A 55,119-nucleotide genomic window follows, 5' to 3' on the forward strand; every position below is an offset into this window, starting at 1 on the left:
CAGCGCCCGGAGTTCAGCGGCGAAGGCCTCGCCATCCTGGTAGCGACGCTCGGGCTGCTTGGCCATTGCCCGGACCACGACTGCCGCCAGCGCCGGCGGCAGCTCCTGGCGGACGACGCGGACGTCGGGAGCTTCCTCGTTGGCGATCTTGTACATCAGCTCGGCCATCGAGTCCCCGCGGAAGGGCAGCACGCCGGTGAGCATCTGGAACAGCATCACGCCCAGCGAATACAGGTCTGATCGGCCGTCCACCTTCTTGCCCGCGATCTGCTCAGGCGACATGAAGCTGGGCGTGCCCAGCACCAGTCCGGTCTTGGTCTTGCTGGAATCGGTGATCCGGGCGATGCCGAAGTCCGTCACCTTGACGGTGTCCGTGGCGGGCTCGTACATGATGTTGGCCGGCTTGATGTCGCGGTGGACCACGTTCTGCCGGTGCGCATAGGCCAGCGCCTCGGCCACGCGGGCCACGATCGACAGCACCCGTGGCACCGGCAGCAGGTGCCCGTCGAGGCAATGCTCGGCCAGATCCTGGCCCTTGAGGAACTCCATCGCGATGTAGGCCAGGTCGTGTTCCTCGCCGGCATCGAAGATGGTCACGATGTTCTGGTGCTGGAGCCGGCCGGCGGTCTCGGCCTCGCGGAAGAAGCGCTGGCGGGCATCCTCCAGCTCGTCGCCCTCGAACTCCTGGCCCAGGGCCATCGTCTTGATGGCCACCACGCGGCCGATCTTGGGGTCGCGGCCGAGGTAGACCACGCCCATCGCGCCCTTGCCCAGCTCCTTGTCGACCTGGTAGCGCCCCAGCATCGGCTTCCCGACGGCACCACCATCGAGCAGCAGGGTGCCCCCGGGATGCGCGCCGGGGCCGAGGATGACGGTGTCCGACAGGCTCTTCGCGCGGGCGCGCCGCGCCGGCAGATCCCGGAACTTGGGGTCATGCCGTGCCATGTGCTCGTACACGGCTTCGGCCTTGTTGAACTGGCGCTTGCGCTCGAAATCGAGGGCGAGGTTCGACAGGTTCTCCATGACGGCGTCGCCCAGCGGCACCCGGCGAAACCGGTCGAAGGCCATGTCCAGCTGGCCCTGGCCCTGCAGCGCCAATCCCATCATGCGATTGGTCTCGGCCGATTCCTCGTCGGAACGCGCCTTGCCGGCCTCGGTGAGCAGGAACCGCTTGGTCGTGAGCGCCAGATGCCCCATCGCCAGCAGCGCCGCCGGGAGCACGAAGCGCACCCAGGTGCTGGCCGTGGACAGCAGCAGGTATTCGGTGGCCAGCAGGAGCAGCAGCAGGGCACCGGTGGCGCTGGCGCCCATCCCCGCCGACAGCCGGGGCAGCAGGCCGACCAGGTAGGTGGCCACCAGCAACACCGCGACCAGCGAAGCCAGGGCACCCCAGGCAGGTTCGACGATGAAATGCTCGGACAGGATGCTGGAGGTGACGTGGGCCATCATCTCCGCCGGGCTGATGGCGGCATGACCCGGCACCGGGAAACTGGTTCCCGCGCCCTGCGCCGTGGCGCCGACCAGCACGATCTTGTCGGCGTACTTGCTGGCCGGGATCCTGCCGCTCAGGACGTCGTAGAACGAATCCACCGCGAATGCCGGCCGTCCGTCCCGGGCCCGGTAGAACTGGGGGAGGACGCGCGCGGCGTCGTCAGTGCGGATCTTCAGCCGCCCCAGCTGCACGCCTTGTCCCGCCGTCACGCCGATGTCGGCAGGGCCGAGGTTCAGGCTGCGCGCGGCCGCCAGCAGCGCCATCGACGGCACGCCGCGCCCGTAATAGTCCACCAGCAGCGGGTCGGCCCGGACCGCGCCGTCGGCGTCGTTCGTCTGGTTCAGGTGCCCGACGCCCGCTGCAGCGTTGCCGATCACTTCGAGCGGGTACTGCCCCCGGATGGCGGGCAGCGCGAACCCGCTCCCGGCGTCGACCGTGCTCCTGCCGACGGCCGCCGGTAGCTGGCGGTCCGGCCTGCCGAGCGGCTCGCCGAGCACGAAGACCGAGGGCACCAGCACGTTGCCGGCCCTGGCCATGCTGGCGACCAGCTTGCCATCGGTGTCCAGCGTCTGCTCGGCCTCGGTGATCAACTTGGCCGCGGCATCACCGTCGGCCGCGGCTCCCAGCGCCTCCTTGATGCGGCGGATGAACTGCAGCCCTCGATCGGTCTGCGGTTCGAAGAAGAAGGTGGTGTAGACGACCGTTTTGGCCTGCGCCGCCGCCAGCTTGTCGATCAGGTCCGCATGGACATCGCGCGGCCATGGCCAGCGTCCGATGTTGCCGATGCTCTGGTCGTCGATCGCGATGATGGCGATGCGGTCGGATGGCTGGCGGTCGCTGCGGGTGCTGGCCACGTCGTAGAAGCGGCGCTCGAGCGCGTCGACCAGGTCGGTGGACTTCCAGAGCACGAACACGGCAGCGACCACGGCGGCCGCGACGAACCAGTCCGCCCGCCAGAAACGGCGCTGCCTAGCCGATGAAGATGTGCTCACTCCGTCCCCCGCCCGATGGCCGACCCACTGCCTCTTGGACAGCTCCACGCCCGCTCCGTGCGTGGAGGCAGGACTCCCGGTGGGACGTTAACAGAGCACCCTGCGCCGGACAAGGCAGTTTGTCACGTCCTGTTGCAACCCTGCAGGCTGGGTGCGGAGGAGTCCGCGCAAAAGAAAACAGGCCGAGGCGTGAGCCATCGGCCTGTCGGCATCGAGCGCCCTGTAGGCACCCGGATGCAGGTCAGAGCAGCGACTTGAGCAGCTTGCCCATCTCGGAGGGATTGCGCGTGACCTTGAACCCGCACTCCTCCATGATCGCCAGCTTGGCGTCGGCCGTGTCGGCGCCGCCGGAGATCAGCGCGCCGGCGTGGCCCATGCGCTTACCGGGAGGCGCGGTGACGCCGGCGATGAATCCGACCACCGGCTTCTTCATGTTGTCCTTGCACCAGCGGGCGGCTTCCGCCTCGTCCGGCCCGCCGATCTCGCCGATCATGATGACGGCGTCGGTGTCGGGGTCGTCGTTGAAAGCCTTCATCACGTCGATGTGCTTGAGCCCGTTGATCGGGTCGCCGCCGATGCCGACCGCGCTGGACTGGCCCAGGCCGATCTCGGTGAGCTGCGCCACGGCTTCATAGGTCAACGTGCCCGAGCGCGAGACCACGCCGATGCGGCCCTTGCGGTGGATGTGGCCGGGCATGATGCCGATCTTGATCTCGTCGGGCGTGATCAGGCCGGGGCAGTTGGGGCCGAGCAGCAGCGTCTTCTTGCCGCCCTTGGCCTCCTTGGCCTTCATCTTGTTGCGCACTTCCAGCATGTCGCGCACCGGAATGCCCTCGGTGATGCAGATGGCCAGGTCGAGGTCCGCTTCGACCGCTTCCCAGATGGCAGCGGCGGCACCTGCGGGCGGCACGTAGATCACCGAGACGGTCGCGCCGGTCTGCTGCTTGGCCTCCTGCACCGAGGCGTAGATCGGGATGTCGAAGATCTTCTCGCCGGCCTTCTTCGGGTTCACGCCGGCGACGAAGCAGTTCTTGCCGTTGGCGTACTCCTGGCACTTCTCGGTGTGGAACTGGCCGGTCTTCCCCGTGATGCCCTGGGTGATGACCTTGGTGTCCTTGTTGATGTAGATCGACATGTCTGTTCCTTAGGCGTTCTTCACGGCGGCCACGACCTTCTGCGCGGCCTCGGCCATGGTGTCGGCGCTGATGATCGGCAGGCCGGACTCGGCCAGCATCTTCTTGCCCAGTTCCTCGTTGGTGCCCTTCATGCGCACCACCAGCGGCACGCTCAGGTTCACGGCGCGGCAGGCGGTGATCACGCCGGTGGCAATGGTGTCGCACTTCATGATGCCGCCGAAGATGTTCACCAGGATCGCCTTGACCTTGGGGTTCTTCAGCATGATCTTGAACGCCTCCGTCACCTTCTCGGGGGTGGCACCGCCGCCCACGTCGAGGAAGTTGGCCGGCTCGGCGCCGAACAGCTTGATGGTGTCCATCGTGGCCATGGCCAGGCCGGCGCCGTTGACCAGGCAGCCGATGTTGCCGTCGAGGGAGATGTAGGCCAGGTCGAACTTGGATGCCTCGATCTCGGCCGGATCTTCCTCGTCCAGGTCACGCAGCGCGACGATCTCGGGATGGCGGAACAGCGCGTTGCTGTCGAAGTTGAACTTGGCGTCCAGCGCGACGACGTTGCCCTTGCTGTCGCGGTTGAGCGGATTGATCTCGACCAGCGACGCATCGGTGTCCATGTAGCACTTGTAGAGCTTCTGGCAGATGTCGATGAACTGCGCCTGCGAATCGGCCGGCATGCCGATGCCGCGCGCGATCTCCTGGCCCTGCGCCTGGGTCAGGCCAGCGAGCGGATCGACGAACACCGTGATGATCTTCTCGGGGCTGGAATGCGCGACTTCCTCGATGTCCATGCCGCCTTCGCTGGACGCGATGAAGGCCACTTTCTGGGTCGCGCGGTCGGTCACGACAGAGAGGTAGTACTCCTTCTGGATGTCGGCGCCATCCTCGATGTAGAGGCGGCGCACCTTCTGCCCCTCGGGGCCGGTCTGGTGCGTCTTGAGCTGCATGCCCAGAATTTCGCCAGCCAGGCGCTTGACGTCGTCGATCGACTTGGCCACCTTGACACCGCCGCCCTTGCCGCGGCCGCCCGCGTGGATCTGCGCCTTCACCACCCAGACCGGGCCGCCCAGCTTCTGCGCGGCTTCCACCGCTTCCTGCACCGTGAATGCCGGAATGCCGCGCGGCACCGGCACGCCGAAGCTGCGCAAGATCTCCTTGCCTTGGTACTCGTGAATCTTCATGGGATGTCTCTCGGAGGAACGTGGGTGGGGCGGGGGCCGCAAGCACGGCAGTGAGGGGCCTGCGTGGTGCAGCCGCCAACTGTATCATGGTGCATCGCACCATCCTGCGGCGGAGCCATGAGCGCCGGCGCGATTCGTTCCAGAGGTCACCCCATGCCCAAGGTCTTCATCGACGGCGAAGCCGGCACCACCGGCCTGCAGATCCGCGAGCGTCTCGAGAAGATGCCCGAGATCCAGCTCGTCAGCATCGCGCCCGAGCTGCGCAAGGACCCGGCCGCCAAGCGCGAGCTGATGGCGGCGGTCGACCTGGTCATCTTCTGCCTGCATGACGAGGCCGCCCGCGAGTCCGCGGCGATGGTCGACGCGATCCAGCGGGAGCAGGGCCGCGCGCCGCGCATCATCGATGCCTCGACCGCGCACCGCGTGGCCGAGGGCTGGGTCTTCGGCTTTCCCGAACTCGCCGCCGGCCAGCGCGAGGCGATCGTCCGGGCGGCCCGCGTGAGCAACCCCGGCTGCTATTCGACCGGCGCGATCGCGCTGGTCCGCCCGCTGGTCGACGCCGGCCTGCTGCCTTCGGACTTCCCGGTCGTCCTGCCCGCCGTGAGCGGGTATTCGGGCGGCGGGCGCACGATGATCGAATCCCACGAGGCCGGCCAGGCGCCGGCGTTCGAGGTCTACGGCCTCGGGCTCAAGCACAAGCACGTGCCGGAGATCATGAAGTACGGGAAGCTGACGCACCGTCCGATCTTCATTCCGGCGGTCGGCAGCTTCCGCCAGGGCATGCTGGTCGAACTGCCGCTTCACCTGGATGCCCTGCCCGGCAAGCCCGCGGCGCGCGACTTGCACGACGCGCTGGCCAGGCACTACGCCGGCAGTGAATGGGTGACGGTCGAGCCCCCGACGACGGACGGCAAGATCGACCCGCTGGCGCTGAACGACACCAACAAGATGGAGCTGCGTGTCTACGCGAACGACGAGGCGCGCCAGGCCGTGGTCATCGCACGGCTGGACAACCTCGGCAAGGGCGCCAGTGGCGCTGCGGTGCAGAACCTGAAGCTGATGCTGGGGATCTGACCCCGGGCACGGCAGCGTCCGGCGCATGATCGGTGCGCTGCCGAGGCGAGCCCGGCCCGAGACTGCATACCTGGTCTGTGACGCGGGGTGCCCCCGTTACGTTTCGTCTTCGTCCGCCCTGCTGGCCAGCACCCGTCGGACCACGTCGCCATCGAAGCCACGAGCAGCGAGGAAACGGGCCTGCTTGCCCCGCTGCGCTGCATCCTGTGGCAGGACGCCAAACCGGCGCAGCCAGACTTCCCGCGCGCGTGCCAGCTCGCTGCCGCGCAGCTTCTGCACCGCCTCGGCCACCAGTTCGCCATCCAGACCCTTGGCCTGCAGTTCCTGCCGGATGCGACCGGCGCCAAGCTTGGCGGCGCGGCGGTGCAGCACGGATTCGACGACCCGCTGCTCGCTGATGAAGCCCTTGGCCTGCAAGTCATCGAGGATGCGCGCAAGCTGGCCCGGCTCCTCCTCGTGCGCCGCCAGCTTGCGCTCCAGCTCGGCGCGGGAATGTTCCCGGCCGCTGAGCAGGCGCAGCGCCCGTCCCTTGAGTGAGAGCTGTCCGGGCGGCATGCCTCGATGCGGTTACTCGGCGTCGGCCTCGACGTCGGCCGGCAGCAGCGGGATGTCCAGCGACTGGCGCACCTTGTTCTCGATCTCGCGGGCGAGCTCGGGGTTCTCGCGCAGGAACTCGCGGGCATTGTCCCGGCCCTGGCCGATCTTCTCGCCGTTGTAGGCGTACCAGGCGCCCGACTTCTCGAGGATGCGGCCGGTGACCCCCATGTCGATGATCTCGCCTTCGCGGCTGATGCCTTCGCCGAAGAGGATGTCGAATTCCGCCGTCTTGAACGGGGGGGCGACCTTGTTCTTGACCACCTTGACCTTGGTCTCGTTGCCGATCGCCTCCTCGCCCTTCTTGATGGTGCCAGTGCGGCGGATGTCCAGGCGCACCGAGGCGTAGAACTTCAGCGCGTTGCCGCCGGTGGTGGTCTCGGGGCTGCCGAACATCACGCCGATCTTCATGCGGATCTGGTTGATGAAGATGACCATGCAGTTGGTCTTCTTGATCGTGGCGGTGAGCTTGCGCAGCGCCTGGCTCATCAGCCGAGCCTGCAGGCCGGGCAGCGAATCGCCCATCTCGCCTTCGATCTCGGCCTTGGGCACCAGGGCCGCCACCGAGTCGACCACGATCAGGTCGACCGCGCCGGAGCGCACCAGGCTGTCGACGATCTCGAGCGCCTGCTCGCCGGTGTCCGGCTGGCTGATCAGCAGTTCCTGCAGGTTGACGCCGAGCTTCTGCGCGTATTGCGTGTCGAGCGCATGTTCGGCGTCGACGAAGGCGCAGGTGCCGGCCTGGCGCTGCATCTCGGCGATGACCTGGAGCGTGAGGGTGGTCTTGCCGGACGATTCCGGTCCGTAGATCTCGACCACGCGGCCACGCGGCAGGCCGCCGACGCCCAGGGCGATGTCCAGGCCGAGCGAACCGGTGGAGACGACCTGGATGTCCTCGATCTTCTCGCCTTCGCCCAGCCGCATGATCGTGCCCTTGCCGAACTGCTTCTCGATCTGGGCCAGTGCCGCCTGCAGCGCCTTGGACTTCTCGCTGTCGGCCGGAGCGATCTTGCTTCCCTTGACTTGCGCATCCATGGAAATCTCCTTGTGTGTCAATCGGTTAGGTTGGTTTCACCCAGCTGTTTCGATTCACAGGCTGGATGCATGGCCAGTACTTTAACGCGGTCCCTCTCTGGCGGTAAACGCCCTTTTTGGTCAGTTTGCCTTACCATCCCACCACATGGATGAGACCCCGGTTCCGACGGAAGACGGCTGGCGCCAGACCCACCTGGGCCGGCTGCTGGGGCATGCCAGCCGGCGCTTCGACGAGCGCGTCCTGTCGCTCATGGCCCACAACGTCGAGGTGCCGCTCGCGTTGTCGAACCTGGCCGCCCGCGCCCAGGTCGGGGCGGCGCACGTGCACATCACCCGCCACCTGGCGCTGGAAGGCTCCCGCCTGACCGACCTGGCGGACAGCGCCGGCATGACCAAGCAGGCCATGGGGGACCTGGTGGGCCAGTGCGAGGCCTGGGGGCTGGTGGTGCGGGAGCCCGATCCGCGCGACGCCCGGGCCCGGCGCGTGCGCTTCACTGAAACGGGCCTGGCCTGGCTCAAGGCCTTCCGCGATGCGGTGACGCAGGCCGAGGAGGAATTCCGCGCCGAGGTCGGGCCCGAGGTCGCGACCATCGTTGCCCTGGGCCTGGAGGCCTACGCCGGTCCGGCGGCCTGACGAGGCGCCGCGGCAGCCTAAAATTTGAGCAGGCACGCGCGCGTGCCCACACCACAGGAGACAGCATGCGCATCCTCATCGCCGAAGACGACCACGTGCTGGCCGATGGCCTGCTGCGCTCCCTGCGCGCGTCCGGCGCGGCCGTCGACCATGTGAGCAGCGGTACCGAGGCTGACGCGGCGCTGATGACGAACAACGAGTTCGACCTCCTGATCCTCGACCTGGGCCTGCCCAAGATGCACGGGCTGGAGGTGCTGCGCAAGCTGCGCGGCCGCGGCTCGTCGATGCCGGTGCTGATCCTCACCGCGGCCGACAGCATCGAGGAGCGGGTCAAGGGGCTGGACCATGGGGCAGACGACTACATGGCCAAGCCGTTCTCGCTGCAAGAGCTGGAAGCGCGGGTGCGGGCGTTGACGCGGCGCGGAATGGGCGGCACCAGCAGCACGATCAAGCACGGCCCGCTGGTCTACGACCAGGCCGGCCGCGTCGCCACGATCGACGGCAAGATGGTGGAGCTGTCGGCGCGCGAGCTCGGCCTGCTTGAAGTGCTGCTGCAGCGCGCCGGCCGCCTGGTGAGCAAGGACCAGCTGGTCGAGCGCCTGTGCGAGTGGGGCGAGGAAGTCAGCAACAACGCGATCGAGGTCTACATCCACCGGCTGCGCAAGAAGATCGAGAAGGGTCCGATCCGCATCGCCACCGTGCGCGGGCTCGGCTACTGCCTCGAGAAGATCGCCGGCTGATGCGAGGCTCGGCGGTCACGCGCGTCGCGCAGGGCGTGCACGGCGCGCACGACGCGGGCCGCTGCGGCCTGCGGGTCCAGCGGGCCGGCGCATGAAGATCTTCCAGCGCGAACAACGCTCGCTGTTCGGCGAGATCCTGGACTGGATGCTCACGCCGCTGCTGCTGCTGTGGCCGATCAGCCTGGCCCTGACCTGGCTGGTGGCGCAGAGCATCGCCGGCAAGCCGTTCGACCGGGCGCTCGAATACAACGTGCAGGCACTCGCGCAGCTGGTCGCCGTGCAGAACCACCGGGTGGTCTTCTATCTCCCGCAACCCGCGCGCGAGCTGCTGCGGGCCGACGACTCGGACCAGGTCTACTACCAGGTCCGGGGGGCCGGCACCGAGCTTCTGAGCGGGGAGCGCGACTTCCCGCTGCCCCCCGACGAGGAGCGCCCGGTGCCGGGCGAGGTGCGGCTGCGCGACGACGAGATGCGGGGCGTCGAGGTGCGCATCGCCTACACCTGGGTCCGCCCGGAGTTGCCGGGCGGCGGCCTGGTGCTGGTGCAGGTGGCCGAAACGCGCGAGAAGCGCTCGGTCCTGGCCACCGAGATCATCAAGGGCGTGATGCTGCCGCAGTTCGTCATCCTCCCGCTGGCGGTGCTGCTGGTGTGGCTCGCGCTGGTGCGCGGCATCAAACCCCTGTCCCAGCTCGAGGAACGCATCCGCGCGCGCAAGCCCGACGACCTCTCGCCACTCGACGAGAAGGCGGTGCCGCTCGAGGTGGCACCGCTGGTGTCGTCGGTGAACGACCTGCTGACCCGGCTGAAGGATTCGATCGCCACCCAGAAGCGCTTCCTGGCCGATGCCGCCCACCAGCTGAAGACACCGCTGGCAGGACTGCGGATGCAGGCCGACCTGGCGCAGCGCGAGAACGCCAATGCCGAGGAGCTGAAGCAGTCGCTCAAGCAGATCGGGCGCTCCAGCATGCGGGCCACCCACACCGTCAACCAGTTGCTCGCGCTGGCGCGCGCCGAGAGCAGCGCCAAGACCCTGCCGCGGCAGTCGTGCGACCTGGCCCAGCTCACGCGCGAAGCGGTGCAGGACCTGCTGCCGCGCGCGCTCGACAAGCGGGTGGATCTGGGCTACGAAGGTGCGCTGCCCGGAACCCCCGGGGTGGCGCTCGCGGGCAATGCCACGCTGCTCAAGGAGCTGATCCGCAATCTGCTGGACAACGCCATCAACTACACGCCCTCGACCGCGTCGCATCCGGGTGTCGTGACGGCGCGCGTGCTGGCCGACCCGATCGGCCGGGTGGTGCTGCTGCAGGTCGAGGACTCGGGGCCGGGCATTCCGGAGGCTGAGCGCGAGCTGGTGTTCCAGCCGTTCTACCGTTCGCTCGACACCACGGCCGTCGACGGCTCGGGGCTCGGATTGCCGATCGTGCTCGAGATCGCGCGCCAGCACGGCGCCGAGATCCGCCTGGAGGACGCGCATCCGGGGCACACGCCGCCCGGCACCCGCGTGGTGGTGCGGTTCGTCGGCACGGAGCCGGCGAGCCGCCGCGAGACGGCGGCTCAGGCCGCCTGATACACGTTCAGCTGCAGCCGCTCGCGTTCGATGGCCCGGGCCACCGCCGGCAGCTGGGCGACCTTCTGCACGTGCGACCACAGGCGTGGGAAGCCCGCCGGATCGAAGCCCGCGAAGCCGCCCCAGCGCAGCAGCGTGAGCGCATAGGCGTCCAGCGGGCCGAACCGGTCGCCGCCGAGGAAGGCCTGGCCGCGGTCGGCCGCGGCCAGCGCCATCGCTTCGAGCTCGTCCAGCAGGGGGCCGTATTGCCGGGCGGCATGGGCCTTGACCTCGGCCTGCACCTCGGGCTTGTCGCTGAACTTGAACGGCATGAACACATGCGTGAACGTGGGGTGCACCGTGTTGTTCATCCAGGCGAGGGTTTCCATCACCTTGGCGCGGGCGAGCGGATCCTGCGGCAGGAACCCCTGTTCTGGGAAGCGTGCGTCCAGGTAGCCGACGATCGCCACGATCTGCGTGATGACGACGTCGCCGTCGACCAGCACCGGCACCTGGCCGCGCGGGTTGACGGCTCTGTATCCGGGCGAGTTCTGCTCGCCCTTGTGCAGCTTGACCATCGTCGCCTCGAACGGCTGGCCGGCCGTCTCCAGCAGCGTGTGCGGCACGAACGAGCAGGCGCCGGGCGCGAAATACAGCTTCAGGGTCATGGGGCTCTCCTGGGTCAGTGGCAGGGACGCAGGGCCCTGCCGGCCATCGGGTTGCGCAGCTCGTCGAGGCGGGCGCGCAGCGCGTCGTCCACGGCCGCCAGCGTCAGGCGCTGACCGCGGACATCCGGGCGCTCCTGGACCACGCGCGCAGTGCGCACACCGCGCGTGGCGAGCCGCTCCAGGTGCTCGTTGGCCTCGGCCTGGGTGGCAAAGCCGCCCAGCGACAGGCCGGGTTCCATCTGGGGATTGGCCGGTGCCTCGAAACTCACGCCCAGGTGGCGCAGTTCGGCGCGCTTGCGGGCGACGAATTCGACATCCGGGTACTTGCCCATGTAGACGATCCAGCGGCCCGGCTCGGTCGCGGCTTCCAGCGCCCAGCTGCCCCTCGGCCAGGTGGCGAGCACCTGCCGCAGCGGTTCGACCGCGGGATCCTCGAACAGGCCGGCCTGCAGGCATTCGGGCGCCTTCGCGGCCGAGGTCTCCAGGCGCCGAGCCTCGTCCGCGGGCAGCACCCGCACGGCGTCGGGGCGGATCTGCTGGATCACGCGCTGCGGCTCGCTCTGCTGCGCCGGCCCCACGCCCCAGGGCTGCAGCAGGCCGTGGCCCCAGGCGTAGTAGGTGCCGTTGGCGAGGAGCAGCAGCAGGACGAGCAGGCGCAGCATGGTCGGTTCAGGCCGGCCGGACGCTGACGTCGGCACTGCCGACCGCGACCAGGCCGGCGGCAGTATGCACGAGAAGTGCGCCGTCCTCGCCGATCGCGGCCGCGGTGCCGGTGGTGCCATCCGAGAGCCGGACCTGCCGCCCGGCGAGCGCATCGCGCCGGCGGAATCCCTCCACGAACGGCGAGAAGCCTTCCTCCTCGAAGCGGCGCAGGGTGGCCAGCACCGGTGCAGCGAGCCGCAGCAGCACCTGCCCACGATCCAGGCCGGGCAAGAGCTCATTCAACCCGGCCGGCGCGGTGGACAGCCCGTCCGCGGGCGGTCGCGCCAGGTTGAGGCCGATGCCCACGACCGCCGTGCGCGACGGGCTGCCGGCCACCCCGGCGGTTTCGACCAGGATGCCGCCGAGCTTGCGGTCGCCGACCCAGAGGTCGTTGGGCCACTTGAGCCGGACCTGCGAGTGCAGCGCCTCGGCAGCGGCCAGTCCCACGGCCAGCGAGAGCCCCGACCAGTCGCGCGGCGCCAGCGAAAGCCCCAGCGAGAACGTCAGCGAGCCGCCCGTGTCGCTCTGCCACGACCGGCCGAGCCGCCCGCGGCCGGCGGTCTGCTGCTCGGCCACCAGCAGGATCGGGTCCAGGGAACCGGCGCGCGCGCGCCGCATCAACTCGCTGTTGGTGGAGTCGACCTGCGGCAGCACCTCGACCGTGAAGCCGGGCAACCAGGGGGCGACCTGCTCCCAGATCGCTTCGGCCGGCCAGTGCATGGCTAGCGGCGCCGCTTGGGCGCCAGCAGGGTGCCGCGACAGCCCTTGGCGCCGCACCAGCAGGGGTACTCCGCCTTGAGCTTCTTCGTGTACGGCTCGTCGATGATCAGCCCGTAGTCGTAGTTCAGCTCCTCGCCGGCGCGGATGTTGCGCAGGGCCTTGATGAAGACGCGGCCGTCTTCCTCGTCTGCCTCGCAATTGGGGTCGCACGAATGGTTGATCCAGCGCGAGGAGTTGCCGCCATAGAGCGCGTCGATCACGCGGTCTTCGTCGACGTGGAAGTAGAAGGTGTGGTTCGGATCCTTTGGATCGTGCGGGTGGCGACGCTGGGCTTCGGCCCAGGAGATGATCTCGCCCACGTATTCGATGATGGTCTCGCCTTCGGCGATGTCGTGGGTGGCGAACACGCCCTTGCCATGGATGCCCGACTTGCGCGTCTGGATTTTTCGCCCGCCGCCCTGGGCTGCTTTTGCTGGCATTGCAAGAAACTCTGCTAAGTTGAATGTGCACACGTACGCGTGCGCGTGCGCGCGTGAAGAGCCGAGATTGTAGGAACACTCAAAGGACGGGCCCTGCGGGGCCACGTTTGGACTGGAACATGGGCAAGACACTGGTCATCGCAGAAAAGCCGTCGGTCGCGCAGGACATCGTGCGCGCGCTGACGCCTGTCGCCGGCAAGTTCGACAAGCACGACGAGTACTTCGAGAGCGAGGCGTACGTCGTCACGAGCGCCGTCGGCCACCTGGTGGAGATCCAGGCGCCGGAGGATTTCGACGTCAAGCGCGGCAAGTGGAGCTTTGCCCACCTGCCGGTGATCCCGCCGTACTTCGACCTCAAGCCGGTCGACAAGACGAAGTCGCGCCTGAACGCGGTGGTCAAGCTGGCCAAGCGCAAGGACGTCACCGACCTGGTGAACGCCTGCGACGCGGGGCGGGAGGGGGAGCTGATCTTCCGGCTGATCGAGCAGTACGCGTTCGGCGGCGACGAGGCGCCCGCGGCGGGCAAGAAGTCGGCTGCGGCGCGCAAGCCGGTGCGCCGGCTGTGGCTGCAGTCGATGACGCCGCAGGCCATCCGTGACGGCTTCGACCAGCTGCGCAGCGACCAGCAGATGGCCGGCCTCGCGTCGGCCGCCCGATCGCGCTCCGAGGCCGACTGGCTGGTGGGCATCAACGGCACGCGCGCGATGACGGCGTTCAACTCGCGCGACGGCGGCTTCTTCCTCACGACGGTCGGGCGGGTGCAGACGCCGACGCTGGCGGTGGTGGTGGAGCGCGAGGAGCAGATCCGCAAGTTCGTCAGCCGCGACTACTGGGAGATCCATGCCACTTTCCAGGCGCAGGCGGGCGAGTACCCGGCGCGGTGGTTCGACCCGGCCTGGAAGAAGCATCCGGAGGACGCGGAGCTCAAGGCCGACCGCCTGTGGACGCAGGCGCAGGCGCAGGCCATTGCCGATGCGGTGCGCGGCAAGCCGGCCACCGTCACCGAGGAATCCAAGCCGACCACGCAGGCGGCGCCGGCCCTGTTCGATCTGACCTCGCTGCAGCGCGAGGCCAACGGCCGCTTCGGGTATTCGGCCAAGACCACGCTGGCGCTGGCGCAGTCGCTGTACGAGCGGCACAAGGCGCTGACCTATCCACGGACCGATTCCAAGCACCTGCCGGAGGACTACCTGGCCACGGTCAAGCAGACCATGGGGATGCTGTCGGCCAGTGGCATGAACCATCTGGCGCCGTTCGCGCAGCAGGCGCTGGACAACGGCTACGTCAAGCCGACCAAGCGCGTGTTCGACAACAGCAAGGTCAGCGACCACTTTGCGATCATCCCGACACTGCAGGCGCCCAGCGGGCTGTCCGACGCCGAGCAGCGGCTCTACGACCTGGTCGTGCGCCGCTTCCTGTCGGTGTTCTTTCCGAGCGCCGAGTACCTGGTCACCACGCGCATCAGCCAGGTCGAGAGCCACAGCTTCCGCACCCAGGGCAAGGTGCTGGTCAAGCCGGGCTGGCTGGCCATCTGGGGCAAGGAGGCCGACACCGGCGATGCGGCCGACGAGAGCAGCAAGACGCTGGTGCCGGTGCAGGCGGGCGAGAAGCCGCTGGCGCAGGCGGTCGAGGCCCGCGGCCTGAAGACGCGTCCGCCGGCGCGCTACTCCGAAGCCACGCTGCTGGGCGCGATGGAGACGGCCGGCAAGAACATCGAGGACGAGGAACTGCGCGATGCGATGCAGGAGAAGGGCCTGGGCACGCCGGCCACCCGCGCGGCCATCATCGAAGGGCTGATCTCCGAGAAGTACATGCTGCGCGAGGGGCGCGAGCTGATCCCGACGGCCAAGGCGTTCCAGCTGATGACGCTGCTGCGCGGCCTCGGGGTGGAGGAGCTGTCCCGGCCCGAGCTGACCGGCGAGTGGGAGTACAAGCTGGCGCAGATGGAGCACGGCAAGCTCTCGCGCGACGCGTTCATGCGCGAGATCGCCGAGATGACCGAGCGGATCGTCCGCAAGGCCAAGGAATACGACCGGGACACCGTGCCCGGCGACTACGCCACCCTGAAGACGCCCTGTCCGAACTGTGGCGGCGTGGTGAAGGAGAACTACCGGCGCTACACCTGTGCGGGACGCACGGGCACCGGCGAGGATGCGTGCGGATTCTCGTTCACCAAGATCCCCGCCGGCCGCGCGTTCGAGCTGCAGGAAGTGGAGCAGTTCCTGCGCGACAAGAAGATCGGTCCGCTGGAGGGGTTCCGCTCCAAGGCCGGGTGGCCGTTCACCGCCGAGATCACCCTGAAGTACAGCGAGGACGACCGCAACTGGAAGCTGGAGTTCGACTTCGGTGACGAAGCCGATCCGTCCGAGACCGGGGAGCTGGTCGACTTCAGCGCCCAGCAGCCGCTGGGCCCCTGCCCCAAGTGCGGGGCGCGGGTGTTCGAGTTCGGCAAGAACTACGTCTGCGAGCGGGCCGTGCCGACGCCGCAGCAAGCCACGCCCAGCTGCGACTTCAAGAGCGGGCAGATCATCCTGCAGCAGCCGGTCGAGCGCGAGCAGATGGCCAAGCTGCTCGCCACCGGCAAGACCGACCTGCTGGACAAGTTCGTGTCCATGCGCACGCGGCGCCCGTTCAAGGCCTTCCTGGCCTGGGATGCGGAAGCCGGCAAGGTGAACTTCGCCTTCGAGCCACGCGAGAGCAAGTTCCCGCCGCGCAAGGGCGCGGCCGGGCGCTTCGGCGCGGCGGCCAAGGCGGCCGCGAAGGCCGTGCCGGCGAAGAAGGCAGCGGTGGCCAAGAAGGCCGCTGCGCCCGCCAAGAAGGCGGCAGCACCGAAGGCGGCACGCAAGACGGGCCCGGGTCTGCAGCCGAGCCCGGCACTGGCGGCGGTGGTGGGCAACGAACCGGTCGCCCGCACCGAGGTCATCAAGAAGCTGTGGGACTACATCAAGGCCCACGGCCTGCAGGACAGCGCCAACAAGCGGGCGATCAACGCGGACGCCAAGCTGCAGGCGGTGTTCGGCAAGCCGCAGGTCACGATGTTCGAGCTGGCCGGCCTGGTGGGCAAGCACCTGAGCTGAGGCGGCGCGTCCGCGCGCCCGGCCTCACCAGCGGCTGCCTGGCAAGCGGGCGCCGAGCACCGCCCAGTCGATCAGCATCTGCACTGGCTCGGGCGGCTCCATCACCTGGGTGACGCCGACCGTCGCGCGGCCGATGTTCCCGCGGGGGATGCGTCGCAGCAGGTGCCCGAGCGGAAGCAGCGTGATGCGCAGCAACTGGCCGACGACCTCGCGTGGATCGCTGCACTCGGCGGCCAGGCGAAGCATGCGCCGGTGGCTGTCGAAATGCAGGCGCACCTGCTGCTGGCCGACGACATGAGCCGCCATCAGCCATTCCCAACGTGCCGCGGGACTCGCCGCGCGCTCGGCGCCCCGCACCAGCGTCGCGTACACCTCTTGGCGCTCGGTGGGGGTCAGCGTGTCCATCTAACAGTTAGTAACGTCGGCTACACATATTAGCAACTCGGCAGCTTGCGCAAGGCCCTGGCCGGCCTCCTGTGCGTGCCGTTCGTCGCCCGGCCGTGCGGCTGCGGCCCGCGGCAGCTTGAGGCTGTCAGGCCAGCGCGGTGTCGGCCATGGCCGTCGCCTGCTGCTGCTGCGGCCCGAGCAGCCACCAGGTCAGGATGCGTCCCCGTCCTTGCAGTTCGACCAGCCCCCGGGCACCGAAGCTGAACTGATCGCGTGCCTGCTGGACGACGGCTTCGGTCACGTGGATGCACCCGGCGCGCCCCGAGGACTCGACGCGGCTGGCGATGTTCACGGTGTCGCCCCAGACGTCGTAGAGGAACCGGCGCGTGCCCAGCACCCCGGCCACGGCCGGGCCCGCATGAATGCCGATGCGCATGCCCAGGGCGGTCCCGTTCGCCCGGTTGTACCGCTCCAAGGCCTCGCGCAGGTCGAGCGCCAGCTGGCAGAGCACCGGCAGGCGGCCGTCGGAGACCGCCATGTACGCATCGCCGATCGTCTTGATCTTCTCCAGCCCGTGCCGTTCGACCACCTCGTCGAAGGACGAGAAGATCTGGTCCAGGACGACGACCAACGCGTCCGGCGGCAACCGCCCCGCGTACTGCGTGAACCCCGCGATGTCGGCGAACAGCACCCCCAGGTTCTCGTGCTTGCGGGCTTGGTAGCGCCGGTCGCGCTTGAGCTCGTCGGCCACCGCCTGCGGCAGGACGTTGTGCAGCAGGTGGTCGGCCCGCTCGCGTTCGGCCTCGGCACGCCGTGTTTCGAGGTACAGCGCCAGGTCGCGCGAGAACGTGATGCGGTCCAGCCAGAGGCACAGCATCACCACGCAGAACGGGTTGACCAGGGTGGTGACCAGCGCCGCCGGATCGCTGCCGGTGCGCAGCCACACCGGCCCCGCCAGCGCCAGCAGGCTGGCCGCATAGAGCGGCTGCCGCACCCGCCGCGGCGTCGCCGCGACCGCGGCACCGAACGTCAGCCCTGCTGCGTAGATCGAGAAGTCGCCCCGCAGCAGGCCGTCCACCATGCCGATCCAGGTGCACAGGACGATGAAGGCCACGCAGAACGCGTACAGCGCCGGCTCGCTGCCACGCCAGCGGTGCGACCAGCGGTCGATCGCGAACACGGCCAGGCAGACGAGTTCGGCCGCGACCTGCCATCCCACCAGCCACTCCAGGTGCTCGGTCCCGAGGGCCAGCAGCGGCAGATCGGTCGCCAGGGCGGCCGGCGGCAGCAGCAGCGACACCACCTTGCAGTACCGCACGCTCAGCGCCCAGCTCCTGGCCGCCAGCCAGTGGCGGAATGCCGGATCGTCCATTTGGATCCCTTCCTGCACCGGCCCTTGCCGGCGGGGGTCCACCTTAGGAAGCGCGGCATCCGGCCGTCAACGCACGGCCGGACGAAAAACGCGCCCGGCGGGCGCGTTCATCGTGCGATCGGACGAGGCCTCAGCGCGAGGACACGACGCGGCACATCTCCAGCACCTTGTTGGAGTAGCCCCACTCGTTGTCGTACCAGCTCACCAGCTTGACGAAGGTGCTGTCCAGGGCGATGCCGGCCTCGGCGTCGAAGATCGAGGTGCGCGGGTCGCCGCGGAAATCGGTGGCGACCACCTTGTCCTCGGTGTAGCCCAGCACGCCCTTGAGCGCCCCCTCGGACTGCGCCTTGAACTCGGCGCAGATCTCCTGGTAGGTGGCTTCCTTGTTCAGCTCGACCGTCAGGTCGACCACCGACACGTCGGAGGTGGGCACGCGGAACGCCATGCCGGTCAGCTTCTTGTTCAGCTCGGGGATCACCACGCCGACGGCCTTGGCCGCACCGGTCGACGACGGGATGATGTTCTCGAGGATGCCGCGGCCGCCGCGCCAGTCCTTGTTGCTCGGGCCGTCGACCGTCTTCTGGGTGGCGGTGGCGGCGTGCACGGTGGTCATCAGGCCGCGCTTGATGCCCCATTTGTCGTTCAGCACCTTGGCCAGCGGCGCCAGGCAGTTGGTGGTGCACGAGGCGTTGGAGATGATCGCCTCGCCCTTGTAAGTCTTGTCGTTGACGCCGAAGACGAACATCGGCGTGTCGTCCTTGGACGGGGCCGACATGATCACCTTCCTGGCGCCTGCGGCGATGTGCTTCTGCGCGCCTTCCTTGGTGAGGAAGATGCCGGTGGACTCGACGACCACGTCGGCACCCACCGCGCCCCAGTTGAGCTCGGCGGGGTCCTTCACCGCGGTGAGGCGGATGCGTTTGCCGTTGACCACCAGGGTGTTGCCGTCGACGCTCACCTCGCCCTCGAAGCGGCCGTGCACGCTGTCGTAGCGCAGCATGTAGGCCAGGTAGTCGGGCTCGAGCAGGTCGTTGATGCCGACCACCTCGATGTCCTTGAAGTTCTGCACCGCGGCGCGGAACACCATGCGGCCGATCCGTCCGAAGCCGTTGATGCCGATCTTGATGGTCATGAGCTTGCTCCCGAAAGCAGTTGAGAAAAATGCATCAGCGTGCCAGAACGGCGCGCACCGTGTCTGTGACGTTCTGCGCAGTGAAGCCGAAGTGCTGGAACAGCACGTTGGCCGGCGCCGACTCGCCGTAGGAGTCGATGCCGACCACCGCAGCGCAACCGTACTTCCACCAGAAGTCGGTCACGCCCATCTCGACCGCGATGCGCGGGATGCCGGCGGGCAGCACGTCCTGCTTGTAGGCGGCGCTCTGGCGATCGAAGGCGGTGGTGCTGGGCATGGAGACGACGCGCACCGCGATGTCCTGCTGCGCGAGCTGCTCCTGGGCCTTGAGCGCCAGCTGGACCTCGGAGCCGGTGGCGATGAGCACCGCCTGCGGCGCGCGGCCCAGGCCGACCTCGGCCGGCTCGGCCAGCACGTAGCCGCCCTTGCTGATGTCTTCCAGGCCCGCCTTGGGCGCATAGGGCAGGTTCTGGCGCGACAGCAGCAGCGCCGTCGGCCGGTTCCTGTTCTGCAGGGCGACCGCCCACGCCACCGCCGTCTCGGCGGTGTCGCAGGGACGCCAGACGTCCAGGTTGGGGATCAGGCGCAGGCTGGCCGCGTGCTCGATCGACTGGTGCGTGGGGCCGTCCTCGCCCAGGCCGATGGAGTCGTGCGTGAACACGTGCACGATGCGCTGCTTCATCAGCGCAGCCATGCGGATCGCATTGCGGCTGTAGTCGCTGAAGGTCAGGAAGGTGCCGCCGTACGGGATGTAGCCGCCGTGCAGGGCGATGCCGTTCATGATCGCGGCCATGCCGAACTCCCGCACGCCGTAGTTGATGTGTCGGCCGATGCGGCCGTCGTCGGTCTTCTTCACCTCGCCGGCCTGGTCGATGCGCAGGGGGGCCGTGCTCTTGGTGTTGGTGAGGTTGGAGCCGGTCAGGTCGGCACTGCCGCCCAGCAGCTCGGGCAGGGCGGCGGTGAACGCCTCCAGGGCCAGCTGCGAGGCCTTGCGCGAAGCCACGGTCTCGGCCTTCGCGTGGGCGCCGACCGCGGCGTCGACCGCGACCTGCGCGAAGTTGCGCGGCAGCTCGCCCTTCATGCGGCGCACGAACTCCGCGGCCAGTTCGGGGTGAGCGGCCTGGTAGGTGGCGAACCGGTCCTGCCATTTCGCCTGCGCGGCCTGGCCCTTGGCCTTGGCGTCCCAGGCGGCGTACACCGGCTGCGGCACCACGAAGGCCTCGTGCGGCCAGCCCAGCGCCTCGCGGGTGAGCTTGACCTCTTCGGGACCGAGGGCCTCGCCATGCGCCTTGGCGGTGTTCACGCGGTTCGGGCTGCCTTTGCCGATCTGGGTCTTGGCGACGATCAGCGTGGGCTTGTCGGCGCTGCGGCGGGCGTCGGCGATCGCCCGGTCGACGGCGTCGATGTCGTGGCCGTCCACGGGCCCGATCACGTTCCAGCCGTAGGCCTTGAAGCGGGCCGGCGTGTCGTCGATGAACCAGGGCGTGACCTGGCCGTCGATGGAGATGCCGTTGTCGTCGTACACCGCGATCAGCTTGTTCAGGCGCCAGGCGCCGGCCAGCGCGCAGGCCTCGTGGCTGATGCCTTCCATCAGGCAGCCGTCGCCCATGAAGACGTACGTGAAGTGGTCGACGATGGCGTGGCCGTCGCGGTTGAACTCGGCGGCCAGCAGCTTCTCCGCCAGCGCCATGCCCACCGCGTTGGTGATGCCCTGGCCCAGCGGGCCGGTGGTCGTCTCGACTCCGGGAGTCACGCCGACTTCGGGGTGGCCCGCCGTCTTGCTGTGCAGCTGGCGGAAGTTTTTCAGCTCCTGCAGCGGCAGGTCGTAACCGGTCAGGTGCAGCAGCGAGTAGATCAGCATCGACCCGTGCCCATTGGAGAGCACGAACCGGTCGCGGTCGAACCACTGCGGATCGGTCGGGTTGTGCTTGAGGTGCCGTCCCCACAGTGCCACGGCGATGTCGGCCATGCCCATGGGGGCACCCGGGTGCCCGGAGTTCGCCTGCTGCACCGCGTCCATGGACAGGGCCCGGATCGCGTTGGCCATCTGAAGGGCGTCGGCAGCCGACGCGGAAGAAGCAGGGGAAGAGGACATGGAGGGGGAGGGCGGGAAAACCCGGGATTTTAGCGGTTGGGCCTGCTGCCGAGAGCTCCCACCGCCGCGTCCGCGGCATCGTCTACAGTCGGCGCGATGCGAGGCCTCCACCTGACTGCCGACCTGTACCAGTGCCGATGCGACGACCGGCTGTTGCGCGATGCCGGGCAGCTGGGGCCCTGGTGCCGCCAGGCCGCCGAATCCGTCGGGCTTGAAGTGGAGCACGAGGTGTTCGCGACCGATCCGCAGCGATCCTCGGTCGCGCTGCTGCTGGCCGGCTCGCACGTGTGCCTGCACACCTGGCCCGGCGACCGCAGCGCCAGCGTCGACGTCTACCTCTCGCAGCCGGAGGTTGATCTTTCGGCCAAGGCACGGGGACTGATGTTCGCGCTGGTCCAGCGGCTGCAACCGGAGTGGACCGAGCAACGCTCGCTGGACCGGGGGGATGGGCAATGACCGAGGCGCAGGCGATCGTCCTGGCCGCCGGACGCGGCGAGCGCATGCGCCCGCTCACCGACCGTTGTCCCAAGCCGCTGCTGGAAGTGCGCGGCCGTCCCCTGATCGCCTGGCACCTGCAGGCACTGGCGCAGGCGGGGTGCCGCGACGTGGTGGTCAACACCGCGTGGCTGGGCGAGATGCTGGAAGAGAGACTGGGCGCCTCGTCGGAAGGCCTGCGCCTGCACTACTCGCACGAGGGCCGCGATTTCGGCGGCGCGCTGGAGACGGGTGGTGGCATCGCGCGTGCGCTGCCGCAGCTGGGCGAGGTGTTCTGGGTGGTCGCCGGCGACGTCTTCGTGCCCGGGTTCGGGTTCGCACCGGTGGCGCTCGAACGCTTCGCAGCGGGCGACAAGCTGGCCCACCTGTTCCTGGTGCCCAACCCGCCGCACAACCCGAACGGCGATTTTGCGTTGGACGACGACGGGCTGGCGCGCAACCAGGGTGCGCGACGCCACACGTATTCCACGATCGGCCTCTACCGGCGATCGTTCTTCGCCGAGCTGCCCGCGGGCAACCCGCAGGGACTGAAAGTCCCGCTCGCGCCGATGCTGCGCCGCGCGATGGACAATGGCTTGGTCAGCGCCGAACTGCACACCGGACCCTGGACGGATGTCGGCACGCCCGAGCGGCTGACCCAACTGAATGCACCATGAGCAACACCCTGTACGCCGAACGCCGCGCGCGCGTGGCCGCCAAGCTCGGCCGCGACGGCATCGCCATCGTGCCGACCGCTCCCGAGCGGCCGCGCAACCGCGACAGCGACTTCCTGTTCCGCCACGACAGCTACTTCTACTACCTCACGGGCTTCACCGAGCCGAACGCCTGGCTGGTGATCACCGGCGACGGACGCAGCACGCTGTTCTGCGCGCCCAAGGACCTGGAGCGCGAGATCTGGGATGGCTATCGCCTGGGTCCGCAGGCCGCGCCCGAGGTGCTGGGGGTGCAGGCCGCCCATTCCGTTGCGGAGCTGGACACGCTGATGCCGCGCCTCCTGGAGAACCGGGATGCGGTCTGGTATCCGTTCGCCATCCATGACGGCCTGGAGTCGCAGGTCGGCGGCTGGCTGAACCGCGTGCGGGCGCGGGTGCGCTACGGCGCCCTCTGCCCCGAGGAGCAGCACGACCTGTGTGCCGTGCTGGACGAGATGCGGCTGATCAAGGATGCGCACGAGCAGGACATCATGCGCCGCGCTGCACGCATCAGCGCGCGCGCCCATGTTCGGGCCATGCAGCTGTCCGCGCGCATGCTGCGCGACGGGCGCGACGTGCGCGAGTACCACCTCGATGCGGAGCTGCTGCACGAGTTCCGCATGGGCGGCTCGCAGTACCCGGCCTACAGCTCCATCGTGGCGGCCGGTGCCAACGCCTGCGTCCTGCACTACCGCGCGGACACGGCGCCGGTGCGCGCCGGCGAGCTGGTGCTGATCGATGCCGGCTGCGAGCTCGACAGCTACGCGAGCGACATCACCCGCACCTTTCCGGCCGATGGCCGTTTCACCGGTCCGCAGCGCGCGCTGTACGACCTGGTGCTGGCGTCGCAGGACGCGGCCGTGGCAGCGACCCGGGCCGGCGCGCGCTTCAACGATCCGCACGACGCGACCGTCAAGGTGCTGGCCCAGGGCATGCTCGACCTCGGGCTGCTCGACCGCAACAAGGTGGGCACGGCCGACGACGTGATCGACACGCGGGCCTATTTCCAGTTCTACATGCACCGAACCGGCCACTGGTTGGGCATGGATGTCCACGATTGCGGCAGCTACGTGGAGCCGACCCAGCTGGGGGAGGTCAGCGAGCGCAAGGATCCGTTGTCGGGCGAGGTCATCAGGAACCGGCCGAGCCGCATCCTGCAGCCGGGCATGGTGCTCACCATCGAGCCCGGGCTCTACGTGCGTCCCGCCGAAGGCGTGCCGGAAGCCTTCCACCACATCGGCATCCGGATCGAGGACGACGCGATCGTCACCGCCGACGGCTGCGAGCTGATCACCCGCGACGTCCCGGTCCGGGCCGACGAGATCGAAGCCCTGATGCGGGGTTGAGACCGGTCCTGGAGTGTGCGCACGGCGAGGACCCGCGGTGGTCCGGCCGCGCCGGCGACCCTGGTGGCAAGCGCCGCAGCGCGGCGCAGCTCCAAGACCGGTCAGCTATCGATAGCTTAGTCGAATCGAATTGGCGAACGTGATTGCGAATCACTAACATCTGGGCTCGATCAAGGAGCCCTCATGACACGTCTCGCACGCGCCCACCTTCCGATGCTCAAGAAGACCGGCAGCTACTACGTGATGCACATCGTGGTCGCCTCGCTGGTCGCCTATGCCGTGACCGGCAGCCTCACCATGGCCGTGACGCTCAGCCTGCTGGAGCCCACGGTGCAGGCCGTCGCCTTCTTCTTCCACGAGAAGGCCTGGCAGCGCCGGGCCGAACGCGCCGGCGCGACCGCACAGCCGGCGCCGCAGACCGCCTGACCCCGCCCTGTGAGGGCCGCGTTCCCCGAGGTCTACAATCGCGGCCCCACAACGGCGCCCGGCCGAATCGGCCGCTGTGACGCCCAGGAGACTCGATTCCCATGACCTCCCCCTCCTCGGCGAACGCCGAACAGAAACGGGCGCAGCTGCGCCAGGCCGCCCTCGAGTACCACGAGTACCCGGCGCCCGGCAAGATCTCGATCGCCGCCACCAAGCAACTGATCAACCAGCACGACCTCGCGCTGGCCTACTCCCCCGGGGTCGCCGCGCCCTGCGAGGAAATCGTCAAGGACCCCGCCGCCGCCTTCCGCTACACCGCACGGGGCAACCTCGTGGCCGTCATCACCAACGGCACCGCGGTGCTGGGCCTGGGCGACATCGGCCCGCTCGCCTCCAAGCCGGTGATGGAAGGCAAGGGCGTGCTGTTCAAGAAGTTCGCCGACATCGACGTCTTCGACATCGAGATCAACGAGAAGAACCTGGACAAGCTGGTCGACGTCATCGCGGCGCTGGAGCCGACCTTCGGCGGCATCAACCTCGAGGACATCAAGGCGCCGGATTGCTTCTACGTCGAGCGCAAGCTGCGCGAGCGGATGAAGATCCCGGTCTTCCACGACGACCAGCACGGCACCGCGATCGTGGTGGGCGCGGCCATCATCAACGGCCTGAAGGTGGTGGGCAAGGACATCCGCAAGGTCAAGCTCGTCACCTCGGGCGCCGGCGCTGCGGCGCTGGCCTGCCTGAACCTGCTGGTCAAGCTGGGCCTGCCGCGCGAGAACATCTTCGCCACGGACCTGGCCGGCGTGGTGTACGAAGGGCGCACCGAACTGATGGACGACGACAAGCGGCAGTTCGCCCGCAAGACGTCGGCCCGCACGCTGGCCGAGGTGGTGGAAGGCGCGGACATCTTCCTGGGCCTGTCGGCCAGCGGGGTGCTCAAGCCCGAGATGGTCAAGACCATGGCCAAGGACCCGCTGATCCTGGCGCTGGCCAACCCCAATCCGGAAATCATGCCGGACGAGGCGAAGGCGGTGCGGCCCGATGCGATCCTGGCGACCGGTCGCACCGACTTCCCCAACCAGGTCAACAACGTCCTGTGCTTCCCCTACATCTTCCGGGGAGCGCTGGATTCGGGCGCGACGACGATCACCGACGAGATGGAGATTGCCGCCGTCCACGCGATCGCCGAGCTCGCCCAGGCCGAGCAGAGCGAGGTGGTCGCCGCCGCCTACGCCGGCCAGCAGCTGTCGTTCGGCGCGGACTACCTGATCCCGAAGCCGTTCGACCCCCGGCTGATGATGAAGATCGCGCCGGCCGTGGCACTGGCCGCGGTCGAGAGCGGTGTGGCCCTGCGCCCGATCAAGGACATGGATGCCTACCGCGAGAAGCTCCAGAGCTTCGTCTACGCGTCCGGCACCACCATGAAGCCGATCTTCACGGCCGCCAAATCGGGCAAGAAGAAGCGGGTGGCCTATTCCGAGGGCGAGGAAGAGCGGGTGCTGCGTGCCGCGCAGATCGTGGTGGACGAGGGGCTGGCGCGGCCCACCATCATCGGCCGGCCGGCCATCATCGCCCAGCGGATCGAGAAGTTCGGCCTGCGGCTGCAGCAGGGACGCGACTACGACGTGGTCAACGTCGAGCAGGACGACCGCTACCGCGATTTCTGGCAGACCTACCACCGGATGACCGACCGCAAGGGCGTGACCGTCCAGATGGCCAAGATCGAGATGCGCCGGCGCCTGACGCTGATCGGCTCGATGCTGCTGCACAAGGACCAGGTCGACGGCCTGATCTGCGGCACCTGGGGCACCACCAACATCCACCTGCAGTACATCGACCAGGTCATCGGCAAGCGGCAGGGCGTCAACACCTACGCCTGCATGAACGGGCTGATGCTGCCGGGCCGGCAGGTGTTCCTGGTGGACACCCACGTCAACTACGATCCGACCGCCGCCCAGCTGGCCGAGATCACGGTCATGGCGGCCGAGGAGATGATGCGGTTCGGCCTGAAGCCCAAGGCCGCATTGCTGTCGCATTCCAATTTCGGCTCGAGCAACCAGCCCAGCGCCGTCAAGATGCGCGAGACGCTGGGCCTGCTGCGCGAGCAGGCGCCCTGGCTCGAGGTCGACGGCGAGATGCACGGCGACGTCGCGCTGGACGGCGCCGCGCGCGACCAGCTGATGCCGCACAACACGCTGTCGGGCGACGCCAACCTGCTGGTGCTGCCCAACATCGACGCCGCTAACATCTCCTACAACCTGCTGAAGACGGCCGCCGGCGGCAACATCGCGGTCGGCCCCGTCCTGCTGGGCGCCGCCAAACCGGTGCATATCCTGACAGCCAGCACCACGGTGCGCCGGATCGTCAACATGACGGCGCTGACGGTGGCCGACGCCAACGCCGGCCGGTAAAGCGGGACGCGACAGCAGGCACTTACTCATCGACCCGCCGCCGGGTCGCCGAAAGCCCTTCGCGCCTGCCCAAAAATTGGGCAGGCGCTTGCCTTTTGTGACCGGATCGTTCACACTAGCGCGCTGAATTTTTCGGGTTTACCCGGTGACCTCGACAGTCCCGGCGCGGCCCGGAAAGGCGTCCACAGGTCTCCCCGGAAGGTCCCTCCCCGTTTCCATGGCGCGATTTGCTGCCCTCAAGCTGGCGCTCACCAGCTTCTTGTTCGCAGCCGCGTTCACCGGACCAGCTCCGGCGGAAGCGAAGGGCCCGGCCGAACGTTCCGCCGGCGGCGCACCGTCCACCATCCGGGTGGTCGAGTTGCCAAGGCAGGGCCGGGAAACCTTCGAACTGATCCGCCAGGGCGGACCGTTCCCGTACGACAAGGACGGCTCGGTGTTCGGGAACCGGGAGCGCCTGCTTCCGGTCCACCAGCGCGGCTACTGGCGCGAGTACACCGTGAAGACGCCGGGTTCGCGCGACCGGGGTGCCCGGCGCATCGTGTGCGGCGGCCCTCCCCGGACCCCGGACGCCTGCTACTACACCGCTGACCATTACGCCAGTTTTCGCAAAATTGTGGAGTAAGCCCTGACATGAAGCGGGACGTGTTTTTGACCATGGAAAGAGACGCGGAGATGGACAAGCCCCTTCGCCCTGACATCAACGAGACACCTCTGAAAGGGGTGCGCAGCAACATCGTGCAGTCGATCCGCGCGTTCCGCGTGCAGGACCTGCAGGATTCCGCTCGCTCGCTGGGCCAGCATTTCCTGTACGCCAACCTGGCCAATGCCCAGAGCAAGCAGGACGTGCTCGACCTGATCGCGCAGCAGTTCATGCTGCCGACCCACTTCGGCAAGAACTTCGACGCGCTGTACGACTGCATGACCGACCCGGTCCACAAGTCGGGCCCGCAGCCGGGCTTCATCGTGGTGCTGGAGCAGATCCCCGCGACCGCCAAGTTCGACAAGGAAGCGCGCGAGCAGCTGCTGGACATCTTCCGCGACACCGCCGACTACTGGGCGGACCGGAAGATTCCATTCCGGTGCTTCTATTCTTTTCTGTAGCCCGTTCTGCACAAGCCGGCCAAGCAGAACGGGCCAACGAGGCCCCAGGCACCGAACCCGTCGTGGCAGCTCCCGCTGTCACGGAAACCGGGGAGAAGATGCCGACCGACAAGCTGGTGGACGTGTCTCCGCTGGCCCTGCGCATGAGCAGCCCCTTCAATGCGGGTTACTGGCTCGACGCCGCCTGAGCGAACATCCGCCAGACACCAGAGGCCGGGGCGACCCGGCCTTTTTCATTGCCCCTGCGCCCGGGCCAGCGCGACGAATTGCGCCACCGGCACCTCTTCCGCCCGGCGCTGCAGGTCGAACCCGCCCGAGAACCCCTTCTGCTCCAGCCAGCGGCCCAGCGAGTGGCGCAGCAGCTTGCGGCGCTGGCTGAAGGCCACCTGCACGATCTCCGAGAGCAGGCGGACGTCGACGGGCTCCGGCTCGGCATGGGGCACCATCCGCACCACCGCGCTGTCCACCTTCGGCGGCGGCTCGAACGCGGACGGGGGCACGAACAGCACGTCCTCCATGGCGTAGCGCCACTGCAGCATCACCGACAGCCGGCCGTAGTCGGCGGTGGCGGGCCGGGCGACCATGCGGTCGATCACTTCCTTCTGCAGCATGAAGTGCTGGTCCTGCACCACCGCGACATGGTCCAGGAGGTGGAACAGGATCGGGGTGGAGATGTTGTAGGGCAGGTTGCCGACCACCCGCAGCTTCGGCGCGCCCAGGGTCGCGGCGAGTGCACCGAAGTCCACCTTGAGCACGTCCGACTCGACCACCCGCAGCTGCGGGTGCTGCCGCAGGCGCGCGGCCAGGTCGCGATCGAGTTCCACCACCGTGAGCCGGCCCAGCCGCTCCACCAGCGGCTGCGTCAGTGCGGCCAGCCCCGGTCCGATCTCCACCATCGGCTCGCCGGGGCGCGGCGCGATCTCGCGCACGATCGCATCGATGATGGCGTCGTCGGCCAGGAAGTGCTGGCCGAACCGCTTGCGTGGAACGTGGGCCATCGGTGGACGAGCCGCGCCGCCGTCAGATCGGCGACTCGCGCATCTCCACGAAGGCGCGGCCGCGCACTTCCTGCGCCCAGGTGGCGTAGGCCTCGTCCAGCTTCTTCTCGCGCACGATGTTGCGAAGCAGCTCGCGCTGCTCCCGGGGCGACAGCTTCGCCGTGCGACGCTCGAGCAGCTGGATCAGGTGCACGCCGAAGCGGGAGACGAGCGGCTCGGACACCTCGCCCGGCGCCAGGGCGTTCATCGCATCCTCGAACTCGGGCACGTACGAGCCCGGGTTGGCCCAGCCCAGGTCGCCACCGCGCGAGGCGGTGCCGTCCTGCGAGAACTCGCGGGCCAGCTGGGCGAAGTCGGCCTGGCCGGCCGTGATGCGCCGACGCAGGTCGGCCAGGCGCTCGCGCGCCGCCGTCTCGGACAGCCGCGCCCCGGTGCGCAGCAGGATGTGCCTGGCATGGCTCTGCGTGACCGTCGTCGGCAGCTCGCCCTGGCGCTTCTCGACGACCTTGAGCACGTGGAAGCCGGCGCCCGAGCGCACCACCTGGCTGACACCGCCCTGGGGCAGCGCCTGCACCGCCTCCAGGAACAGCGGCGGATAGCGGTCGGCCGCGCGCAAGCCCATCACACCGCCGTTGCTGGCGGCGCCGGGCGCATCGGAGGCCTCACGGGCGAGCGCCGCGAAATCCTCGCCGGCGCGGGCGCGCTCCTGCACGCGCTGGGCCTTGGCCAGCAGTTCGCGCACCTGCTGCTCGGAGGCGTTTTCCGGCACCGCCACCAGGACCTGCGCCAGGTTGAGCGCGCTGGAGGCGGGATCGGCGGCGGCGGTCTGCTGGTCGCGCAGGTACTGGTCGATGTCGGCATCGGTGACGCGCACCCGCGACTCCACCTCGCGATCGCGCAGGCGCCCCAGCAGCAGCTGGTTGCGCAACTCCTCGCGGAACGTCGCCGTCGGCACGCCGTCCGCTTGCAGGCGGCGGCGCAGGTCCGCCACCGACATCTCGTTCTGCCGCGCCACGTTCGCCTCGGCCTGGTCGACCATCGCCTCGTCGACGCGGATGCCGCTCTCACGCGCGACCTGCAGCTGCGCCTTCTCGCTGATCAGGCGATCGAGCACCACGCGCGCCAGTTCGCCGCGCGGCGGAATGGAAGCCCCCTGCTGCGCCAGCTGCTGCTCGAAGCGCTGGAGCCGCGCGCGCAGTTCGTTGTTCGTGATCGGCTCGGAGTTGACGACGGCCACGATGAAATCGGCCGGGCGCGGTCCGCTGTCTGCGCGCGGGACCGGCGCGGGCCCGGGCAGCTGGGGGCTGACGCGCAGCTGCGCCGACGCCGGCAGGGCGGCGACGGTGCAGGCGAACACGAGGGCGAGGGCGCGGGGTCTCATCGTGGCGGGAGTCTCAGTCGTAGTTGCTGAACCGGCTGGGTTCGGACGCGGCGCCGGGGTCGCGCAGGAGCTGGTAACGCGGGATATTCTGGCGCAGCGGCTGCAGCACGCTGGAGCCGAGCCGGCTGAAGCCGACGAACTCCAGCTGGAACAGGATACGCGTGTTGGCACTGACGGTGCTGCTCTGCAGCCGCTCCAGCGCGATGCGGCCGATCCAGCAGCAGGCGTCGTATTCCAGCCCCAGGATGGTGTCCACCAGACGGCGGTCCTTCATGCTGTAGTTCAGCCGTCCCACGCTGTACCAGCGGCCGGGGCCCTGGCCGCGGCCGGGCCCAAGGTCCTGGCCGCGGTCGCCCCACAGGTCGTTGATCGGCCATTGCCAGCCGACGTCGAGCTGCTCGCTCTGCCCGCGCTGCAGGCGGTAGGCGGCGCTGATCACCCGGTAGTTGCTGGGGTTGTAGCGCCCGCCCAGCGTGATGCGCTCGGAGCGGCTGGTCTTGGGGTTGTACTGCACCGTCGTCTCGGCGGTCCAGCGCGGCGACAGGCTCACGCCCGCGCCGAACAGCAGGTCGGACAGCCGCTCGCTGATCGCTTGCCCGCCGGGCAGGGTGACCAGCTGATCCTTGAACCGCAACCGCTGCGCCAGCGCGAACCGCATCGCTTCGGCGCCCGAGTCCGGATCGATCAGGCGGGTGGTGGCGCCGACCGTGAGCAGGTTGTTGTCGGCGATGCGGTCGTTGCCGCCGAACGCGTTCTCGGTGTAGATCGTGGCGAAGTTGAAATCGTTGAAGCCGGAGTCATAGTTCGGCAGCCGGTTCTGCTCCCGAAACGGTGTGTAGACGTAGAAGGCGCGCGGCTCCAGCGTTTGAACGAAGCTGCGTCCGAAGAAGTTCGCCGGCCGCTCGAAGATCAATCCGCCGTCCAGGCTGTAGATCGGCAGCGTGCGCGTGGCCGTGGTCTGCCCGCCGGCCAGCGGCTCGTCGAAGCTGTACTGCGTGCTGTGCAGTTGCATCCGCGGCGTGAAGAACCAGCCAGGCGCCTGCCACGGCCGCTCGATGCGCCCCAGCACGAAGCTGCGCTGCGCATTCGGCTGCAGCGTGAGGGCACGGTCCGCCTGGAAGCGCGTGGTGTCCGCCTCGACCGAGGCGACCAGCCCGACCGGCAGATCCTCGCGCGTGTACCGCGTCATCAGCTGCGGCATGCGGTCGTACGGCGGGACGATGGGAGCCGTCACGTCCTGCAGCGTCTGCCACTTCAGGGCCCGCGCCATGCTGTACCAGCGCCCGTTCGGGCTGCCCCAGCTGATGGCGCCGTCGCTGCCGAGCAGCCGCTGCGTCAGCGTCGCACTGTTGCGGCTGAAGTCACGCCAGTAGTTGTCGTCGCTGACGCGGTTCAGGTTCAGGTTCAGCCCCACGCCGCCGTACTGGGCGCTGCTCAGGAGCGCTCCGTCGTGCCGGTAGCTGTAGCTCCAGCGGGTCGCACCGTCGCGCCGCTGGTCGTCCGGCATCACGTTCGCCCGCAGCGTTCCCGCGTAGCCCGGCTCCAGGTAGCGGAACTCCGCTCCCAGGTCCATCCCCCGCTTGGACATCAGCGTCGGGTACAGGGTCAGGTCCCGGTTGGGCGCGATGTTCCAGTAGTACGGCTGGCGGTACTCCAGGCCGTTGATGCTGTCGATCCCGATCGTGGGCGGCAGGAAGCCGGACTTGCGCTTGTCGCTGAGCGGGAACGTCAGCGCCGGCACCGGCAGCACGGGCACGCTGAAGAACGTGAGCAGCGCGCCGGTGGCGGTGCCGACGTCTTCCTCCTGGTCGATGCGGATGCCGGAGGCGCGCAGGATCCAGTCGGGCGTCCAGCCCGGCAGGTCCTCCGGGCGGCAGGTGGTGTACGTTGCGTTGCGGATCACCGCGCGCTGGTCGTCGATGAAGTCGACCCGGTCGGCCCGGCCATAAGCCCCGTTGCGCAGGAAGCGGTAGCGCGGCTCGTTGAAGAAGCCTTCGAACGCGTCGACCTTCAGCTCGAGCAGGGTGCCGTCGAAGGTGTTGCCCGCGCGGTTGATGTGCACATTGCCGCGCGCCCGCGCCAGATCATCAGGCTGGTAGTACTCGAGCCGGTCCGCGCGGATCACCGTGTCGCCCTTGCGCAGCTCGGCGCCCCCTTCCACGATGGTGTCCAAGTCGGTGCGTCCAGAGATCCGGTCGCCCTGCACGAAGGTGGGCAGCTGCTTGCGCACCACGGACGGAATCTGCTCGCGCAGCTGCGGCGTCGGTTGCAGCAAGACGCCCGGGCTGGCCTGGGACGGAGGTTCCGCCTGCGCGTGGGCGGTTCCGTGCAGCAGCGCCAAGGCGGCCAGGGCAAGCGGGGTCGGCTCGAAACGTCTGCGCGCGATCCGGATGGGGTTCAAGGGCGTCGGGAGGAAGGGGCGCGAATCGCGGGGGTCAGCGGCAGGGGCGTTTGTAGAATGGATTATCCATGAGCGATCCCCTGTCTTCCCCGGCGCCTGGCGCCGGCGCCTCGCCGGGCGTGACCTGGTCCGATCCCGAACGCGAACGCGCTTTCCACGCATGGCTCGGCGGCATCGCCGGTGCCCACGGTCTCGATCCCGCCACCGTGCGTCCGGCCTCGGCCGACGCCAGCTTCCGCCGCTACCTGCGGGTGGACGGGCGCGAGGGCAGCCGCATCGTGATGGACGCGCCGCCGGACAAGGAAGACTGCCGCCCGTTCGTCAAGGTGGCGGGACTGATGGCGGATGCCGGCCTGCACGTGCCGCGCATCCTGGCGTGGGACGAGCCGCAGGGCTTCATGCTGCTGGACGATCTCGGACGTCAGACCATGATCGAGGTGGTCGAACGGCAGCAGCCGTCGGCCAACCAGCCCCTGTACCTGCGCGCCGTCGACGCCCTCATCGCCTGGCAGCTCGCTTCGCGCCCCGGTGTCCTGCCCGCCTACGACGAGGCGCTGCTGGCGCGCGAGCTGTCGCTGTTTCCCGACTGGTACCTTGCCCGGCACCGCGGCGTCACGCTGGAGGGCAAGCGGCGCGAGACGCTGGACGCGATGTTCCGGCTGATCGTGCAGCGCAATCTCGCTTCGCCGACCGTGTACGTGCACCGCGACTTCATGCCGCGCAACCTGATGATGCCGGCGTCACCCGCCGAGCCGCGGCTGGGCGTGCTGGACTTCCAGGATGCGGTGCACGGCCCGGTGACCTACGACATCGCCAGCCTGATGCGCGACGCCTTTCTCAGCTGGGACGAGGAGTTCGTGCTCGACATCACGGTGCGCTACTGGGAAAAGGCGCTCAAGGCCGGCTTGCCCGTCGACCCCGACTTCGGCGAGTTCTACCGCGCGGTCGAGTGGATGGGGCTGCAGCGGCACCTGAAGGTGGCCGGCATCTTCGCGCGCCTGACGCTGCGCGACGGCAAGCCCAAGTACCTCGCCGATGCGCCCCGGTTCATCGCCTACATCCGGGCGACGGCCGGGCGCTACCGGGAGCTGGCACCCCTGCTGCAGCTGATCGACGAGATCGAAGGCGCACAGGGCGTCAGCGGCTACGCGTTCGGGCGCATCTGAGCGCCATGCCGCGCCTGCACTGCCCGGTCGCGCTCGCGGAAGGCGCGACACTGGACCTGCCGCCCACCGCCGCGCGCCACGTGCAGGTGCTGCGCCTGCAGCCGGGCGACGCGGTCGCCCTGTTCGACGGCCAGGGCGGGGAGTGGTCCGCCACCATCGAGCGGATGGGCCGATCGCATGTGACGGTGCACGTCGGCCGCCACGATCCCGTGGAGCGTGAACCCGCGCGCGAAGTCCACCTCGCGGTGGGGGTGCCAGCCAACGAGCGGATGGACTGGCTGGTGGAGAAGGCTGCGGAACTGGGCGTCGCATCGCTGCAACCGCTGTTCACCGAGCGCAGCGTGGTCCGCCTGCCGGCCGAACGCGCCAGGAAGAAGCAGGAGCACTGGCAGGCGGTGGCGGCGGCTGCCTGCGAGCAGTGCGGCGGCAACCGGGTGCCGCAGGTCCATGCCCCGCGCGAGCTCGCCGGCTGGACACCGCCGGACGGCCTGGCCGCCTGGATGCTGTCGCTGTCGAACGCCGCGCTGCCGCTGGCGCAGCTGGCCGCCGGGCCCGGCCCGGTACTGCTGCTGTCCGGTCCCGAAGGCGGCCTGAGCCCGCGCGAGGAGGCGGCGGCGCAGGCGCGCGGATTCCGGCCGCTGTCGCTCGGGCCTCGCGTACTGCGGGCCGAGACCGCGCCTCTGGCCGCGCTGGCCGGCCTCACGCTGGCCGCATCGCCTGCCGGAGCCGGCTCGTGAACGCGCGCCTCTGGCTGCTCGCCGCCTGCCAGGGGCTGTACCTGACCAACAACGTCACCTTCATCGCCATCAACGGCCTGGTGGGGCTCGCGCTGGCGCCGCTCGGCTGGATGGCGACCTTGCCGGTGATGGCCTACGTGGTCGGCGGCGCGCTCTCGACGGGGGTGGTGGCGCGGACCCAGCACCGTTGGGGCCGGCAGCGTTCGTTCCAGGCGGGCCTGGCAGTGGCACTGCTGTCGGTGCTGCTGTGCGCCTACGCGGCCGCCAGCCGGCAGTTCTGGCTGCTTTGCGCCGCCACCGTCGTGGCCGGCTTCTACAACGCCAATGCCGGGCTCTACCGCTTCGCGGCGGCGGAACTGGTCGCTCCGGCCGCACGGGAAAAGGCGGTGTCGCTGGTGATGGCCGGCGGCCTGCTCGGGGCGATCCTGGGACCCAACCTGGCAGCGCACACGCGCGACCTGCTGCCAGTGCCGTTCGCGGGAGCGTACCTGTCGCTCGCCGGCGTGGCGCTGTTGGCGATGGCGCTGATGGCCTGCCTGCGCTTTCCGGCGCCCGCCGCGCCGGCGACCCTGCCGCCTGGCCGGCCGCTGCGCGAGATCATGCGGCAGCCGACCTTCATCGTCGCCGCGGCATCGGGTGCGCTCGGCTTCGGCGTGATGAACCTGCTGATGGCCGCCACCCCGATCGCGATGCAGCAGTGCGGGCTCCCGTTCGGCGATGCCGCACTGGTGCTGCAGTGGCACGTCATCGGCATGTTCGCGCCGGGGTTCTTCACCGGTTCGCTGATCAAGCGCTTCGGGCCGCTGCCGGTCATGGCGGCCGGGCTGCTGCTCAACCTGGGGTGTGTGGCCGTGGCGCTGTCGGGCACCGACCTGCACCAGTTCGTGGGGGCATTGTTCCTGCTGGGCGTGGGCTGGAACTTCCTGTTCACCGGCAGCACGACGCTGTCGCTCGCCACCTATCGGCCCGAGGAGCGGGACAAGGCGCAGGGTGCGCTCAATTTCCTGGTGCTGGCGACGCTGGCCCTCAGCTCGCTGGCCAGTGGCGTCCTGGTCACCACCCGGGGCTGGGCCCTGCTGAACTGGGGCTCGCTGCTGCCGCTGGCGATGACGGGGCTGGCGCTGGGCTGGCTGGCCCGGCGCGGGCGGGACACGCCAGCCGGGGCTGCCTAGAAGCGCTCGGCCAGCCAGCGCTGGAGCGCGTCGAACACGGGGCGGCTGTCGGCCTCGTTGAAGATCTCGTGGTACAGCTCGTCGAAGCAGTGGCACGTCACCCGCCGCGGCGGTGCGGTGGACGAGAACGCCCGGCTGCCCACCGGATCGACGAGCCGGTCGGCGCCGGCGTAGAGCAGCAGGGTCTCCACCGGCCACAGCGGCGCATGCGCCACCACGCGCGGGCCGCTTTCCGCGATGAACAAGGCCAGGCCGGCGCTGATGCGGTCGTGCACCAGCGGATCGCTGCGGTAGGCGGCCTCGACCGCCGGGTCGTGGGACAGCCAGCGCGGCTCCAGGCCATTGCCCACCCGCAGCCGCGGTGCGATGTGCGGCAGCACGCCCAGCAGCAGCTTCTGGAATCCGTTCAGCCGGGTGGCGAGCGCGGGGGACGACAGGATCAAGCCGTCGATCCGCGCGGGATGCGCGACGGCATAGCAGGCCGCGACGAGGCCCCCCAGGCTGTGCCCGAGCACCAGCACCGGGATGCCTTCAGGCGTGCGCGCCCGCACGCTGTCCACCATGTCGCCCAGGTCGTCCACCAGCCGCATCGGGCTGGGGAGGCCGCCGCGCACGCCGCCGGATTCGCCATGCCCGTACTGGTCGTAGCCGCGGACCGCGAAACCCCACTGGTTGAGGCGCCGGGCCACGTGCTCGTAGCGGCCGGCGTGCTCGCCCAGCCCGTGCACCAACACCACCACCCCGCGCAACTCGGCGCCCTCGGCCACCGGCCAGTCCTGCACGGCCAGGTTGTCGCCGTCGCTCGCCGTGAAGGTGGTCAGGGTGGAAGGCGGGACGGGCGCGCTCATGGAGGCCGCATCTTCACCCCAAGCCCGGCCGTTTTGCAACAGGGTGTTTCCGGGTCACCTCCGCCTGTCGACCGAGGCGCTGCCCTTCACGGCATCCTCGCGATCACCTCGGCCACGGCGGCGGTCAGCCGCTTGGCGTAGGGAACGTGGAGGAACTCGTTGGGCCCGTGCGCATTGCTGCGCGGGCCGAGCACGCCGCACACCATCATCTGGGAGGTCGGGAAGCCCTGGCTGAGCAGGTTCATCAAGGGAATGGTGCCGCCCTGGCCGATGAAGCCACACGGTGCGCCGAAGTGGGCACGCGACGCGGCGTGCAGCGCCTGCTCGAACCACGGCGCCGTGTCGGGTGCGTTCCAGCCGGTCGCGGCGCCGCCGGGCTCGAACGTCACGCGTGCCTGGTAGGGCGCGTTGTCCTCCAGCAGCGCCTGCAGCTCCTGCACCGCCGCGGCGGCGTCCACCAGCGGCGGCAGCCGCAGCGACAGCTTGAAGGCGGTGTACGGCCGCAGCACGTTGCCCGCGTCCTGCAGCGCCGGGAACCCGTCCGCACCGGTCACCGACAACGTCGGCGTCCAGGTGCGGTTGAGCAGCGCCTGCACCGGGTCGGTGGTGGTGGGCAGGGCCGACACGCTGGAGCCGCCGCAGTCGGCGTGCGCCCACGGAAATCGCTTGTAGACCTCGTCGCCCAGGATGGCCGCGGTGGCACGTGCCTGCTCCAGGCGTTCGGCCGGCACCTCGCAGTGGAAGCTGCCCGGCAGCAGCCGGCCGGTCTTGCTGTCCTCCAGGCGGTCGAGCACCTGCCGCATGATGCGGAAGCTCGAGGGCACCAGCCCGGAGGCATCACCGGAGTGGACGCCCTCGGTGAGGATCTGCACCTTGAGCGTGCCGGAGGCCATCCCGCGCAGCGAGGTCGTGAGCCACAGCTGGTCGTAGTTGCCGGCGCCCGAGTCCAGGCAGATCACCAGGCCGACCTCGCCCAACCGGGGACGCAGCGCATCGACGTAGGGCAGCAGGTCGTACGAACCCGATTCCTCGCAGGTCTCGATCAGGCCGACGATGCGCGGGTGCGGCACCTTCTGCGCCTTGAGCGCCTGGACAGCCGCGATGCTCGCGTACACCGCGTAGCCATCATCGGCAGCGCCACGGCCGTAGAGCTTGCCGTCCTCGTACTTGGGGGTCCACGGGCCGAGGTCCTGCCGCCAGCCGCTGAACTCGGGCTGCTTGTCCAGGTGGCCGTACATCAACACGGTCTGGCCCGCCCCGGCGCGGGTCGCGGGGATGTCGAAGAACAGCACCGGCGTGCGGCCCGGCAGCCGGATGATCTCGAGCGCGAGCCCCTCGACCTTCTGCGCTTCGACCCAGCTTGCGGCATTGCGCAGCACCGTGTCGATGTGGCCGTGCGCCGCCCAGTCCTGGTCGAAGCTCGGCGACTTCGCCGGGATGGCGACGTACTCGGTGATCTGCCGCAGGATGTCGCGGTCCCACTGGCTGCTGGCGTCCGCCAGTGCCCGGGCGGCATTCAGTTCGGCAGGAGGGAGTTCGCGGTGGAGCGGAGCGTTCATGGCAGGTGGGTGCGATTGGGCAGCCCGCCACTTTACGCCGCAGGTCGCGGGCCCGCTAGAGTGGGGGCTGCCACGAGGAGCCCTGATGAGTGCAGCCCAGGTTCGCGTCGGCGTCGGTGGCTGGACGTTCGAGCCCTGGCGCAACAACTTCTACCCCAAGGCCCTGCCGCACAGCCACGAGCTGCGCTATGCCAGCCGCCATCTCACCGCGATCGAGGTGAACGGCACCTTCTACAGCACCTTCCAGGCACCCACCTTCGCCAAGTGGCGCGACGAGACGCCCGACGGCTTCGTCTTCAGCTTGAAGGCGCACCGCTCCACCACCCACCGGCGCGAACTGGCCACCGCCGGCGACGCGATCGAGCGCTTCCTGGCGTCCGGGCTGGCCGAGCTGGGCGACAAGCTCGGCCCGATCGTCTGGCCCTTCATGCCGGCCAAGGCGTTCGACCCCGCCGACCTGGAAGCCTTCCTCTCGCTGCTGCCAAGCGAGCTGGCCGGCCGGCCGTTGCGCCACGTGCTGGACGTGCGGCATCCCAGCTTCGATTGCGAGGCGTACCTGCAGCTGGCCCGTCGGCACGGCTGCGTGACCGTGCACACCGACTCGCCCAAGTGGGCCAACATCGTCGATGCGCAGGCACCGTTCGCCTACCTGCGGCTGATGCGCAGCCAGGCCGCGCTGCCAACGGGCTATCCGCCGCAGGCGCTCGACGACTGGGCGGACGGCTGCCGCCGCTGGACCGCCGGCGCCCGGCCGCGCGACGCCTTCGTGTTCTTCATCAACGGGGACAAGGAACGTGCGCCCGCCGCCGCCACGGCCCTGCTGGAACGGTTGGGCTGGAGGCCCACGGTCGCGCCCGAGTAGGAGCCGGACGACACCGGCTTCCGCCGTCCACGGGCAAGCACGGCCTTGAGACGCAGGCCCAATGGAGCCCGTTCCAAGAACAGACATGGGAGTACGGCTATGGCCTTCGTCTTCGACACCGTTCCAGCCGATCGCGGCCTCATCGACATGAACAACCCGCGTGAAGTCAGCTGGTGGACCAAGCGTTTCGCCTGCAACGAGACGCAGTTGCGCGAGGCGGTGGAACAGGTGGGGCCGAATGCCGCCCAGGTCGAACAGCTGCTCGACGGCCAGGAATACATCCTTACCGTTTGAGGCCGTCAGTCCTGTCGGGCCCAGTGCAACCGGCCCTGGCCGGCCGCGTCGAGCCGCTCTCGCAGCGCGGCCATGTCGTTCTCGGGCGCGCTGAACTCGACCAGCACCTCGTCGGCATGGCGGGCCGACAGCAGCTGCGCACCGTGCGCGGCCAGCTGCCGCCGTAGCCAGCCCTCCAGGTCATAAGGGACCGCGCACGCGGCCCGCGCCCGCCGCTGCATCAGCACCTGTTGCCCTTGCAGCAAGGCCTGCGCCACCGCCTCGGTGTAGGCACGCACCAGGCCTCCCGCTCCCAGCTTGACACCCCCGAAGTAGCGCACCACCGTGGCCAGCACGCCATCGAGCTCCTGGCGGCGCAGCACTTCCAGCATTGGCCGCCCGGCCGTCCCGCCCGGTTCGCCGTCGTCGTGGGCAGCGGAGTGGCCACCCGCCATCAAGGCCCAGCAGACGTGTGCCGCTCCCGGATGCTCGTTCCGCAACGCTGCGACGTGTTCCAGCGCCGCAGCGCGGTCGGGCACCGGCTGCACGCAGCCGAGGAACCTGCTCTTGCGAATCACCAATTCGCTGTGGACGGGTGCGGCCAGGGTCTGCATGTGGGGAGCATCGTACGTGCGCTCACGGCTGAGGCTGACATCGGGCCGCCGGAACTTGCGCCCCAATTGGCGGCGATGCTGGAGATGGACACGCCCTGGTGGGAACTGATCGTCCGCGCGGCCGCCGTGTACGCCGCGCTGCTGGTCCTCGTGCGGGTCTCGGGCAAGCGGACGGTCGGGCAATTCACGCCGTTCGACCTGCTCGTGATGTTGCTGCTGAGCGAAGCGGTCTCGAACGCGCTGTCCGGGGGTGACGAGTCCGTGCTCGGCGGGCTGATCTCGGCGTCCACGCTCCTTGCGCTGAACTTCAGCGTGGGCTGGTGCACCGCCCGCAGCCGCCGCCTGGAAGCGGCGATCGAGGGCCAGGCCGTGCTGCTGGGCCGCGACGGACGGGTCTACCCCGATGTGCTGCGCCGGGAGCGGGTGGGGCAGGCGGACTTCGACAAGGCCCTGCGCGAAGCCGATTGCCACCTGCAGGAGATGCGCTGCGCGTTCCTGGAGGCGGACGGCAGCATCAGCATCCTCAAACGCTAGCGCGCCCGAGCCAGCCCAGGCCCTGGCTGGTGCCGCCGGGCACCGCGCCGCGTGCGGGCCGGTACTCGCAGCCGATCCAGCCGTCCCAGCCGCAGCCCCGCGCCACCTCGTCGATGACACCGAACAGGTACGGGTAGTTCACTTCACCCAGATCGGGCTCGTGCCGCTGCGGCACCCCCGCGATCTGGAAGTGGCCGACGCGCCCGGTGGGCAGGTACTGCCGGATCCTGGCGGCCAGGTCGCCCTCGACGATCTGGCAGTGGTAGAGGTCCATCTGGACTTTCACGTTGGGCGCGCCGATCTCGGCCAGCAATGCATGCGCATCGTCCTGGCGGTTGAGGAAGAACCCCGGGATGTCGCGCGTGTTGATCGGCTCCAGCAGCAGGTCGGTGCCCTGGGCCGCGGCCTGCTCGGCGGCCCAGCGCAGATTCGCCACATAGGTCGCGCGCAAGGCTTCGCGGGTCTGGCCCTCGGGCACCAGCCCGGCCATCACGTGCACGCGCGGGCAGCCCAGGACCTTCGCGTAGCGCAACGCCTCCGCGATGCCGGCCCGGAACTCGGACTCGCGCCCCGGCAGGCAGGCCAGGCCGCGTTCGCCGTCGTCCCAGCGCCCGGGCGGACCGTTGAACAGCACCTGCTGCAGGCCGTGCTCCTGCAGGCGGGCCAACAGCGCTTCGGGCGGATGCTCGTAGGGGAACAGGTACTCGACGCCCCGGAAGCCGTCGGCCGCCGCGGCGCCAAAGCGCTCCAGGAACGACAGTTCCGGGTAGAGCATCGACAGGTTGGCGGCGAAGCGCGGCATGTCAGCGCACCGGCAGCCGCACGGCGTCCGGGTTCTCCTGCACGTACTCGCGCACGACCTGCTCGAAGCTGTCGTCGGCCTTCAGGCCGAGGGCACGCGCGCGTTCCCAGGTCAGGTTGCCCGGCCACGTGCTCACCAGCCGCAGGATGTTGTCATCCACCTTCCAATCGAGCAACGCGGTCGCGGCCGGGCCGCCGACCTTCTCCAGTGCGGCCGCCATCTCGCCGACGCTGGTGCGCAACGAAGGGAGATTGAGGGCCGTGAGCGGTCCCCATTCGGCGGGCGAGGCCTCGGCCGCCCGCAGGATGCCTTCGATCGTGCGTGTGGGCGATGCCAGGGCCACGGGAACGTCCGGCGGCACCGGCACCGTGGCGCGCACGCCGGCGAGCGGCTCGCGCACCATGCCCGAGAAGAAGCCCGAAGCGGCGCCGTTCGGGCGACCCGGTCGCACGCTCACGGTCATCAGCCGGACGCTGCGGCCCGTCACGAACCCCTTGCGCGCATAGTCGGCGACGAGCTGCTCGCCGATGAACTTCTGGATGCCGTAGCTGCCCTGCGGTGTCGGCAGCGTGTCATCGGTGATCGGGTCCGGCAGCGGCCGGCCGGGCTGCTTGCCGAACACGGCGAGCGAGCTGGCGAATACCAGCACCGGCCGCGTGCCCAGGGCCCGGCTCGCCTCGAGCAGGGCGTGCGTGGCCGCGAAGTTGCTGCGCATGCCCAGGTCGAAGTCGGCCTCGCATTCGGCGCTCACGGCGGCTGCCAGGTGGAACACCGCGTCGGTCCCGCGCGCCGGCAGCTGGCGCGAACTGGCCAGCTCGAGCAGGTCGCCACCGACGAAGCGCACCCGCGGATCTGCACGCAGATCGGCCGGGGGGTCCGCACGGTCGGTGAGGGTCAGCGAGGTGATCGCGGCATCGGGTGCGCCGGCCAGGGACAGTCGGCCCCGCTGCAGCAGCGCGCGGGCCAGGCGGGCGCCGAGAAAGCCGCTGCCGCCGGTGATCAGGATGTTCATCCGGCCAGCATAGCGTCAGGCGGCGAGCACCAGTCGCAGGACCAACCCTGACACGGCGCAGCCGGCGATGACCGGGATCACGCCAAGCCGGAACCGCAGCAGGGCCACCGCGGCGGCCGCTGCCAGGGCGAGCGCCGCCCAGTCGACAGGACCGCCGGGCGCGGGCACGGCGATGTGGGCCAGGAAGAACAGCGCCAGGCTGGCGATCACGCCCACGACGGCAGCGGTCACACCCGTCAGCGGGGCGGTGAAGGTCATCTGCCCGTGGGTCGACTCCACCAGCGGTCCGCCGGCCAGGATGAACACGAAGGAAGGCAGGAAGGTGAACCAGGTCACCACGCAGGCCGCCAGCGCCGCCCCGGTGAACAGCGCGCCGGGCCCGAGCACCTGGTGTGTCCAGCCACCGACGAAGCCGACGAAGGCCACCACCATGATCAGCGGCCCGGGCGTCGTCTCGCCCAGCGCCAGCCCGTCGATCATCTGGGGGCCGGTGAGCCAGTGGAACTGCTCCACCGCACCCTGGTAGACGTAGGGCAGCACGGCGTAGGCGCCACCGAACGTCAGCAGCGCGGCCTTGGTGAAGAACCAGCCCATCTGGGCCAGCGTGGCCTGCCAGCCCTGCCACAGCACGAGGGCGCCCATGGGCAGGAGCCAGAGCAGCGCACCCGCGGCCAGCACGGCCGCCAGCCGGGACGCGCTGTAGCGGGCGTGCGCCGGCGTCGGGGTGTGGTCGTCGATCAGGGCCGGGCCCGCATCGTGTCCGGCCGTGGCGTGGCCGCCCGCCCGGGCGAACTGCGCGGGCCACCAGCGCCCGCCGGTGGCGCCGATCGCCGCCGCCGCCAGCACCACGATCGGGAAGGGGATCTTGACCACGGCGATGGCGACGAAGCTGCCCAGCGCGATCGCCCACAGGAGGGGGGACTGCGCCGGCCGCGCAAGGGTGCGGCCGCCGATGCGCCACACCGCCTGCAGCACGATGGCAGCGACGGCGGGCTTGATGCCGTAGAACAGGCCGGCGACCCAGCCGAGGTGGCCGAAGGCGACGTAGATCCAGCTCAGCCCGACGAGGATCCCCAGCGACGGCAGCACGAACAGGGCGCCGGCCGCCACGCCGCCCCAGGTGCGGTGCAGCAGCCAGCCGATGTAGGTCGCCAGCTGCTGCGCTTCGGGCCCGGGCAGCAGCATGCAGTAGTTCAGCGCGTGCAGGAACCGCTGCTCCGAGATCCAGCGGCGCTGCTCGACAAGCTCGCGGTGCATGATCGCGATCTGGCCGGCCGGGCCCCCGAAGCTGATGAAGCCCAGGCGCAGCCAGAAGCGCAGCGCCTCGCCGAACGGCACGCCCGTCGGCGCACGCGGCGCGGCGCGGGTGTCCGGCACGGCGCTCATGACGGCCCCCCCTGCAGCTCGTGCGCCTGCCAGGTGTGGGTCTCGGCGTCGGGATTGCGGCACCAGGCGTACAGCGCGTCGTAGAGCCCCATCCCGGCCTGCAGTGCCCGGCCGTCGTCGGCATGCAGCTGCGACAGGCCCAGAGACAGGGCCAGCAGCCCCCCGGATTGCGGCGTGAGCGATGGCCGGCCGGTGTCGGCCCCTCGCACGATCGCGCCCAGCCGGTCCAGCGCTGGCAGCCGCAGGTCGAACGCCTCCAGCAACGCGTCGAAGCTGCAGCGCTCCCACCGGTGCGACAACGCGACCCCGGGAATGTCGAAGGGCACGGCACCCAGCGTGGCGGCCTGCTCGAGCACACGATCGGCCGGCACGTAGAAGATGTCCGCACGGGGGTCGATGAACCGGCGGATCAGCCACGGGCAGGCGATGCGGTCGACCTTGGGGCGCTCGCGCGTGACCCAGCGGGAGGGGCGCTCGCCCGTCACGCCGAGGTCGGGCCGCTTGCGGATCGTCGGTGGCCGGAGGGAGCGCCAGCCGCGGATCGAAGTGTCCGGATCGAGACCGTGCTCGCCGCCCTCGAAGCCACCGGCCAGCGCGCGCGCATTCCAGCCGGCCGCGCGCAACGACGCGGCGGCGCGCCGGCTCACCTCGTGTCCTTGCGTGCAGTACACGACCACCTGCGAGGCGGGGGCCATGCGGGACCATGCGTCGAGGTCCGCCGGCGCACATCGCTGGGCACTGGCGACGAGGCGATCGCTGGCGGCGAACTGCGAGGGCGGCCGCACATCGAGCAGCTGCGGCGCGTCGGGCCGGCCGAGCCGCATCGCAAGCTCGGCGGGTGCAATGGAGGGGCAAGAGGGGATGGCGGTGTCCACGGGAAACTCCGGAGGTGAGTTGCCAGCGCTTGGACGGGACACCGTCTTTCCCTGCGGAACGGGAGGCTGAAATCCCGTGCCGACGATGCTACCTCAACCCCGCTCGAACTTGAACACGGCCGTGCCGGCGCGCAGGTTCGGCAGCCGTCGCACTTCGCGGCCTTCCTGCAGGCCGAAGGCGTCGAGGATGGACAGCCGGTTGCGCGTGGCCAGCACCTCGAAATCCTTGAATGTGCCGACCCGGATGTTGGGCGTGTCGTACCACTGGTACGGCAGGCGCTTGGTCACCGGCATCCGGCCACGCAGGATGGACAGCCGGTTGGGCCAATGGGCGAAGTTCGGGAAGGCGACGATGCCCAGCTTGCCCACCCGCGCGGTCTCGCGCAGCATGGTCTCGGCATTGCGCAGGTGCTGCAGCGTGTCGATCTGCAGCACCACATCGAAACTGTCGTCCCCGAACAGGGACAGCCCTTCGTCCAGGTTCAGCTGGATGACGTCGACACCGCGCCGGGCGCACGCCAGCACGTTGTCGTCGGCGATCTCGATGCCGTAGCCGCTGCAGCCGCGCTCGCGGCGCAGCAGATCGAGCAGGGCGCCGTCGCCGCAACCGAGGTCGAGCACGCGGGCGCCCTCGGGCACCAGCCGGGCGATCGTCTGCAGGGTCCGACGGTCGCTCATGCCTTGGCCTCCAGGGCAGCGGCGATCCGGTCGAACCAGGCGCGCACCAGCGACAGGTAGCGCGCGTCCTCCAGCAGGAAGGCGTCGTGCCCGTGCGGCGCGTCGATCTCGGCGTAGGTGACGCTGCGGCGGTTGTCCAGCAGGGCCTTGACGATCTCGCGGCTGCGGGCGGGCGAGAAACGCCAGTCGGTGGTGAAGCTGACCAGCAGGAACCGGGCGGTCGCCGCGGCCAGGGCCTTCGACAGGTTGCCGCCATGGCGCAGCGCCGGGTCGAAGTAGTCCAGCGCGCGCGTGATCAGGAGATAGGTGTTGGCGTCGAAGTACTCGCTGAACTTGTCGCCCTGGTAGCGCAGGTAGCTCTCGATCTGGAACTCCACGTCCTGCGTGGTGTACCGGTAGCCGAGGCCCGCCGCGGCCAGCACCGCGTCGGGCGAGGGCGCTTCGTCCGACGCCGGCAGCGGCGTGGCCCGCAGGCTGCGGCCGAACTTCTCGTTCATCACGTCGTCCGACAGGTAGGTGATGTGGCCGATCATGCGGGCGATGCGCAGGCCGCGCCGCGGCACGACGCCATGGGCATAGAAGTGGCCGCCGTGGAAGTCGGGGTCGGTGACGATGGCGCGCCGCGCCACCTCGTTGAAGGCGATGTTCTCCGCCGTCAGGTTGGGCGCACTCGCGATCACCGCGGCATTGGCCACCCGCTGCGGATACTGGAGCGTCCACGACAGGGCCTGCATGCCGCCCAGGCTGCCGCCCATCACGGCGGCCAGCCGGGCGATGCCCAGGCCGTCGAGCAGGCGGGCCTGCGCGTCGACCCAGTCCTCCACTGTGACGACCGGGAAGTCCGCGCCGTAGATGCGGCCGGTGTCCGGGTTGGTGTGCATCGGTCCGGTCGAGCCGAAGCAGGACCCGAGGTTGTTCACGCCGATGACGAAGAAGCGGTCGGTGTCCACCGGCTTGCCCGGACCGATCATCGTGTCCCACCAGCCTTCGGACTTCTCCTGCCCCGGATAGACGCCCGCGACATGGTGCGACGCGTTCAGCGCGTGGCAGATCAGCACGGCATTGGAGCGGTCCGCGTTCAGCCGGCCGTAGGTCTCGTAGGCCAGGTCGTAGCCGCGCACGGAAGCGCCGCTGCGCAGTGGCAGCGGCTCGGCGAAGTGCATGGACCTCGGTTCGGCGATCAGCGTCATGGCACGAAAAAACCCGGCGTCGCTAAGTACGAGGCCGGGTTCTTGCGCGGGCTTCGTCTTTAGCTGAACTTGTTAAGCGCCCGCAAGCGGAAGCAAATCGGCGCGGAGGCAGTATATCAACCCCAGCCGAGCAAGGCCGCCGCACCCAGGACGGCGAAGATCGCCGCCGAGACCAGGTGCACCATGCGGATCGGGACGCGCCGCGTGATCCGTTCGCCGAACCACACCACCGGCGCATTGGCCAGCAGCATGCCCAAGGTGGTGCCCGCCACGACCGCCGCCCATGCGTTGTAGCGGGCCGCCAGGACCACGGTGGCGACCTGGGTCTTGTCCCCCATCTCGGCCAGGAAGAAGGCAATGACAGTCGTGGCAAACACGCCCAGGCGCGAACTCTCGTCCCCGAGCTGGTCCTCGTCGAGCTTGTCGGGCACCAGCATCCAGGCCGCCATGGCCAGGAACGACGCACCGAGGATCCAGCGCAGCACGTCGCGGCCGAGGACCTCGGTGACCCAGGCGCCCACGGCGCCCGCCAAGGCGTGGTTGGCGAGCGTGGCGACGAAGATGCCGGCGACGATGGGCCAGGGCCTGCGGAAACGTGCGGCGAGCAGGAGGGAGAGCAACTGCGTCTTGTCGCCCATTTCGGCGAGCGCGACGAGTCCGGTGGAGATGAGGAAGGCGTCCATGGAAAGCTGCGGCCGGGGCGGATGAACCGATGACTGCGCAGCAGCCCCGGCCGTGACGGAGGCTGCGCAGTCAAAGGTCTCGCCAAACCGAAGCTGCTTGCGCCATGGGTGGACACCCAAGTTTGTTGACGCAAGCCCCTCTCGCGTTCGAAGGGAGGCTACTCCCCAATGACCGCTCCATTGTAGTGCGGCCTCGCCCGCACCCTTCCGGCGCAGAAATTGCTTGCCTTTGGTGCGCCCGGGCCCCGACGCCCGGATTCGCACCACAACAGCGCAATTTCATTCAAGAGGGTCTCATGGAAGCACTCAAACAGGGCTCGGACACCCTGTTCATCCTGCTGGGCGGCATCATGGTCCTGGCCATGCACGCCGGCTTCGCGTTCCTGGAACTGGGGACCGTGCGCAAGAAGAACCAGGTCAACGCGCTGGTGAAGATCCTGTCGGACTTCTCCGTGTCGACCGTCGCCTACTTTCTGGTCGGCTACGCCGTCGCCTACGGCACCAACTTCTTCGTCGGCGCCGAGCAGCTCGCCGCGCGCAATGGCTACGAACTGGTGAAGTTCTTCTTCCTGCTCACGTTTGCGGCCGCGATCCCGGCCATCATCTCCGGCGGCATCGCCGAGCGCGCCCGCTTCGGGCCGCAGCTGATCGCCACGGCCGTCATCGTCGGCCTGGTCTATCCGCTGTTCGAGGGCGTCAGCTGGAACCGGGCGTTCGGCGTGCAGGACTGGATCCACCGCGTCGCGGGGCACGACTTCCACGACTTCGCCGGGTCGGTCGTGGTGCACGCGGTCGGCGGCTGGCTGGCACTGCCGGCGGTGCTGCTGCTGGGCGCCCGCAGCAACCGCTACCGCAAGGACGGCGCGATGTCCGCCCATCCGCCCTCGAACATCCCATTCCTCGCCCTGGGGGCCTGGATCTTGACCGTGGGCTGGTTCGGCTTCAACGTGATGAGCGCGCAGACGATCGACAAGGTGTCCGGCCTGGTGGCCGTCAATTCGCTGATGGCCATGGTCGGCGGCACGCTGGCCGCGCTCGCCCTCGGACGCAACGACCCCGGCTTCGTGCACAACGGACCGCTCGCCGGACTGGTCGCGGTGTGCGCCGGCTCCGACCTGATGCATCCGCTTGGCGCGCTGGTGGTCGGCGCCGTGGCGGGCGCCATCTTCGTGGTGATGTTCACCATCGCGCAGAACCGCTGGAAGATCGACGACGTGCTGGGCGTTTGGCCGCTGCACGGGCTGTGCGGCCTGTGGGGCGGTCTGGCGGCTGGCCTTTTCGGCAGCAAGGCGCTCGGCGGCCTTGGCGGGGTGAGCTTCGGCGCCCAGGCGATCGGCAGTCTCCTGGGCGTGGCCTGGGCGGTCCTGGGCGGCGTCGTGGTCTACGGCACGCTCAAACTCATCCTTGGACTGCGGCTGTCGCAGGAGGAGGAGTACGAGGGCGCGGACCTCGCGATCCACCGCATCGGCTCCACCCCGGAACGCGAAGCGAACTGGTGACGCGGGCGGCAGCGCCTGTCCGCGTGCTGTTCAGCCAGGCGCCGTGCGGATCCCACGGTCGATGGTGTCCAGTGGAAAAAGTCGGGGGCACCCCCCTTGCGTGGTGCCCTGTGATCTGCTCCATAATGGCTTCGACGTGGATCTAGCAGTGCCACGCGGTTTGCGGTGAACAGGTCACTTTCGCTTCTCGGTTTGATGCGTTTTCGGGACTCCATCGCTCTGGTCAATGTGTTTTCTTAGGAGTCCCAGGACATGGGCAACAAACTTTACGTGGGCAACCTGCCCTACTCGGTGCGCGACAGCGATCTGGAACAGGCGTTCAGCCAGTTCGGCGCGGTTTCCAGTGCCAAGGTCATGATGGAGCGCGACACCGGCCGCTCCAAAGGTTTCGGTTTCGTCGAGATGGGCAGCGATGCCGAAGCGCAAGCGGCCATCAACGGCATGAACGGCCAGCCCCTGGGCGGCCGCAGCGTCGTGGTCAATGAGGCCCGTCCGATGGAATCCCGTCCCCGCACCGGCGGCTACGGCGGCGGCGGCGGTGGTGGTTACGGCGGCGGTGGCGGCGGCTACGGTGGTGGCGGCAGCGGCGGCGGCGGTGGTGGTTACGGCGGCGGCGGCGGTGGCCGCAGCGGCGGTGGCGGCGGCTACGGCGGTGGTGGCCGCAGCGGTGGCGGCGGCGGCGGCGATGGCGGTTTCCGCAGCCCGTACGGCTCCGGCCCGCGCGGCGGCGGCAACCGCGGCGGCTACTAAGCACTGCAGAGATCCGGGCGCCCTTGGGCGCCCCGAATGCCCGTCAACCCTGGTTGGCGGGCATTGTGTTTTGGGGCCGCCACGACGTCACCATCCCGGTGAACTGCCGCCAACCGGCCAGGACATTCCTCTTGTCCAACGGACGAGACCCTGGGCCGGTCTCAGGTGCCCTGGCGCTGCTTGCGCGCCCGGCCCACCAGCAACCGGTCGAACACCGCGTTGGGCAGCATCCGCATCAGCTTTGCCACGATCCCCATCTGCCACGGGATCACCGCGTAGCTTCGGCCGCGCTCGATGGTCCAGTGGGCCCGATCGGCGAAGGCCTCCGGCGCCATCAGGAATGGCATGCCGTAGCGGTTGCGCTGCGTGAGCGGCGTGTCCACGTAGCCCGGCGCGATCGTCACGACCCTGACGCCGGCGGGGCGCAGCTCGCCACGCAGGCTCTCGCAGTAGCTGATGACCGCCGCCTTGCTGGCGCAGTAGGCGGCGTGGCCCGGCAGGCCACGGATGCCGGCCACGCTGGCGATCCCCACCAGCGTGCCCGAGCCGCGTTGCGTCATGGCCTTGATGAACGGATGGAACGTCGCCGCCACGCCCACGTTGTTGGTCGCGAAGGTGCGAGCGATCACGTCCAGATCCTCGCGGATCGCGCTGTCCACCCCGATGCTGATGCCCGCGTTGGCGATCACCACATCGGGGAGGCCCTGCGTGGCCAGGCACTGCGCACCGGCCGCCACGATGCTGTCGGTGTCGGCCACGTCGGCCGCATACACCGCGTACCGCGCCGGCTCCAGCCCGCGCTGGGCGGCCCAGGCCTGGATCTCGCCGGTGCGGCGCGCCACCAGGGCCAGGTCCCAGCCGGCCTGGTGGTAGCGCCAGGCGAGCGCCTGGCCGATCCCGCTGGAGGCGCCGGTGATGAAGACGAGCTTGCGCGCGGCGGCCATGCGTCTAGGGCTGCTGCCTGCCGGCGTCCGGCATCAGCCGGCCACGCACGCGTCCCTGCAGCTGCATGACGCGGTCGAGGTTGTCGTAGTCCATCTGGTCGGCAGTGAACTGGTCGCTGCCGCGGATCAGGGTCACCGGCTTGTGCGACTTGACCCGCTCGCTGTTCACGAAGACATGCAGGAATTCGCCCTGGAACTCCAGCCGCGGCGCGGCGCTGCCCGGAGCCGGTTCCCGCGTCACCACGGCATCGCCCATCAACTGCACCTCGGAGCCGTCGGCGTTGCTCAGGCCCCGCTCCGCTGTGGCGACCGTGACCAGCCCCCGCTCGTCGAACGAGCGGATGCGCGGGTTGTCGATCTCGAGCGTGTCCGTGTCGGGGTAGTGCCGCGCGACGGTCCCGAAGATCTCGCTGCGCAGGCGGCCATTCGGCTCGAAGGTCTTCACCGCGAAGCCCCGCATGAAGTAGTCGGGCTCGTGCAGCACCGGCCGCTGGTCGGCCGTGCCGCCGAAGAACGCCGGCGTGTTGCGGGCCAGCCAGTAGGTTCCGAGCGCCAGCACACCCATCAGGATCACCGGCAGGTACAGCGCCAGGCGGTCCCAGGTGTTGCGCACCTGCCGCCACCGGCTCACCATCGGTCCGGCCTTCAACCGTAGGTCTCCAGCAGCTGCGCGTAGCGCCCACTGGCCACCAGCAGCAGGTCGCAGAACTCGCGCGCCGCGCCATGGCCGCCAGCCGCCGTGGTGACGTGGCGCGCCACCGCCTTCACCTCCGCGTGGGCGTTCGACGGGGCGGCGGGAAAGGCGCAGCGGCGCAGGACCGGAAGGTCGGGCCAGTCGTCGCCGATGGCAGCGGCTTGCGACCAGTCGAGCCCCAGCGCCTCCAGCACCTTCTGGGCAGCAGGCGCCTTGTCCTCGGTGCCGTAGTGCACGTGGGTGATTCCCAGCGCCGCCAGGCGCGTGCGCAGCGGCTTCGAATCGCGACCGGTGATGACGGCCGGCGTGATGCCCGCACGCTGCAGCAGCTTCAGGCCCAGTCCGTCGAGGATGTGGAATCGCTTGAGCGTCTCGCCATCCTCCGACATGTACAGCCCGCCGTCGGTGAGCACACCGTCGACGTCGAAGAAGGCGACGCGCACGCCTTGGGCGGCCAGCAGGAGCTGCGGCGGAAAGTGCAGCGCCGGCATCAGATGACCTTGGCCCGCATCAGGTCGTTGGTGTTGACGGCACCGCACAGCCGGCCGTCCGCGTCGACCACGAGCACGCTGGTGATGCGGTGGCGCTCCATCAGGTCGGCGGCTTCCACCGCCAGGGCATCGGCCCGGATGGTGCGCGGGTTGGGATGCATCACGTCACGGGCGGCGACGGCGCGCAGATCAGCGCCCTTCTCGATCAGTCGGCGCAGGTCGCCGTCGGTGAAGATGCCCAGCACCCGGCCGTCCTGGTCCGCGATGGCGGACGCCCCGAGTCCCTTGGCGCTCATCTCGCGCATCAGCTGGGGGAAGGGCGTGTCCGGCCCCACCCGGGGCACGGCGTCGCCGCTGCGCATGACGTCGCCGAGGTGCGTGAGCAGCTTGCGGCCCAGGGCGCCCCCGGGATGCGAGCGCGCGAAATCCTCGGTCTTGAAGCCGCGCGCATCGAGCAGCGCCACCGCGAGGGCGTCGCCGAGCGCGAGCTGCGCAGTGGTGCTGGCGGTCGGCGCGAGGTTGAGCGGACAGGCCTCTTTCTCCACGCCGCTGTCCAGCACGATGTCGGCATGGCTGGCGAGCGTCGACCTGGGATTGCCCGTCATGGCGACCAGCGGCGCGCCCAGGCGCTTGAGCACCGGCAGGATCGCCGTGATCTCCTCGCTCTCGCCGCCATTGGAGATGGCGAGCACCAGGTCGACCGGCTTGATCATGCCGAGGTCGCCATGGCTGGCCTCGGCCGGGTGCACGAACATGGCGGGCGTGCCGGTGGACGCGAGCGTGGCGGCGATCTTGCGGCCGATGTGGCCGCTCTTGCCCATCCCCATCACGACCACGCGCCCGCGCACCTGCAGGATGGCCTCGACCGCGCGCGCGAATGCCTCGCCGGTGCGGGCCTTGAGGCCCAGCACCGCGGCAGCTTCGATGTCGAAGGTCTCCTGCGCCAGGCGCAGGGCCTGCGCGGGATCGAAAGCCTGTGCTGAGGGAGACGAAGCGGACATAGCGGGCGATTCTAGGTCGGGCAGGAACGACCGGACCGCACGCCCGGCCGGCGCCTGGGCATCGGCAAGGTCATCCGTCCAGCCGTTAGCATCGGGGCCATGTCCACCCTCGAACTCACGCTGGTCTACCTGCTGGCCGCCGTGCTCGGAGTGGTCGCGTGCCGGTCGCTGAAGCTGCCCCCCATGCTGGGCTACCTGGTGGTGGGCGTGCTGATCGGACCGAACGCCCTGGGCTTCGCCGACAACTCGGCGGGCGTGCGCTACCTCGGCGAGTTCGGCGTCGTCTTCCTGATGTTCGTGATCGGGCTGGAGTTCAACCTGCCCAAGCTGCGCGCCATGCGCCGGCACGTCTTCGGGCTGGGGCTGTACCAGGTGGTGCTGACCATCGTCGCCGGCACGCTGGGCAGCCTGGCGCTGGCGGCCATCGCGCCGGGACTCTGGCGCATGACCTGGCAGACGGCGCTGGTGCTGTCCGGTGCCCTGGCGATGAGCAGCACCGCGATCGTGATCAAGCTGGTGGCCGACCGGCTCGAGCTGGAGTCGGAGCACGGCAAGCGGGTGCTCGGTGTGCTGCTGTTCCAGGATCTGGCCGTCGTGCCGCTGCTGGTGCTCATCCCGGCGCTGGGCAGCAAGCCCGAGGCGCTGTTCATGGCCTTGGCGCTCGGTACCGCCAAGGCCGCGGTGCTGATCGCGCTGCTGCTCACAGGCGGCCAGCGGGTGATGCGCTGGTGGCTCACGCTCGTCGCGCGGCGCAAGAGCGAGGAGCTGTTCGTGCTGAACCTGCTCCTGATCACGCTCGGGCTGGCCTGGCTCACCGAACTGGCAGGCCTGTCGCTGGCGCTGGGCGCCTTCATCGCGGGCATGCTGATCTCGGAGACCGAGTACAAGCATCAGGTCGAGCTGGACATCCGGCCCTTCCACGACGTCCTGCTCGGCCTGTTCTTCATCAGCATCGGCATGATGCTCGACTGGCGGATGGTGGCCGACCGCTGGGGGCTGGTGCTGCTGATGGTGACCGTGCCGGTGCTGTTCAAGCTGGCACTCGTGACCGTGCTGGCGCGGCTGCTGGGGGCCACGCCGGGCGTGTCGCTGCGCACCGGCCTGTACCTGGCCCAAGCGGGCGAATTCGGCTTCGTGCTGCTGACCCTGGCCCAGCAGAACAGCCTGGTGCCGCCGGCGCTGCTCAATCCGATCCTGGCGAGCATGGTGCTGTCGATGCTGGCCACGCCGTTCATCATCCTGCACAGCAACCGGCTGGTGATGAAGCTGGTGGCCAGCGAATGGCTGCAGCAATCGCTGCAGATGACCACCATCGCACGCAAGTCGATCAACGCCAACAAGCACGTGATCATCTGCGGCTATGGCCGCTGCGGGCAGAACCTGGCCCGCATGCTGGAGGGCGAGAAGATCCCGTACATGGCGCTAGACCTCGACCCGGACCGCGTCCGGCAGGCCGCCGCGGCAGGCGACTCGGTCGTGTTCGGCGATGCGGCGCGGCTGCAGGCGATGATGGCGGCCGGCCTGGCGCGTGCCAGCGCGGTCGTGGTCACCTACCTGGACGTTCCGGGGGCGCTCAAGGTGCTGGCCAACACGCGCGCGCACGCGCCCCAGGTGCCGGTGATCGTGCGCACGCAGGACGACCACGACCTCGAGAAGCTGCAGGCGGCCGGGGCCACCGAGGTGGTGCCGGAAGCGATCGAGGGCTCGCTGATGCTGGCCAGCCATGCACTGGCCCTGGTGGGCGTGCCGATGCGGCGGGTGATCCGCATCGTGCAGGACCAGCGCGATGCCCGCTACAACCTGCTGCGCGGGTATTTCCACGGTGCCGATGACGACACGGTGGACGAGCTGCAGCACGAGCGCCTGTCCACGCTGACCCTGCCGATCGGAGCCCGCGCCATCGGCCGGCCGCTCGGCCACTTCGCGCTGCATGCGATGGGCGTGCGGACGGTGAGCCTGCGGCGGGCCGATGGCCGCTCGGCAGCGCTGGACCAGGATCCGCTGCTGGAAGGCGGCGACACCCTGGTGCTGTCCGGGCGCGCCGAGTCGCTGGCGGTCGCCGAGCAGCGGCTGCTCGGCGGAAGCTGACCGGGCGCCCGGTCAGCGCAGGTCGCCGTACTGCGACGTGCTGAGCACCGGCGGACGCGAGTCGTCGGGCTGCTCGGTGTCCTCGTAGCCGGTCAGCAGGGTGAAACTCTGCGGGCCGTGGACCTTGCGGCCATCCTGCGACTTGGCGGAGGGACGGTGCTCCAGGCCGGCTGCCAGGGCCTGCTTGAAGGCGGCCACCTCGTCCACGCCGATCGGGTCGAACGGGTTCTTCACCGCTGCGGCGGCCGCGGCACGGGCCGCCGGCGGGGTGGGGGCGGCGGTCGCGACGGACGCCATGGTGCCGACGCCGCTTGTCGCGACGGCCTCGCGGGTCACGATCGGCGCCACGTCGGTGGTCGCCGCCGCGGCCGCGGGTGCCAGCGGGCGTCGCGGGCGTGGCGGAACGTCGTTGGTGGACGGCTGCTTGCCGGTGGCGGGCCGGATCGGCACGCTGATGGCAATCTGGTCGTTCTGCCGCCAGTAGACGGCCTTGACGACGATGTCGTGGCGGGCCTTGGCCGTCTCGGTGATCACGGCCTCGATCTCGACCAGCCGGGTGGCGTTGTGCATCTGCGGTCCGGCCAGGTCGATCATGGCCATGAACTGCGTGCCGCGGCGGTCCAGCGACAGGACCTTGAACTTGTAGCTCGACGACAGCACGCCGGCGCGGATCATCGCTTCGCGCACCACCGTGTAGAGCATCTCGCGACGGGCGACCCGTTCGCTCTTGCGGTGCGCTGGATCGTCGTGCTCGGTCTCGGGCCGCATGCCCGGCATCATCGTGGCTTCGGGCCGTCCGAGGCCGGAACTCGGCGGTCCTTCGACCTCCGACGGCTTCCTCCTGGACAACCAGCTCAGCAAAGTCATTCGGCTCTACTCCCTCTTTGCACCAGCGTGCGTCGGGCCAGTTTAAGCCTCATCCATTCGGCGCCATGTAACCGGAGGTGCCAACCGCGCGCA

Annotated in this window: 52 protein-coding genes and 1 riboswitch (1 of these 53 only partly in view); of the genes, 21 read left to right on the forward strand and 31 right to left on the reverse strand. The window is 69.5% G+C overall.

The window, feature by feature from the left end:
• From VFE82_RS01635 to sucC, 3 genes are all read right to left on the reverse strand, one after another.
• Positions 1-2,484, reverse strand: the 5' portion of a protein-coding gene (locus VFE82_RS01635; protein ID WP_324998489.1) for a serine/threonine-protein kinase. It extends 312 nt beyond the left edge of the window; only the first 2,484 of its 2,796 coding nucleotides appear in the window; its start codon is at positions 2,482-2,484; the stop codon falls past the left edge of the window.
• A gap of 241 nt (positions 2,485-2,725) precedes the next feature.
• Complete coding sequence (gene sucD / locus VFE82_RS01640; protein ID WP_324998490.1) at positions 2,726-3,619, reverse strand: succinate--CoA ligase subunit alpha; 894 nt, start codon at positions 3,617-3,619, stop codon at positions 2,726-2,728.
• A 9-nt stretch (positions 3,620-3,628) separates the two neighbouring features.
• The gene (gene sucC, locus VFE82_RS01645) at positions 3,629-4,795 is read right to left on the reverse strand and encodes an ADP-forming succinate--CoA ligase subunit beta (protein ID WP_324998491.1); all 1,167 of its coding nucleotides are present in this window, start codon (positions 4,793-4,795) and stop codon (positions 3,629-3,631) included.
• A gap of 153 nt (positions 4,796-4,948) precedes the next feature.
• Between sucC and argC the strand changes: the two genes are divergently transcribed.
• Positions 4,949-5,869, forward strand: coding sequence for an N-acetyl-gamma-glutamyl-phosphate reductase (gene argC / locus VFE82_RS01650; RefSeq protein WP_324998492.1), 921 nt, complete (start codon positions 4,949-4,951; stop codon positions 5,867-5,869).
• Positions 5,870-5,965: 96 nt separating this feature from the next.
• On the opposite strand, the gene recX is transcribed toward argC, so the two are convergent.
• On the reverse strand, positions 5,966-6,424 hold the full coding sequence (gene recX / locus VFE82_RS01655) for a recombination regulator RecX (protein ID WP_324998493.1): 459 nt from the start codon (positions 6,422-6,424) through the stop codon (positions 5,966-5,968).
• Positions 6,425-6,436: 12 nt separating this feature from the next.
• A complete protein-coding gene (gene recA / locus VFE82_RS01660; protein WP_324998494.1) occupies positions 6,437-7,498 on the reverse strand; it encodes a recombinase RecA in 1,062 nt (353 codons plus the stop codon).
• A gap of 145 nt (positions 7,499-7,643) precedes the next feature.
• Here recA and VFE82_RS01665 point away from each other — a divergent pair, with 145 nt between their 5' ends.
• From VFE82_RS01665 to VFE82_RS01675, 3 genes are all read left to right on the forward strand, one after another.
• The gene (locus VFE82_RS01665; protein WP_324998495.1) at positions 7,644-8,132 is read left to right on the forward strand and encodes a MarR family winged helix-turn-helix transcriptional regulator; all 489 of its coding nucleotides are present in this window, start codon (positions 7,644-7,646) and stop codon (positions 8,130-8,132) included.
• Between the two features lie 65 nt (positions 8,133-8,197).
• Positions 8,198-8,872, forward strand: coding sequence for a response regulator transcription factor (locus tag VFE82_RS01670; RefSeq protein ID WP_324998496.1), 675 nt, complete (start codon positions 8,198-8,200; stop codon positions 8,870-8,872).
• 91 nt (positions 8,873-8,963) lie between these two features.
• The gene (locus VFE82_RS01675; protein WP_324998497.1) at positions 8,964-10,439 is read left to right on the forward strand and encodes a sensor histidine kinase; all 1,476 of its coding nucleotides are present in this window, start codon (positions 8,964-8,966) and stop codon (positions 10,437-10,439) included.
• Here the strand turns inward: VFE82_RS01675 and VFE82_RS01680 are convergent.
• From VFE82_RS01680 to VFE82_RS01695, 4 genes are read right to left on the reverse strand one after another with little or no spacing between them, the layout of a single operon-like run.
• Positions 10,427-11,086 carry a glutathione S-transferase family protein gene (locus tag VFE82_RS01680; protein ID WP_324998498.1) on the reverse strand — a complete coding sequence of 220 codons (660 nt, stop codon included), beginning with the start codon at positions 11,084-11,086 and terminating at the stop codon, positions 10,427-10,429. The two genes, VFE82_RS01675 and VFE82_RS01680, sit on opposite strands and share 13 nt — an antisense overlap.
• A 14-nt stretch (positions 11,087-11,100) precedes the next feature.
• A complete protein-coding gene (locus VFE82_RS01685; protein WP_324998499.1) occupies positions 11,101-11,748 on the reverse strand; it encodes an SPOR domain-containing protein in 648 nt (215 codons plus the stop codon).
• 7 nt (positions 11,749-11,755) lie between these two features.
• On the reverse strand, positions 11,756-12,508 hold the full coding sequence (locus tag VFE82_RS01690; RefSeq protein WP_324998500.1) for a biotin--[acetyl-CoA-carboxylase] ligase: 753 nt from the start codon (positions 12,506-12,508) through the stop codon (positions 11,756-11,758).
• Positions 12,509-12,510: 2 nt separating this feature from the next.
• A complete protein-coding gene (locus tag VFE82_RS01695) occupies positions 12,511-12,987 on the reverse strand; it encodes an SET domain-containing protein (protein WP_324998501.1) in 477 nt (158 codons plus the stop codon).
• A gap of 119 nt (positions 12,988-13,106) precedes the next feature.
• On the opposite strand from VFE82_RS01695, the gene VFE82_RS01700 reads away from it, so the two are divergent.
• Entirely contained in the window at positions 13,107-16,064 is a 2,958-nt protein-coding gene (locus VFE82_RS01700) for a DNA topoisomerase III (RefSeq protein ID WP_324998502.1), read from the forward strand.
• A 24-nt stretch (positions 16,065-16,088) separates the two neighbouring features.
• Here VFE82_RS01700 and VFE82_RS01705 read toward each other — a convergent pair whose 3' ends face one another.
• From VFE82_RS01705 to tkt, 4 genes are all read right to left on the reverse strand, one after another.
• Positions 16,089-16,469, reverse strand: a complete 381-nt coding sequence (locus VFE82_RS01705; protein ID WP_324998503.1) for a DUF3703 domain-containing protein — start codon at positions 16,467-16,469, stop codon at positions 16,089-16,091.
• A 127-nt stretch (positions 16,470-16,596) separates the two neighbouring features.
• The gene (locus tag VFE82_RS01710; protein WP_324998504.1) at positions 16,597-17,823 is read right to left on the reverse strand and encodes an adenylate/guanylate cyclase domain-containing protein; all 1,227 of its coding nucleotides are present in this window, start codon (positions 17,821-17,823) and stop codon (positions 16,597-16,599) included.
• A gap of 130 nt (positions 17,824-17,953) precedes the next feature.
• The gene (gene gap, locus VFE82_RS01715) at positions 17,954-18,955 is read right to left on the reverse strand and encodes a type I glyceraldehyde-3-phosphate dehydrogenase (RefSeq protein ID WP_324998505.1); all 1,002 of its coding nucleotides are present in this window, start codon (positions 18,953-18,955) and stop codon (positions 17,954-17,956) included.
• Between the two features lie 34 nt (positions 18,956-18,989).
• Positions 18,990-21,050, reverse strand: a complete 2,061-nt coding sequence (tkt, locus tag VFE82_RS01720) for a transketolase (RefSeq protein WP_324998506.1) — start codon at positions 21,048-21,050, stop codon at positions 18,990-18,992.
• A 96-nt stretch (positions 21,051-21,146) separates the two neighbouring features.
• On the opposite strand from tkt, the gene VFE82_RS01725 reads away from it, so the two are divergent.
• The 7 genes from VFE82_RS01725 (at position 21,147) to VFE82_RS01755 (ending at position 27,521) form a co-directional block, all read left to right on the forward strand.
• Positions 21,147-21,506: an S-adenosylmethionine decarboxylase gene (locus VFE82_RS01725; RefSeq protein WP_324998507.1), complete on the forward strand. Its 360-nt coding sequence runs from the start codon at positions 21,147-21,149 to the stop codon at positions 21,504-21,506.
• Positions 21,503-22,201, forward strand: coding sequence for an N-acetylmuramate alpha-1-phosphate uridylyltransferase MurU (murU, locus tag VFE82_RS01730; RefSeq protein WP_324998508.1), 699 nt, complete (start codon positions 21,503-21,505; stop codon positions 22,199-22,201). Before VFE82_RS01725 ends, murU begins: the two co-directional genes overlap by 4 nt.
• Positions 22,198-23,583 (forward strand): aminopeptidase P N-terminal domain-containing protein, encoded by a 1,386-nt coding sequence (locus VFE82_RS01735; RefSeq protein ID WP_324998509.1) that lies wholly within the window; start codon positions 22,198-22,200, stop codon positions 23,581-23,583. The genes murU and VFE82_RS01735 overlap by 4 nt, the downstream gene beginning before the upstream one ends.
• Positions 23,584-23,766: 183 nt before the next feature.
• Positions 23,767-24,009: a DUF2061 domain-containing protein gene (locus VFE82_RS01740; protein ID WP_324998510.1), complete on the forward strand. Its 243-nt coding sequence runs from the start codon at positions 23,767-23,769 to the stop codon at positions 24,007-24,009.
• 101 nt (positions 24,010-24,110) lie between these two features.
• The gene (locus VFE82_RS01745) at positions 24,111-26,420 is read left to right on the forward strand and encodes an NADP-dependent malic enzyme (RefSeq protein WP_324998511.1); all 2,310 of its coding nucleotides are present in this window, start codon (positions 24,111-24,113) and stop codon (positions 26,418-26,420) included.
• A 217-nt stretch (positions 26,421-26,637) separates the two neighbouring features.
• The gene (locus tag VFE82_RS01750; protein ID WP_324998512.1) at positions 26,638-27,042 is read left to right on the forward strand and encodes a ribonuclease; all 405 of its coding nucleotides are present in this window, start codon (positions 26,638-26,640) and stop codon (positions 27,040-27,042) included.
• Between the two features lie 50 nt (positions 27,043-27,092).
• Positions 27,093-27,521, forward strand: coding sequence for a barstar family protein (locus VFE82_RS01755; RefSeq protein ID WP_324998513.1), 429 nt, complete (start codon positions 27,093-27,095; stop codon positions 27,519-27,521).
• A gap of 233 nt (positions 27,522-27,754) precedes the next feature.
• Here the strand turns inward: VFE82_RS01755 and rsmA are convergent, their stop codons facing one another.
• The 3 genes from rsmA to VFE82_RS01770 are packed head-to-tail and all read right to left on the reverse strand — an operon-like array spanning position 27,755 to position 32,463.
• Complete coding sequence (gene rsmA, locus VFE82_RS01760) at positions 27,755-28,519, reverse strand: 16S rRNA (adenine(1518)-N(6)/adenine(1519)-N(6))-dimethyltransferase RsmA (protein WP_324998514.1); 765 nt, start codon at positions 28,517-28,519, stop codon at positions 27,755-27,757.
• A 22-nt stretch (positions 28,520-28,541) separates the two neighbouring features.
• Positions 28,542-29,900: a peptidylprolyl isomerase gene (locus VFE82_RS01765; protein WP_324998515.1), complete on the reverse strand. Its 1,359-nt coding sequence runs from the start codon at positions 29,898-29,900 to the stop codon at positions 28,542-28,544.
• Positions 29,901-29,913: 13 nt separating this feature from the next.
• On the reverse strand, positions 29,914-32,463 hold the full coding sequence (locus VFE82_RS01770) for an LPS-assembly protein LptD (protein ID WP_414708709.1): 2,550 nt from the start codon (positions 32,461-32,463) through the stop codon (positions 29,914-29,916).
• On the opposite strand from VFE82_RS01770, the gene VFE82_RS01775 reads away from it, so the two are divergent.
• From VFE82_RS01775 to VFE82_RS01785, 3 genes are read left to right on the forward strand one after another with little or no spacing between them, the layout of a single operon-like run.
• The gene (locus VFE82_RS01775; protein ID WP_324998516.1) at positions 32,370-33,467 is read left to right on the forward strand and encodes an aminoglycoside phosphotransferase family protein; all 1,098 of its coding nucleotides are present in this window, start codon (positions 32,370-32,372) and stop codon (positions 33,465-33,467) included. The two genes, VFE82_RS01770 and VFE82_RS01775, sit on opposite strands and share 94 nt — an antisense overlap.
• A 5-nt stretch (positions 33,468-33,472) precedes the next feature.
• On the forward strand, positions 33,473-34,204 hold the full coding sequence (locus VFE82_RS01780; RefSeq protein WP_324998517.1) for a 16S rRNA (uracil(1498)-N(3))-methyltransferase: 732 nt from the start codon (positions 33,473-33,475) through the stop codon (positions 34,202-34,204).
• Positions 34,201-35,376 (forward strand): MFS transporter, encoded by a 1,176-nt coding sequence (locus VFE82_RS01785; protein ID WP_324998518.1) that lies wholly within the window; start codon positions 34,201-34,203, stop codon positions 35,374-35,376. The genes VFE82_RS01780 and VFE82_RS01785 overlap by 4 nt, the downstream gene beginning before the upstream one ends.
• Here the strand turns inward: VFE82_RS01785 and VFE82_RS01790 are convergent.
• A complete protein-coding gene (locus tag VFE82_RS01790) occupies positions 35,373-36,224 on the reverse strand; it encodes a lysophospholipase (RefSeq protein ID WP_324998519.1) in 852 nt (283 codons plus the stop codon). The genes VFE82_RS01785 and VFE82_RS01790 overlap by 4 nt on opposite strands.
• 86 nt (positions 36,225-36,310) lie before the next feature.
• Positions 36,311-37,783, reverse strand: a complete 1,473-nt coding sequence (locus VFE82_RS01795; RefSeq protein ID WP_324998520.1) for a M20 family metallopeptidase — start codon at positions 37,781-37,783, stop codon at positions 36,311-36,313.
• Positions 37,784-37,868: 85 nt separating this feature from the next.
• On the opposite strand from VFE82_RS01795, the gene VFE82_RS01800 reads away from it, so the two are divergent.
• Complete coding sequence (locus VFE82_RS01800; protein WP_324998521.1) at positions 37,869-38,645, forward strand: DUF72 domain-containing protein; 777 nt, start codon at positions 37,869-37,871, stop codon at positions 38,643-38,645.
• 99 nt (positions 38,646-38,744) lie between these two features.
• Entirely contained in the window at positions 38,745-38,939 is a 195-nt protein-coding gene (locus VFE82_RS01805; RefSeq protein WP_324998522.1) for a DUF3606 domain-containing protein, read from the forward strand.
• Positions 38,940-38,944: 5 nt separating this feature from the next.
• Here VFE82_RS01805 and VFE82_RS01810 read toward each other — a convergent pair whose 3' ends face one another.
• Positions 38,945-39,532 (reverse strand): YigZ family protein, encoded by a 588-nt coding sequence (locus tag VFE82_RS01810; protein ID WP_324998523.1) that lies wholly within the window; start codon positions 39,530-39,532, stop codon positions 38,945-38,947.
• A 75-nt stretch (positions 39,533-39,607) separates the two neighbouring features.
• On the opposite strand from VFE82_RS01810, the gene VFE82_RS01815 reads away from it, so the two are divergent.
• The gene (locus tag VFE82_RS01815) at positions 39,608-40,066 is read left to right on the forward strand and encodes a DUF421 domain-containing protein (RefSeq protein ID WP_324998524.1); all 459 of its coding nucleotides are present in this window, start codon (positions 39,608-39,610) and stop codon (positions 40,064-40,066) included.
• Here VFE82_RS01815 and otnI read toward each other — a convergent pair.
• From otnI to VFE82_RS01850, 7 genes are all read right to left on the reverse strand, one after another.
• Positions 40,056-40,868 (reverse strand): 2-oxo-tetronate isomerase, encoded by an 813-nt coding sequence (gene otnI / locus VFE82_RS01820; RefSeq protein ID WP_324998525.1) that lies wholly within the window; start codon positions 40,866-40,868, stop codon positions 40,056-40,058. The two genes, VFE82_RS01815 and otnI, sit on opposite strands and share 11 nt — an antisense overlap.
• A gap of 1 nt (position 40,869) precedes the next feature.
• Positions 40,870-41,880, reverse strand: coding sequence for a D-erythronate dehydrogenase (denD, locus tag VFE82_RS01825; protein ID WP_324998526.1), 1,011 nt, complete (start codon positions 41,878-41,880; stop codon positions 40,870-40,872).
• Positions 41,881-41,895: 15 nt separating this feature from the next.
• Positions 41,896-43,266, reverse strand: a complete 1,371-nt coding sequence (gene chrA / locus VFE82_RS01830) for a chromate efflux transporter (protein WP_324998527.1) — start codon at positions 43,264-43,266, stop codon at positions 41,896-41,898.
• Positions 43,263-44,141 (reverse strand): chromate resistance protein ChrB domain-containing protein, encoded by an 879-nt coding sequence (locus VFE82_RS01835; protein WP_324998528.1) that lies wholly within the window; start codon positions 44,139-44,141, stop codon positions 43,263-43,265. The genes chrA and VFE82_RS01835 overlap by 4 nt, the downstream gene beginning before the upstream one ends.
• 93 nt (positions 44,142-44,234) lie before the next feature.
• Positions 44,235-44,819 (reverse strand): methionine biosynthesis protein MetW, encoded by a 585-nt coding sequence (gene metW, locus VFE82_RS01840; protein ID WP_324998529.1) that lies wholly within the window; start codon positions 44,817-44,819, stop codon positions 44,235-44,237.
• Positions 44,816-46,009, reverse strand: a complete 1,194-nt coding sequence (metX, locus tag VFE82_RS01845) for a homoserine O-succinyltransferase MetX (RefSeq protein ID WP_324998530.1) — start codon at positions 46,007-46,009, stop codon at positions 44,816-44,818. The genes metW and metX overlap by 4 nt, the downstream gene beginning before the upstream one ends.
• 116 nt (positions 46,010-46,125) lie before the next feature.
• Positions 46,126-46,692, reverse strand: coding sequence for a TMEM165/GDT1 family protein (locus VFE82_RS01850; protein ID WP_324998531.1), 567 nt, complete (start codon positions 46,690-46,692; stop codon positions 46,126-46,128).
• 3 nt (positions 46,693-46,695) lie between these two features.
• Positions 46,696-46,876, reverse strand: a riboswitch (yybP-ykoY riboswitch).
• A 112-nt stretch (positions 46,877-46,988) separates the two neighbouring features.
• Here VFE82_RS01850 and VFE82_RS01855 point away from each other — a divergent pair.
• Both VFE82_RS01855 and VFE82_RS01860 read left to right on the forward strand, forming a co-directional pair.
• A complete protein-coding gene (locus VFE82_RS01855) occupies positions 46,989-48,191 on the forward strand; it encodes an ammonium transporter (RefSeq protein ID WP_324998532.1) in 1,203 nt (400 codons plus the stop codon).
• Between the two features lie 252 nt (positions 48,192-48,443).
• Positions 48,444-48,941 carry an RNA-binding protein gene (locus VFE82_RS01860; protein ID WP_324998533.1) on the forward strand — a complete coding sequence of 166 codons (498 nt, stop codon included), beginning with the start codon at positions 48,444-48,446 and terminating at the stop codon, positions 48,939-48,941.
• Positions 48,942-49,102: 161 nt separating this feature from the next.
• On the opposite strand, the gene VFE82_RS01865 is transcribed toward VFE82_RS01860, so the two are convergent.
• Genes VFE82_RS01865 through VFE82_RS01880 form a run of 4 tightly spaced genes read right to left on the reverse strand, consistent with a single transcriptional unit; the run spans position 49,103 to position 52,071 of the window.
• Positions 49,103-49,885: an SDR family oxidoreductase gene (locus VFE82_RS01865; RefSeq protein ID WP_324998534.1), complete on the reverse strand. Its 783-nt coding sequence runs from the start codon at positions 49,883-49,885 to the stop codon at positions 49,103-49,105.
• Positions 49,886-49,889: 4 nt separating this feature from the next.
• On the reverse strand, positions 49,890-50,519 hold the full coding sequence (gene lptC, locus VFE82_RS01870; RefSeq protein WP_324998549.1) for an LPS export ABC transporter periplasmic protein LptC: 630 nt from the start codon (positions 50,517-50,519) through the stop codon (positions 49,890-49,892).
• Positions 50,520-50,530: 11 nt separating this feature from the next.
• The gene (locus VFE82_RS01875; protein WP_324998535.1) at positions 50,531-51,070 is read right to left on the reverse strand and encodes a KdsC family phosphatase; all 540 of its coding nucleotides are present in this window, start codon (positions 51,068-51,070) and stop codon (positions 50,531-50,533) included.
• A complete protein-coding gene (locus VFE82_RS01880) occupies positions 51,070-52,071 on the reverse strand; it encodes a KpsF/GutQ family sugar-phosphate isomerase (protein ID WP_324998536.1) in 1,002 nt (333 codons plus the stop codon). Before VFE82_RS01880 ends, VFE82_RS01875 begins: the two co-directional genes overlap by 1 nt.
• 99 nt (positions 52,072-52,170) lie before the next feature.
• On the opposite strand from VFE82_RS01880, the gene VFE82_RS01885 reads away from it, so the two are divergent.
• The gene (locus VFE82_RS01885; protein ID WP_324998537.1) at positions 52,171-54,159 is read left to right on the forward strand and encodes a cation:proton antiporter; all 1,989 of its coding nucleotides are present in this window, start codon (positions 52,171-52,173) and stop codon (positions 54,157-54,159) included.
• A gap of 12 nt (positions 54,160-54,171) precedes the next feature.
• Here VFE82_RS01885 and VFE82_RS01890 read toward each other — a convergent pair whose 3' ends face one another.
• Positions 54,172-54,927, reverse strand: a complete 756-nt coding sequence (locus tag VFE82_RS01890) for a hypothetical protein (protein WP_324998538.1) — start codon at positions 54,925-54,927, stop codon at positions 54,172-54,174.
• Positions 54,928-55,119: the final 192 nt, after the last annotated feature.

Source organism: Ramlibacter sp., from assembly GCF_035655895.1.
Taxonomy (GTDB): Bacteria; Pseudomonadota; Gammaproteobacteria; order Burkholderiales; family Burkholderiaceae_C; genus Ramlibacter.

Bases quoted from the DNA above. Each gene is read 5' to 3' on its own strand.
- VFE82_RS01890 (WP_324998538.1), bottom strand. From the start codon at position 54,927: ATGCGGCCCGAGACCGAGCACGACGATCCAGCGCACCGCAAGAGCGAA.
- murU (WP_324998508.1), top strand. From the start codon at position 21,503: ATGACCGAGGCGCAGGCGATCGTCCTGGCCGCCGGACGCGGCGAGCGC.
- VFE82_RS01800 (WP_324998521.1), top strand. From the start codon at position 37,869: ATGAGTGCAGCCCAGGTTCGCGTCGGCGTCGGTGGCTGGACGTTCGAG.
- VFE82_RS01880 (WP_324998536.1), bottom strand. From the start codon at position 52,071: ATGTCCGCTTCGTCTCCCTCAGCACAGGCTTTCGATCCCGCGCAGGCC.
- VFE82_RS01740 (WP_324998510.1), top strand. From the start codon at position 23,767: ATGACACGTCTCGCACGCGCCCACCTTCCGATGCTCAAGAAGACCGGC.
- VFE82_RS01725 (WP_324998507.1), top strand. From the start codon at position 21,147: ATGCGAGGCCTCCACCTGACTGCCGACCTGTACCAGTGCCGATGCGAC.
- VFE82_RS01780 (WP_324998517.1), top strand. From the start codon at position 33,473: ATGCCGCGCCTGCACTGCCCGGTCGCGCTCGCGGAAGGCGCGACACTG.
- sucC (WP_324998491.1), bottom strand. From the start codon at position 4,795: ATGAAGATTCACGAGTACCAAGGCAAGGAGATCTTGCGCAGCTTCGGC.
- tkt (WP_324998506.1), bottom strand. From the start codon at position 21,050: ATGTCCTCTTCCCCTGCTTCTTCCGCGTCGGCTGCCGACGCCCTTCAG.
- argC (WP_324998492.1), top strand. From the start codon at position 4,949: ATGCCCAAGGTCTTCATCGACGGCGAAGCCGGCACCACCGGCCTGCAG.
- VFE82_RS01680 (WP_324998498.1), bottom strand. From the start codon at position 11,086: ATGACCCTGAAGCTGTATTTCGCGCCCGGCGCCTGCTCGTTCGTGCCG.
- VFE82_RS01885 (WP_324998537.1), top strand. From the start codon at position 52,171: ATGTCCACCCTCGAACTCACGCTGGTCTACCTGCTGGCCGCCGTGCTC.
- VFE82_RS01850 (WP_324998531.1), bottom strand. From the start codon at position 46,692: ATGGACGCCTTCCTCATCTCCACCGGACTCGTCGCGCTCGCCGAAATG.
- VFE82_RS01875 (WP_324998535.1), bottom strand. From the start codon at position 51,070: ATGCCGGCGCTGCACTTTCCGCCGCAGCTCCTGCTGGCCGCCCAAGGC.
- VFE82_RS01700 (WP_324998502.1), top strand. From the start codon at position 13,107: ATGGGCAAGACACTGGTCATCGCAGAAAAGCCGTCGGTCGCGCAGGAC.
- VFE82_RS01755 (WP_324998513.1), top strand. From the start codon at position 27,093: ATGGACAAGCCCCTTCGCCCTGACATCAACGAGACACCTCTGAAAGGG.
- VFE82_RS01810 (WP_324998523.1), bottom strand. From the start codon at position 39,532: ATGCAGACCCTGGCCGCACCCGTCCACAGCGAATTGGTGATTCGCAAG.
- VFE82_RS01705 (WP_324998503.1), bottom strand. From the start codon at position 16,469: ATGGACACGCTGACCCCCACCGAGCGCCAAGAGGTGTACGCGACGCTG.
- VFE82_RS01770 (WP_414708709.1), bottom strand. From the start codon at position 32,463: ATGCGTGGAAAGCGCGTTCGCGTTCGGGATCGGACCAGGTCACGCCCG.
- metX (WP_324998530.1), bottom strand. From the start codon at position 46,009: ATGACGCTGATCGCCGAACCGAGGTCCATGCACTTCGCCGAGCCGCTG.
- denD (WP_324998526.1), bottom strand. From the start codon at position 41,880: ATGAACATCCTGATCACCGGCGGCAGCGGCTTTCTCGGCGCCCGCCTG.
- VFE82_RS01775 (WP_324998516.1), top strand. From the start codon at position 32,370: ATGAGCGATCCCCTGTCTTCCCCGGCGCCTGGCGCCGGCGCCTCGCCG.
- VFE82_RS01805 (WP_324998522.1), top strand. From the start codon at position 38,745: ATGGCCTTCGTCTTCGACACCGTTCCAGCCGATCGCGGCCTCATCGAC.
- VFE82_RS01860 (WP_324998533.1), top strand. From the start codon at position 48,444: ATGGGCAACAAACTTTACGTGGGCAACCTGCCCTACTCGGTGCGCGAC.
- VFE82_RS01685 (WP_324998499.1), bottom strand. From the start codon at position 11,748: ATGCTGCGCCTGCTCGTCCTGCTGCTGCTCCTCGCCAACGGCACCTAC.
- VFE82_RS01745 (WP_324998511.1), top strand. From the start codon at position 24,111: ATGACCTCCCCCTCCTCGGCGAACGCCGAACAGAAACGGGCGCAGCTG.
- VFE82_RS01665 (WP_324998495.1), top strand. From the start codon at position 7,644: ATGGATGAGACCCCGGTTCCGACGGAAGACGGCTGGCGCCAGACCCAC.
- recX (WP_324998493.1), bottom strand. From the start codon at position 6,424: ATGCCGCCCGGACAGCTCTCACTCAAGGGACGGGCGCTGCGCCTGCTC.
- VFE82_RS01750 (WP_324998512.1), top strand. From the start codon at position 26,638: ATGGCGCGATTTGCTGCCCTCAAGCTGGCGCTCACCAGCTTCTTGTTC.
- VFE82_RS01670 (WP_324998496.1), top strand. From the start codon at position 8,198: ATGCGCATCCTCATCGCCGAAGACGACCACGTGCTGGCCGATGGCCTG.
- lptC (WP_324998549.1), bottom strand. From the start codon at position 50,519: ATGGTGAGCCGGTGGCGGCAGGTGCGCAACACCTGGGACCGCCTGGCG.
- sucD (WP_324998490.1), bottom strand. From the start codon at position 3,619: ATGTCGATCTACATCAACAAGGACACCAAGGTCATCACCCAGGGCATC.
- VFE82_RS01675 (WP_324998497.1), top strand. From the start codon at position 8,964: ATGAAGATCTTCCAGCGCGAACAACGCTCGCTGTTCGGCGAGATCCTG.
- VFE82_RS01735 (WP_324998509.1), top strand. From the start codon at position 22,198: ATGAGCAACACCCTGTACGCCGAACGCCGCGCGCGCGTGGCCGCCAAG.
- VFE82_RS01790 (WP_324998519.1), bottom strand. From the start codon at position 36,224: ATGAGCGCGCCCGTCCCGCCTTCCACCCTGACCACCTTCACGGCGAGC.
- rsmA (WP_324998514.1), bottom strand. From the start codon at position 28,519: ATGGCCCACGTTCCACGCAAGCGGTTCGGCCAGCACTTCCTGGCCGAC.
- VFE82_RS01710 (WP_324998504.1), bottom strand. From the start codon at position 17,823: ATGGACGATCCGGCATTCCGCCACTGGCTGGCGGCCAGGAGCTGGGCG.
- recA (WP_324998494.1), bottom strand. From the start codon at position 7,498: ATGGATGCGCAAGTCAAGGGAAGCAAGATCGCTCCGGCCGACAGCGAG.
- gap (WP_324998505.1), bottom strand. From the start codon at position 18,955: ATGACCATCAAGATCGGCATCAACGGCTTCGGACGGATCGGCCGCATG.
- VFE82_RS01865 (WP_324998534.1), bottom strand. From the start codon at position 49,885: ATGGCCGCCGCGCGCAAGCTCGTCTTCATCACCGGCGCCTCCAGCGGG.
- VFE82_RS01855 (WP_324998532.1), top strand. From the start codon at position 46,989: ATGGAAGCACTCAAACAGGGCTCGGACACCCTGTTCATCCTGCTGGGC.
- VFE82_RS01795 (WP_324998520.1), bottom strand. From the start codon at position 37,783: ATGAACGCTCCGCTCCACCGCGAACTCCCTCCTGCCGAACTGAATGCC.
- VFE82_RS01765 (WP_324998515.1), bottom strand. From the start codon at position 29,900: ATGAGACCCCGCGCCCTCGCCCTCGTGTTCGCCTGCACCGTCGCCGCC.
- otnI (WP_324998525.1), bottom strand. From the start codon at position 40,868: ATGCCGCGCTTCGCCGCCAACCTGTCGATGCTCTACCCGGAACTGTCG.
- VFE82_RS01690 (WP_324998500.1), bottom strand. From the start codon at position 12,508: ATGCACTGGCCGGCCGAAGCGATCTGGGAGCAGGTCGCCCCCTGGTTG.
- VFE82_RS01695 (WP_324998501.1), bottom strand. From the start codon at position 12,987: ATGCCAGCAAAAGCAGCCCAGGGCGGCGGGCGAAAAATCCAGACGCGC.
- metW (WP_324998529.1), bottom strand. From the start codon at position 44,819: ATGAGCGACCGTCGGACCCTGCAGACGATCGCCCGGCTGGTGCCCGAG.
- chrA (WP_324998527.1), bottom strand. From the start codon at position 43,266: ATGAGCGCCGTGCCGGACACCCGCGCCGCGCCGCGTGCGCCGACGGGC.
- VFE82_RS01815 (WP_324998524.1), top strand. From the start codon at position 39,608: ATGCTGGAGATGGACACGCCCTGGTGGGAACTGATCGTCCGCGCGGCC.